A 56,643-nucleotide genomic window follows, 5' to 3' on the forward strand; every position below is an offset into this window, starting at 1 on the left:
TAGGCTGTTTCATCAGAAGTACCTCGACCGATTTCATTCCAAAAATGTTCATCATAGTTACTATCTTCATTTTGAACGTTACTATCCAATTTAGAGATGACTTTGACCGTGCCATTTCCTTCGAGCATCGTAACTGTTAAACGAATATAAGCAGCTTCGCTTTTGACGATACTTAAAAAACGTTCAAAGGTGATCTTTAGTTTGTTAGTTGCAGTCGTTACTGTGTAACTACGTGATAACACACCGTTTTTCATATTCAATTCCCAATAAAAGTCTTCTGGTTCGATTGTAGCAAGGTCTAATAATTGCTCATCGATATAGATATCCATGGCAATAAAATTGATTGCATTAATCACTTTGCCAAAATATTCGGGATAGCCATTTTTCCACCAGCCAACACGAGTCTTATCGGGGTACCAAACCCCAGCTAAATAAGTTCCTTGATGATGATCACCTGAATAGGCTTCTTCAAAATTCCCTCGCATGCCCATGTATCCGTTACCAATACTAGTTAAAGATTCCTGTAAACGGAGATTTTCCCGATCTAATGTGTTGGTGCTGATCTTCCAAGGATCAATTTGAAATAGGCGCTTGATTTGTTTCATTGTACTCCTCCTAGATAATTTCATTGATACGTTTATAATAAACGCAACCGATTGCGTAAGTCAATATAAATAAAGCAGAATTTTTCAGCGGGGATTTAAAATAAAGGAATGAAAAGATAATTTTCCTGAAAAACATTAACTGTTTTGATAATAAGTTACTACTAAATGCGAAAAGAAAATGATTCTTCTGATAGCGACTGTTTGGGGATAAAGTGAATAAAATCAAAAATAAAGCATTTACAAAAAAAGAAACAAAGGCTATAATAACTAACAACGAAACCGATTGCATAAAGGAGAGCAGGAGTTATGAAGAAATTATTTAATTTTGAGTTTTGGCAAAAATTTGGGAAAGCTTTAATGGTTGTTGTGGCAGTGATGCCAGCTGCGGGTTTGATGATCAGTATCGGGAAATCTATCCCGTTGATTGACCCTAACTTAGCTTTTTTAGTAACAACGGGTGGTGTCATTGAAAATATTGGTTGGGCGATCATCGGGAATTTACATCTGTTGTTTGCTTTAGCAATAGGTGGAAGTTGGGCAAAAGAGCGTGCAGGTGGTGCTTTTGCGGCAGGAATATCATTTGTTTTGATCAACCGGATCACGGGAGCGATTTTCGGAGTGACGAGTGAGATGCTAGCAAATGAAGATGCCTTTACCCATACATTATTTGGCACGAAGATCATGGTCAAAGGATTTTTTACTAGTGTATTAGAGGCACCTGCGTTGAATATGGGCGTGTTTGTAGGGATTATTGCTGGTTTTGTTGGTGCAATGGCCTATAATAAATATTACAATTATCGTAAATTGCCTGATGCGTTATCTTTCTTTAATGGAAAACGATTTGTTCCTTTTGTAGTGATTCTTTGGTCAACGATTGTAGCTTTAGTATTGGCTGTTGTCTGGCCAAATGTCCAAGCAGGTATCAATAATTTTGGTCTTTGGATTGCTCAGTCACAAGAAAGTGCACCGGTTTTAGCGCCATTTCTTTATGGTACCTTAGAAAGATTATTGTTACCTTTTGGTTTGCATCATATGTTGACGATTCCGATCAATTATACGCAATTAGGGGGCACGTATGAAATCTTATCTGGTGCACAAGCAGGAACGCAAGTCTTTGGACAAGATCCTTTATGGTTAGCTTGGGCTACTGATTTGGTCAATTTAAAAGGTGCGGGGGATTTGTCACAGTATGAATTTGTGTTGAACAACTGGACACCAGCTCGTTTTAAAGTGGGACAAATGATTGGTTCTTCTGGTATTTTAATGGGGTTAGCTTTAGCCATGTATCGAAATGTTGATCTTGATAAAAAAGCGCGCTATCGTTCCATGTATTTCTCAGCTGCGTTAGCTGTTTTTCTAACAGGGGTTACTGAACCATTAGAATTTATGTTTATGTTTGCTGCAGTTCCACTTTATATTGTTTATTCTGTGATCCAAGGGGCAGCATTTGCAATGGCAGATTTATTACCGTTACGTGTTCATTCCTTTGGAAACATCGAATTGTTAACTAGAACTCCTCTAGCGATGAAAGCGGGACTTGGTGGCGATTTGCTTAACTTCGTCATTTGCGTCATTTTGTTTGGAGTTGTTACGTACTTTGTGGCAAACTTCATGATCAAAAAATTCAATTTTGCTACACCAGGGCGTAATGGTAATTATGATAGTGACAGTAACGATAGCAGTGGGAATGGAGAACAAACGACAGTTCAAGCTGGCACGTCAGACCCACAAATCATCAAAATCATTCACTTATTAGGCGGGAAAGATAATATCAAAGATGTAGATGCATGTATGACACGTTTACGTGTGAGTGTAACTGATCGTGAGAAAGTAGGTTCAGAAGAAGAATGGAAACGTGCAGGCGCTATGGGGCTAATCGTCAAAGATAATGGTGTACAAGCTGTCTATGGTCCAAAAGCCGATGTATTAAAATCGGATATCGAAGATTTGCTTCAATCGGGGGCGCCTATCCCAGCTCCAGTAGAAGAAGTGGTCGTTGAAAAAGACACAGTTAATAACCAAACGTTAGGTATACGAAAAGAGTTGCAGACTGTAGCAGCTGGTGAAGTGATAGACTTGGCAACAGTCAATGATCCTGTTTTTTCAAAGAAAATGATGGGGGATGGCTTTGCTGTTATTCCAACGACTGGTGAAGTTGTGGCACCTATTACTGGGAAAGTAGTTAGTATTTTTCCAACCAAACATGCTATTGGAATGGAAACAGAAGAAGGTGCAGAAGTACTAATCCATATGGGAATCGACACAGTCCAAATGGATCAACCAGCTTTTGAAATCCTGGTAACAGAAGGTCAAACCGTTGAAGCAGGAGCAAAACTGGCACAAATGAATCTAACCGAAATCAAAAATGAAGGAAAAGATATAACGATTATGGTGGTATTTACGGATGGGAAAGTCAATGAAATGATTCTCAAACATTTAGGAACAACGGAATTAAGAACAGTAATTGGCGAAATAAAACTGTGATCATTATAAAGTGACTCAACAATAATGCATAAGATGACCAGTACCAAATTTATTTCCTTATTTGGTTCCCGATAGTCAGTTTTTCTGTTTCTCAAATAAGTCTGAAAACACGAAAATGCTATACTTCGTTTTTGAGTTCTCAGACTTATTTTTAAATGTTTGCGAGCAGGTAAACAATCACAGCTAATGATCCATCGCTATCCTATCATAAAAGAAATGAAGTAAGTTTTAATCAATAAGGAGAATTGAAGATGAAGATGATGACTTTGAATACACATAGCTGGTTAGAAGAATCACCAGAAGAAAAAATGCGCCAGATCGTAGATAAAGTCTGTCAAGCAGATTATGATGTGATTGCTTTACAAGAAGTCAATCAACTAATCACTTCCGAGAGTGTTATGAATGAAGAATTAAACAAATTTTGTCCAGTTATAGAACAATCGCCCGTCCATGTCGATAATTTTGCTTATTGCTTGGTGCGCTACTTAGCCAAACAAGGGAAAGACTATTATTGGAGTTGGGAAATGAGTCATGTCGGTTATGGAATTTATGAAGAGGGGAACGCGCTGCTTTCTAAGACACCGCTAACCAGTGAAGCAATCTATGTTTCTGAAACAAAGCAAAAAGAGGATTACCACACTCGGAAAATTTTGATCAGTCAGACGATGATCGATGACCAAACAATCACTCTAGCAAGCTGTCATTTTTCTTGGTGGATAGATGAAAAGAAGGGCTTTGCTTTTGAATGGCATCGCTTGATGGAACACTTAGCTAATCTCTCAAATCCACTGTTTTTAATGGGAGATTTTAACAATCCAGCAGGAGAGGCAGGCTATCGCTTGGTTGAAAAAAGCCCTCTTGCGATTGTCGATTCCTATACTGTTGCCCAAGAAGTTCATGGTCAGGCAACCATTGAACAGAAAATCGATGGATGGGAAACGAATACAGAGCAGTTAAGAATCGATTATATCTATGTACCACAGGAATTCTCAGTTCCTTCTTATCGTAGTATTTTTGATGGAAAACAAGAAATCATTGTAAGTGACCATTATGGAGTAGAGATAACGGTCAGCCCCATTCAATAAAATAATCAAAAAGTCCCATAGAAAGAAAAATGGATAAATCCTTTCTATGGGACTTTTTGTTTGCAGCAGCTTCAGCTACGTGCAGAAATTTGATTAGATAATGAAATGACTGTTAGCGCGATGGGAAGCACCAAGGAGGAAGGCAATAAAATTCTCTGTTTCTTTGGTCTCTGCATTGTTTTTTTAACTCGGCTGGACTTTTTTTCCGATTGGCAGAAATGAATTCTCGGACATTTTTCAAGGAGTCGGACTCTTTAGTTACCGGTGTATTTTTTTGTAAATTGGTATTATGTAGTACTTCCTCATGTAAAATATCAAAATGGTCTATAAATCGATCTTTATCGGAATCGTTTAGAATTGGCAAGTTATCTAAAAGATTCAAAAGTACAACGAGGGAATCTTTGATTTTAGGCTCATGAGGTTGCAGATCTTCACCGCTAGGCTCACGATGTGGCAGTTCATTAATTAACTGCTCTATGATGCTTGTCAGCTCTTTTACCTCTTCAGGAGAGTTTGCAGTTTTTTTTAAAATGTCTAAAATGGTATTTCTTTTAGAATAATCTTGGTCATTAATACAAGTTGATTCACTCGTTGACCGAACATTTGAAATGGGCGTAGGTGATCGATCACCAATTACAGTTACATATAGCGACTCAGTCTTACTATTTGGCAGCTCATACAGCTGTTCATCAGTTGATTCTTTAATTGATAGCGAATCCTCAGGTAGATCTTTAAGTATCATTTTAAGGTGAGACTCAGTATTAAGGGTAGTATTCGTAGATTGATGAACAAAAGCATGTCCGATTTTTTTTTTCAAAGTCAATTGTCGATTCGTTGTTTGAGGCATATGTATCACTCCTTCTTTTCTGTATTCTAGTATAGTTTATAAAAGAAGAGAGTAAATAAATATTTTTTCTTATGTTTAGAAAAAAAAGTAGCTACTAACACGATTCGTTTATTAGGACTACTATATTTGACGATTTGTTTGCTATTTTATAAAAAGGTATAAAAAAGAGACAGCTTCCGTGTTGAGATATTCTCTTTTTGATCCACAGAAGCAAGTCCCTTATTTTTTAGTTATCCTCCCAACCTGGTAACGATTTTTGACAAAGAGTCCAATCAAAACGAACCAACCAATCAGGAAGAATGCCATCACAAAGTAAAAGAAAGTTGGTAAATCATAATAGAGAGTGATCTCATTGATTCCATTGTGCTGTTTGACGATAGGAGTACCGATATCTGTTAATTGATAATCTGTCAATTTTTTGCCGTGTTGCAGTAACACTGTGCGGTCATAGACAATGACTGGTAAATGGACAGTTTCTTCCCCAGTGTTTTTCCATTTGATCGTTAAACGTCCTCCAGGATGAGATTTAATGAACGTGGTTTCTCCTTCCAAGATTTCTTCATTATAGCGATCATATTTATTTGCTTTAGTTTCATGATAGATTGGTAGATAATCGGGTGTTGTCTTTTGAAAAACGAATAAACTAGTCGACATATCATGGTCATAAAATGTTTTTCTTGCCTCTGCTGGTGTATCAAAGAGATACGTGTGACGGCTGACAAATGTTTCGTCTTGCCATTTATCCAGATGCTGATAGAGGTTTTGGATCGTTTGTGCAGAAGCGACAAAGAGAAATAGGACACTCAACGCACGATACCAATTTTTCTTTTCCCATTGATTTAGCGCAAGTGCTAAAAAGAGTAGAAAGAGCAAGGTAAATGGGACAAAGAAACGAAAAGGAAACTGGATCAAGCTTACGAAAGGTACCTCTTTTTCCACTAGTGTTGTCCAAGGGATCAAACTGGTTGAAAGTAGGAAGAATCCAAGACTTGTGCGTAAAAGTAACTTTGTAAAAATGTCGTAGTGACGGCGGAAAAGAAGATACAGTATTAGTCCGATCAATAAAAAAATTGGAAAAATCTTGGGATACGCTAGCCAATAGCTGCCATCCAGATTGATTGCTTTTTGGCTCATTTCTCGGTTGACAAAAGGTGGCAAAATCTTATTTCCACCATAGACGATAGCTAATCCTGCCCAAATATTTGCTGTTAGTACAAAATAAAAGAGGACAGATTTGATCAGTTGCCCGATTGCTTTGCCTTTTTCTGTCTGAGTAAAGAAATAATAAAGATAAAAAGGGATATACATCAGTACCAACATAACGGTGGACAGTAAGTGGATCTGAGTCATCAGTGCAATTGAAAAGGTAACTTTCAAGACAGGAAATTTTTTATGAACAACAAAGTCCACTAATGGAATCATGCATAAGGGATAAAAACAGGTGCCCCAACTGGTAAAGCCCTGATTGATTGCCCAATATTGAATGGAATAAGTCGTCATAAATAATACCGAGATTGGTATGCTGACCCATTTTTTCACCTGTACATAATTCAATAGTGTCAACATCGACCAACCAGAAATCACAAAGAGAATAAAGTTTGATAAGATTTGATAGTGGAACCAACTGCCTGAAACTAAAACGATCAAGCCTTGAAAATAAGCAAACAACGGACCATAGATCGCATTGACGATACGCCCGCTTTGCTGAAATCCATACATGGAAGGGAAATAATGGAAATCCCAATTAGCGAATTGTTCAGCGGCATCGTAAAAACGGTTATAATGAAATGGTGCATCTGCTCCAATGATAAGGTCATGTGTTAGGATATTTGGCATAACAAATAAGAATGCAAATAGTAAAATTGTCAAATACGGAACATATTTTTTCAATTGTCATACTCCTTTTTTGATAGTGTAACTTATTTAATCATAAAGCTTACCTAAAAGAGTGGCAAGAAATTCGAAAAAATATGAAAAAAATTATCATTATTACAGGAAATTTTCAAAATACATCCTTTGTTGCTCGCTTTATTTAGATCAATAGTTAATTAAAAAAACAGCCATAGTATGAGATGCTATGGTTGTTTTTCCCTATTCGTATAAGACTAATAGTCAAATCTACGAATGATTCTTATTTTATCCGTTTATAGTTTTTATCAAAATAACGACCTTCTCGGATATCACTAGGCATTCCTTCATAAGGAGCTTCACTAATGACATCTTCATTATTGAGACCAGCATCGCCCATATAAGTAATGTTAGCGAACTCTGGTACTAACAATTTTGGATAAGTTTCATATTTTTCACGTGCTGCTTCCATCTCAGCTATATGTTCATTTTGGAAAGTAACTGTGATCTCAGGATGTTCTTCAACCCATTTAGGAAAGAAAATCGTTCCATGTAATTTTTTTTCATTGGGCATGAAATCCAAGGCCACGTCAGTACCAGTTGGTTCAGTCCAAGTAATTTTGAAGACGCCATCTGTTAACTTAACGATATCTGCTTCTTGATCTTTGACCCAACGGCCTTTGACCATTCCGCCGTGAATTCGATAGTCGACAGTATGGTCATTTTTAGCATACCATTCATATTCCCAACCATTATCGTACGTATAAATAAAGTGTGTACCGATAAAATCTTCTAGTTCTTTAAATTCTTTCATGAAACAACAGCTCCTTTTAAATTAAAACATGTAATAAAGTACATGTTTTTGATTACGTGATTATGATAGAATGAATAAAAGGATTTGTCAAGGAGGAGAGAGCATGGCGAGAAAAAATACGCTACGCTATATTTTGTTAGGATTGTTAAGTAAAAAAAAGATGACAGGCTATGAATTAAACCAATCGTTCAAAAATGAAATCGGTGAGTTTTGGCAAGCGAAGCATAGTCAAATTTATCCTGAATTAGCAAGAATGGAAGAACGAGGGATCATCAAACATGAAGTTGAAATTACAGGGATGAAATTAGAGAAGAAAGTCTATCAATTAACGGATGAAGGAAAGGCATTGTTAAACGAATGGATTCGGACGCCAACGAATGAATTACCAGTCAATCGAGATGAGTTTGTGTTGAAATTATATTTTGTGAAAGATGTGAATGATCCGATGTTGAGAGAGATCATTGAGCAGCAACGGGATCTCCATGAAGAAAAGCGAGCACATCTATTGGCACGTCAAGAGAGGATATTTCCAACAAGAAAAGAACAAGAAGAAAATTATGGACACTATTTGATTTTATCCCATGCGATCAATCGAGAAACAGAATATGCGAATTGGTTGACGGGCGTATTAGAAGAGCAAAAAAGACAGAAATAATAAATGGAATAGAGAATATAAGATAAACTTAATTGAATAACTTCATTTAATGATAGTAGTGAATTGAAAAAGATAGAAAAGAAGCAAAAAATGTAGTCGATTATCGTCAATTTCTTAAACTGTTTTGGTAAAACACATGAGAAATTGGGAGAATTGACTACATTTTATTTTTCATTGCTTAAAGATTTTTCAATAATTGTTCGAAATCAATTTTTTCGCTTACGGGGACAATTTTATACGTGAGTTCATCTGTTGCTTCATCGTGGATGATATAAAGTTTTGAGTCTTCAGTTGTCTCTTTGAAATCACCGATCAATAAAACAGTATATCTTTCATCAATCAATTCGATTTCTTTGATTGCTTTGGAAAAAACTTTGCGGACATGCTTCATTTTTTTTAGACGTTCTTCGGCTTTTTCAGCTGATTTGTTCAACGTATAGCCTTCATCTAAATATTTTTTGATAATCTCAACCTTGATAACAGTAGGTAATTGATATTTTCGAGGACAATTCACACCAGTAGAAACGGAACGAATGAATTCTTTTTGTTCCCAATATCGTAACTGACGTGGAGACACACCGACAATTTCACTTAGTTCACTGATTCCTACCAGTAAATGATCATTTTCTAATAAACGTTTCAGGGATGCTCCTACCATTTTTGTCCCTCCTTTTGTTGTCTAACTTTCCTTAATTATACTTGGGATAACTTATGTGTCAAGTAGGTTGACAAATGAACGAAATAGGACTAAAGTATTCAAGTGGTTTCAGAAAGAATTCAGAAAGAAGGAGAAATATGAATAAAAATCAACCCGTAGATATTTACGGCAAACCATATAATCGGACACTATTAGTTGTCGTTTTATTGATTGGTACCTTTTGTACGGTATTAAATCAAACCTTATTAACTACAGCTTTTCCTACGCTGATGAAAGATTTTGATATCTCTGCATCAAGTGTTCAATGGCTAACAACAGGGTTCTTATTGGTTAACGGAATCATGATTCCGATTACTGCTTGGCTGATCAATAAATTTAGTTCAAGAAGTTTATATTTATCAGCAATGTCAGTCTTTTTAATCGGAACAATTACCTGTTTTGTTGCCCCTAACTTTAGTACTTTATTGATTGGACGTTTGATCCAAGCCTGTGGTGTGGGTGTTTCAATGCCTTTATTACAAAATATTATGTTATCGATTTTCCCACCAGAAAAAAGAGGATCTGCCATGGGGATGTCAGGAATCGTTATTGGATTGGCTCCAGCTTTAGGACCAACATTATCAGGTTATATTATTGATAACTATCATTGGCGTGATCTATTTGGTATGGTCTTACCAATTGTCGTCTTAGTTTTGGTCTTAGCCTTTTTCTTGATGCGAAGCGTTATTCCGTTATCAAATCCAAGTATCGATATTCTATCTGCGATCCTTTCAACAATTGGATTTGGTAGTTTGCTTTATGGCTTTTCAAGTGTCGGTGATGCTGGATGGGGCAGTGCGAAAGTGATCGGCTTCTTGATCGTAGGGGTAATATTTATTGCCTTATTTGCATGGCGCCAACTTCGTTTGGAAAATCCATTCTTGGAACTGCGTGTATTTAAATCATCAACCTTTACAATTGCAGCAGTTTTAGCTGGTGTAACGAATATGGCGATGGTCGGTGCTGAAATGGTTGTTCCTCTATATATCCAAAATATCCGTGGTGAATCAGCTTTTCATTCTGGCTTGATGTTACTACCCGGTGCCTTGATTATGGGGGCGATGATGCCGATCACAGGTGCGATCTTTGATAAACACGGTGCAAAACGTTTAGCGATTGTCGGGATGTTCGTGCTAACCGCTGCAACAGCACCATTTGCTTTCTTAACAAAAACAACGCCTATTTTATATATTGTTGTTCTCTATGCGATTCGGATGTTTGGGATCTCTATGGTTATGATGCCAGTAACAACATCTGGTATGAATGCTTTACCAAACAAACTGATCAGTCATGGGACTGCAGTAAACAATACCTTCCGACAAATTGCTAGTTCGATTGGGACAGCTATTTTGATCAGTGTATTGACCAATGTAACAAAAGATAATCTACCTGCAAAATCAGTCTTAGAAAGCACGCCTTTAACTTATAAAGACCAAGCGATCAATGCGACATTATCTGGTTACCACGCAGCATTCTTTGTGGCGATCGTCTTTGGTGTGATTGGTTTTGTGATTGCCTTCTTATTGAAGAGAAAAGAACCTGTTCTAGCGAAAGCGGGGGATAAAGCATGATTATTTTCGTATTGATCATTAGTTTAGTGGCTTTTGCCCTAATGAATATCTTTGCAAAAAAAGCTTGGCAAACAATTGTATCATTACTTTTTGGGTTAGTCTTTGTGGCATCCTTAGGGTTGATCGTGGCTAATTTATCCAACCATTTTGGCATGGAAAAAGTAACTGAAACGAAAACCACTAACATCGTATCAAGTGCTGATTCAGATAGTGCAAATATGCTTTTATATCAAGCATTAGGTGACGGGACTGAAAAAGTCTACCTTTACCGTACGAGTGAAGACCAAAAGAAACCAAAAGCTACCGGTACTGATAATGAAACCAATAAAGTAGAACGTACGACTGGTCAAGCGCAAAAAGTAGCAAAAACAACTTATTGGGTCTATAAAAATGATATGTATAAATTCTGGTTCAATCTAGCGGATAATAACCACGAATATGCCAGTCGTGTGAATACCTTTAAAATTCCAGCTGATTGGATCGAATTAAGTACGGATCAAGCAAAAACATTAGCGCAACGAGTAAAAGAACAACAAAGTACGATGGAAAGCGACGCAAAGGCTTTTGTACAAGAAGGTCTGATGAAAGCTATGACTGAAAATCCAGCCATGACGCCAGAAGAACAAGCAACATTGTCAAAAGAATTAGCAACGCAATTCCAACAACAAGCATTAACGAAATTAGTTGAAGAAGTCAAAGCAAATAAATAGTCAGCTAATCAAGTAAGTGCAAGAATCAGTTAATTTCAAAAAGGGCTCCTCCATACAGTTGAACGAACAGCTGTGGAGAGTCCTTTTTTTTGTTATACTGAACAAAAAAGGGGTGGGGAAATGCAAAAAAAATATTCTTTCCAGTCAAAAATTTATGCTTCTGAAATAGGTAAGGGTGGCGCATATATCATTTTTCCTTATGATCTCAGAGAAGAGTTTGGTGTAGGCCGAGTCAAAGTTCAAGCGACATTTGATGGAGTAGCATATGAGGGAAGTATTGTGAATATGGGGGTGAAAAACGAAGATGGAACAATTTGCTACATCTTAGGGATACGTAAAGATATTCGTAAAAAAATTGAGAAAGACATCGGTGATATGGTTTCTGTAGAAGTGATTCCAAAAAATTAAAGCAGAAGATAGTTGTCTTCTGCTCATTTTTTATAACTAACATGATGGATTTGCCACAATCCGATCTATTTTTCTAACTCAATTTCTCCGATTCCTTTCAATTCGAGATAAATCGAGGCTTGTTGATCATATCCAGAATAGTCAAAAGTCATATCCCAATAGTTATTTGACCCTTCAGTAACAGAAGTAAATTTAGAATATGGGTAATAGGTTGTCGTCTTTTCAGTTACTATTTTTAATTGAATATTGTTGTCGGCATTACTTTTTGGTTTTGGCAACTTTTTCAAAAAGTCTTGTTCATCTTTAAAACGAATGACAAAATTAGTAGGATATGCCATTGCTCGCTCAATCGGTAAAAGGTGATTATTTTTTGGAGTAAAATTTATTTCGTCAAAATAGTTGATCTTACTTGTATCAATAGGTAGTTCCCATTCGCCTTTAAAAATAGAATATGTTTTTGGGTCACTTGTTCTGTAGGCTGTGATGCCATTGATTTGTATGGTTGTCTCTTCAAGAGAGGGAACCGAGCCCGTTTTTGTAGGATGTAGATTGTAAATAAATTCCAATGTGTTTGTTTCTCGATCAATGGTCTGTTCCTCATTGATCGAACGGAATAGCGACAAGTCTTCTTTTTCTTCTGCTAGACCTGAACGAAAATCAATCAAATACTGATCTTGCCCATTTTTGATCCCAAAATTTAATCCATATTTCTCCCATTTTTTGTTTAAAAGCTCCGAGTTTTTTGGAAGATGAACAGTAAAATGTAACCCTAGTTCATTTTTATCTACATAGAGTTCTGTTAACTGTATATCTGCTTTTTTATCATAGGCTGTAAGTTGTTGGTTGGAAATAAACCCTTCTTGATTCAATGTTTCAGAAGTAAATTTCCCAAACCGTAAAAAATTAGCAGTTGCAGTGCCTAAGGGTGAGTAAGCATACAAACAGATACTTATGAGAAATACGGCAACAGCTATCAAATAAACCCGTTTTTTTATGTAGTTTTTAAGTGGAACCTGTTTCTCCTTTCGTATAGAGTCATAGGTGGCTTCTAATTTGGTTCGTACTTCTGAGGGTAAGCGTTCCTCTTTTTTGAGTTCTTCCATAAATTTCTTTTCAGAAATAGTCATTTTTTCTCCTCCTAGCTCTCCTCTATTTTTAGTAGTTTTTTCCCTCGAGCAAGGTGTGTCTTCACTGTATTGACTGGTTCAGATAATATCGTGCTGATTTCTGTGATGGAAAACCCATTATAGTAATAGAGCACCAACGGAATTCGATATTTCAAATCTAATTTTTGTAGCATGTGTTTTAATTCCATTGAACGTATCGTTGTATTTTTTTCTTCCTCGTATTCTACATAAAAAGTTTCTTTCTTTGATTTTTTGAGAATTTTTTTGCAATTATTAATGAGAATTTTGCATAACCAGGTGTTAAAATATTCTGGTTTTTGCACGCTTTGGATATTTTTGTAGGCCGTCAATGCTGTTTCTTGTAAACAATCTGCAATATCTTCTGAATTGTTCAAAAACTTACGCGCTGTATTATAGAGAACAGCTTCATAACTTTTAAACAATTGGACAAATGCCTCTTTATCTCCCTCCTTTGCTTTTTTTACTAAAAATAAATCACTGGGCACACGATTTTCCTCCCACTTCATAAAGATTTTTTCTCTTACATCTATTAGAGTCAAATAAATAGGAAAAAGTTTCAAATACATAAAAATAATTTTGGCTATTTAAGCGTTTTCTAAAAGATGCATATTCTATCATTTAACTGTAAAAAACATAGGTACAGAAATAGGGAATACCTACAGCTCTAAAGTTGCAATTGGAGAAGCAATATGTGCTGGGGGGGGCTACACGCAAGAGTGGTACATCTACTATTCTTACAATCCAGTCAACAGTGCATGCTATGTTGTTTCTAACACATAATATTACTGACTAAAAAATAAAGAAGAAACTGAGCTAAAACTTGTCTCAGTTTCTTCTAGTATCTCTAAAAAAGAATAAATAGTGTTCAAAGTCTGACCTTCGGCAATAAGCCGAAATTGTCCAAAAATTTGAGAAGAACCAAGTAGACGACAATCAACAGGGAAAACAAGTATTTGTGTTTCTTGTCAATTGCCGGAAATTCCTTCTTATTTCTTGCTGCTAAGGACTTCTCAATCTCTTTCAAACAATATCAATCGTTTATTCTGCACGCAGAGCAATCGCCGCATCTTTTTTAGCAGCCATTCTTGCTGGGATGTGCCCACCTAACATCGTTAAGATCGTAGAGACGATCACGAGGATCAGTGCATGGAGTGGGTTCAATTGAGCCACATTTTTTAGATCAGTCATTTGATAGAGTAAATGATTGATTGGGAACGTTGCTAACCAAGCAATCAAAACACCTAATAAGCCCGAAGAGATTCCTAAGATACAAGTTTCTGCATCAAAGACACGAGTGATATCTTTTTTACGAGCCCCTAATGCTTTTAACACCCCGATTTCTTTGGTACGTTCGATGACTGAAGTATACGTGATAATACTGATCATGATCATACTTGTCACTAGTGAGATACCAGCAAAAGCAACCAATACATAAGTGATGGCATCCATCAATCCACCAGTCAATTCAGTCATTGTTCCTGCTAAGTCAGAGTAAATGATTTTATCTTCTTCTGCTTTTCCTTTGTTGTAAGCATCTAAGTAATCAAGGATTTTTTCTTTGTCACCAAAGTTATTTGGATAGATCATGATGCTAGTTGGAATGCTATCACCGCCTAAATAGCTGATCAGTGATTGTTTAGCTGTCTCATCCACTTTTTCGTTGGACATCACATTCGTATCACTATCTTTTTGCGCTTTTACAATCTCAGAATCTTTATTTTCGTTAACGATTTGTGTCGTTAATTGATCACTATATGCGATTCCAGGGGAAAGAAGATTCATTGTTGAAGAAGATTTCACTCGTAAAATCCCTGCAATTTTTACTTCGTTCGTTGAATTAGCATACATCGTATCGTAATCAGTATTTGGAATAAAGTTGCCAGTAGGTAATTTCGTGTAGTAATCATTGTTGTTGATCACTTTGAAAGTTGTCCCAACAATGCGATCAAAGTCTAGTTTTTGACCGTCTTTTACGTCAAATCCTAGGTTTTTCAAAGCATTGATATTTGTATTGTTGTTACCATCTACGATCAAGACCACGTCATTCGCAGAAGCAGGATAACTGCCTGAAAGCAGTGAATAGTTCGCTTTTAAAAAGTTTTCTTTTTGATTGTCTAACTGTGTTGGAAAACTGGAAACACCGACACCCGTCATAGCAGACATCGTGCTTGATAATGATAATGATTCGTTTTCAGGGTTTTGGTTAGAGAAACTTACTGGTTGCACTTTACCATCAACTTGGCGAAGCATATTGATACCAGTAGCACGAGTAAAGCCAATATTATTACTTAAATTAGGATCGATATCTTTGACATAATCTACATAAGATTGGTCGATTTTATTGGTGTGCTGTGCTTTATCTTCATCACTGATTTTAGCAGTTACCTGTTTTGTATTTGGATAATCCGCTTTACTAGTACCCAATGAAGCAGAATCTGTTGAACGATTGGTTGTCACTTTGGAGATAGTGATCGGGAATTTTGCCATCGTTTCAGACTGTGTTTTATCAATTTGTTTTTGGAAGCCTGAAGATAATGCCAAGACGATCGCAATCCCGATGATCCCAATACTTGAAGCAAAGGACGTCAAAAATGTTCGCCCCTTTTTCGTGCGGATATTATTAAATGAAAGTTTCAGGGCTGTCCAGAAACTCATTTTTGTCCGACGTAAATTGAATTGATCATCTTTTGGTCGTTCGATATGAGGATGTGAATCTGCCAAGATTTTACCATCTGAAAATTCAATGATTCGATCTGCATATTGATGAGCAAGATCAGGATTATGTGTAACCATGATTACTAGCTTCTCATTAGATAGTTCTTGGATCAATTCCATGATTTGGATACTTGTTTCGGTATCTAGTGCTCCAGTTGGTTCATCGCATAAGAGGATATCTGGATCGTTGGCTAAAGCACGAGCAATTGCGACCCGTTGCATTTGTCCGCCAGATAATTGGTTTGGTTTTTTGTGCATATGATCCGTTAAACCGACACGGCGTAAGGCTTCCTCAGCTTTTTGGCGTTTTTCTTCTTTGGCCACACCGCTAAGTGTCATCCCTAATTCAACATTTTCGATAATTCCTAAATGTCCAATCAAGTTATAACTTTGAAAAATAAAACCAATCGAATTGTTTCGGTAAGCATCCCAATCGCTATCTTTAAAGTCTTTTGTGGACTTTCCGTTGATCACCATATCTCCGGAATCATAGTTGTCTAAGCCACCGATGACATTCAACATCGTTGTTTTTCCTGAACCACTTGGACCAAGAATGGCAACAAATTCTTTTTTTCTAAAGGCAACAGATACGCCGTCTAATGCTTTAGTCGTTGTTTCGCCAACTTTATAATATTTCTTTATATCTTTAAGTTGTAGCATATTCGTCCTTCTTTCTTATTAGAATATTCGGTATACTTAAAAGTATATCAGAACAATAAACGCAGTATAATCAATGAATGTTAACTCAATATGAACAATCAGAAAGAAACAAGAAATTTTTCAAAAAATCGAGGGAATAAAATGAACCGTATATTAGTAGTAGAAGATGATGAAAATTTACAATTGCTTTATCGTTCAGTATTAGAACATGCTGGGTTTTCGGTAGTCACAGCTAGTAGTGGAACAGAAGCACTAGCACGATTGGAAAATTTTCATGTAGAATTGATTATTACCGATATCATGATGCCTGAGATGGATGGTTATGAATTGTTGGAAAGTTTACGAGATGGAAAAATAGAGCTTCCTGTGCTGATGATCACGGCTAAAGCCGATTTTGAAGATAAAAAACGTGGTTTCCAGTTAGGAACGGATGATTACATGACGAAACCCGTAGATGTCAATGAAATGGTTTTACGTGTGGAAGCGTTATTAAGGCGAGCAAAAATCAATCATAGTAATCAATTGAATATTGGAAATACTACCTTAGATCAGGAAACGTATGAAGTAAGACAAAATGAAAAGGTCAGTGTGCTGCCTCAGAAAGAATTTCTTTTGCTTTACAAACTGTTAGCTTATCCGAATAAGATTTTTACGAGACAACAATTGATGGACGATATTTGGGGGCTGGATACAAATACAGAAGAACGAACGATCGATGTACATATCAAACGATTAAGGACACGTTTTGAAGCAAGTGAAGATTTTCAGCTCATCACCGTTAGAGGACTCGGGTATAAAGCGGAGGTCAAAAGATGAAAAAGAAATTATACTCTCAACTGTGGATCTACTTTGCTAGCATTGTGTTTGTTTCAATATTAGTGACTCTACTGTGCTTCTTAGGCTTTATTTTTTTGCTTTCTCATCAAAATGTTACGCCATCTGAACGACCAACACTCTATCCGTTATTCGTTTTTGCTTTTTTTAGCATGATCGTCGGCACGGTAATCTCTGGCTTTGTCGGTCATAGGATCTTGAAGCCAATCAGTGAATTACGTAAAAATATGAGTAAAGTAGCTACAGGTGATTTTTCTATTCGAATGGAGGAACCTCCCAAAGTCGCAGAAGTCCAACAGTTATATAAAGATTTCAACGTGATGGTCCAAGAACTCAATAGCATCGAAACGCTAAGAAATGATTTTGTTTCGAGTGTTTCTCATGAGTTTAAAACACCACTAGCGACGATCCAAGGCTATGTCCAATTGTTACAAGCACCAGATATTCCAGAAGAAGAGAAGCAAGTGTTTTTGCAACGATTGATTGAAAATATTACTCAGCTCTCACAGTTGACTGAAAATATCTTGAAACTAAATAAGTTAGAAAACCAAAGTGTCAAAATCGAAAAGCATAAATTTCGTTTAGATGAACAAATACGAGAAGTCATCGTGTTTTTGCAACCTAAATGGGAAGGGTTGAAGTTGCATATCGATTTGGATACGGTCTTTTATGAGGGAAACGAAGAATTTTTATACCAGGTGTGGTTGAATATCATGGATAATGCGATCAAGTATAATCAACCTGATGGCAAGATCGAAATTCGTTTGACTCAAAATGCTACAGATATTTTATTGGAAGTAACGGATTCAGGTGTAGGGATGAACGAAGAAACTCAAAATCGCATTTTTGAAAAATTTTATCAAGGAGACACAAGCCGTCAGATGGCTGGCAATGGCTTGGGATTGTCTTTGGTAAAAAAAATCCTTGAATTGCATGAGGGTACGATACGCTATAACAGCATTCCTGAGGTAGGAACCACAGCTGTGATCAGCTTGAAAAAATAAAAAGCTAAACTTTAATGATGAAGTAGTTGTTCTGTTCAATTGTTTTATTATGAACTAAAACCAGATCAATTACGTGATAAAAGAAACATACTAAGATGAGTGGGTAAGGTATTCCGTCGACTAATCTTAGTATGTTTTTGTCTTTCTCAAATGGCTCAACTCTAATAATCTGAAGCAGCAATTGATTTCGGAGCGTTATTTATAGATTTTAGATCTGACTATTATGCTGTTTTATTTAAAAATAATCAACATTTATATTTTAAAACAATATTATATGTAGTATAATATGTTGTGAAAGAAGATATTGTATAAAAGAAGGTGAAGGAATGCACATCCAAGTTCCAACGATATTACTTGATGGCACGGTATTAGCTGCATTGAGTAAAGAAGATATGTATGGCTATGCGTTGACTAAAATCGTACAGGAAAGCCTGTCGGTAAGTGAGTCAACGATGTATCCCGTCTTAAGAAGGTTAAAAAAAGAAGGATTTTTAGATACTTATGATGAACCCTTTGAAGGAAGAAATCGTCGATATTATCAATTAACACCAGCGGGGTATAATCGGTTAGAAGATATTATTGATGAGTGGATCGTCTTTCGAGATTCCTTAAATCGATTATTGGAGGATAATAAACATGAATGAATATTTAGATGAGGTAATAGAGGAAATCCAAGAGATTCCTGAAGATGACCGATTCGATTTGATTCAATATTATGAAGAATATTTTTTAGATTCTGGCAAAACAATTGATCAAATCATTGAAGAATATGGTACGCCTAAACAGTTTGCGCTTAAATTGAAAATCAATTATTTCTCTGAACAAGATGATTCAGCAACAGATGAAGTCAACCCAAGAAGTTCTAAACGACAAATTCGGTTGATTTGGATGATCGTGATTGGCTTATGTGCCTCCCCTCTGTTGATTCCTTTGGCGATTGGTTTTGTTGCAGTGATCGTGGGGTTATTATGTCTATTAGTCGCTTTGCTGGTAGGTGGTTATGTCGGTTGTATTACTGTTTTAGGGCTTGGATTATTTTCAGTTGTTTCGGGTATTGGTGTGTTGGGGCAGTCGATAGAAAGTGGATTATTTTACGTTGGATTAGGGCTATTCGCTACCGGAACCGTCGTCTTCTGTGCGCCGCTCCTTCTGAAAATGACAAAATGGATATTTAAAATGATGATGAATTTTGTGAAGTGGGTTGGACGTCGTTTTGTAACGAGACGTGCGATTCATTCGTCGAAGTTATAAGAAAAAGAGGTGTGAAGATGAAATTAAAATATTTTTTAATGGCTGGTCTAGGCTTGATGGTTAGTGGTGGCTTACTTGCTGGGACAACCTATGCGTTTGGGACGCACCGAAGCCTTGCTTGGGAAAATGGCCCTCAATTGGTCGAAATGAACCATGACTCACAAGTGATATCGACAAAAGAAAAAATCAACAAAATAGTGGTCAATGCACAATACCAACAAGTTGAGATCAAACGTGGCAAAAATTTTGAAGTTAACTCTACGTATGAAAAAGCAAGTAAACCTCAAGTCACTACTAAAGGAGATACTTTGACGATTAACGGAAATGGTCGTGAACAAAACGTCTTGTTTCATGTAATGAATAACACATCCAAAATCACCCTGACAGTTCCTAGCGAACTTCCTTTAGATCAACTTGTGTTAGAAGGAGAGCAAGGACAACTTTTATTAAATGACGTAGTGAGTGAGAATGTTTCCGTTACAAATAATGGTGGATACATTACATTTAATAAAGTTGATGGAAAAAAAGTTAAAGTAAATTCTGTGCAAAGTTATGTAAATATTGATAATTCAGATATTTCAAACATCGAATTGAATGCCAAGTATGGGAATCTATTCTTAAATGGATTCAAAAATACCCAAGGAACAGTTATGTTAGAAAATTGCTATGTAGACTTTCTTGATAATGGAGAGATTGGATTAGATATTGATCTATTAGGGATGTCAACTGTCACAAAAAATAATGAAGAATTACCAATCAAAACAGTGATCAAAGGAGAAAACAATATAAAAATCACTGGTTATGATAGCAGTGTGGTGATAGCTGACGAAAACCATCAATATGATGTTTAAAAAGGATAAAGTCTGTCATTAAGAGGAAGTAAAGAGAAATAAATCGAAGAGGTTCAAAGATAGGTGCAACTATTTTTGGAACTTTTCGATTTTTTGATTAAGCGATTTTTTTCAAAAGATTTTGAATGACAGTCGTTGATTATGGATGATGATCCACGTAAAAGTTTTTTCGAATAACGGTTTATTCACATTTAGATAACGATTTTACATCTTTTATCTCGGATAGGTGTTTGATAGATAGTTTCTCAGATAGGTTAGCTAATATAACAGACATGACTGTTAGGATGCTAAGACATCGGGCAGTATCATGGGGAAGAACGATTTTTTTCATCGCTTAACTTACAAATCTGTAGTAAAATAAGAGAAAATAGAGAAAACACAGCTGAGATAATAAGGTGGAAAAATAGATGAGAATAGATGAAGCGAAACGAGAAGAGCTACAGTTAGAAATAACAAAATTACATAATTATCTCACGGAACTTAATCATAAATATTATGATACAAAAAAAGAACGTGTGATGATCGATTACCCGAATAACTCAGAAGGTCGGCAATTAGAACAAGTTTACAATGAAGTATTCCATCATTTATTGAAAGTAAAGAGGGAATTAGACTATTACTCTTTGCCGATTTTAGATACAGGGATCTTAAAGTACGACGAAGAAAAAGAGCGTTTTGTGTTCAAATCAGTTCGAGAGAATTTGATTCTTTCTGCAGGAATTGATTTAGAGATTTTAGTGGAAGATTATTTTACCGAAGAAAAACATTGGGTACGCACAAGGTTAGAATATCTACCCCAAACTTCCGGAGGACCACAAGTGAGCGGTTGGTATATCACAGAAGATAAGGAATTAGAATTAGAGGGAGTGATGGCACGGATTAGAAAGAAACCAATCATGTAGGAATGGTCTAAGAAAGGAACTAAGTGATGAGTGAAAAGAAAGCGGTTTATGTAAATGGGTATATTGGATTGATCGGTTTGGTGTTATTAGTTGGTATCGGCGGCTTCTTATTCTATTTTGGCATGACAAGTGGAGCGATCTTCCAGACGGTCATGGGTTTCGTTTGCTGGTTGATTGCTATTGCACTACTAAGCTCCGCAACGGTTGTTAGTCCCAACCAAGCAAAAGTTATTTTGTTTTTTGGACAGTACATTGGGACGATACGAGAAAGTGGGTTTTTCTTAACGGTTCCGTTTGCACAAAAAATCAACTTATCTTTAAAAGTACGAAATTTTAACAGTTCGGTTTTAAAGGTGAACGATCTAGATGGCAATCCCATCGAAATATCTGCCGTCGTAGTTTTTAAAGTTGTTGACACGGCTAAGGCGTTGTTCGATGTGGCGTATTACCAAGATTTTGTTGAGATTCAAAGTGAGACAGCGATTCGTCATATTGCTAGCCAATACCCTTATGATACTTTCAATGAAGAAGATTTGACTTTGCGAGGCAATACGACTGCCATTTCTGATGAATTAGCCAACGAGCTACAAGAGCGGTTATCTGTTGCTGGGGTCGAGGTGATTGAAACGAGATTGAATCATCTAGCGTATGCGACTGAAATTGCTAGTGCAATGTTACAAAGACAACAAGCAAAAGCTATTTTATCTGCTCGGCAAACGATCGTTGAAGGAGCAGTTACGATGACACAAATGGCATTGGAACAAATTGAAACAGGACAAGAGATCAATTTCACAGATGATCGGAAAGTCCAATTGATCAATAACCTACTTGTTTCGATTATTACAGATAAAGGAACACAACCAGTCATTAATACAGGGACAGTGAAAGAAAAATAGCCATTATTGAGTAAATATCGTATGATTGTAACGAATTTTTCAACTGTATTTTTTCTATAATAGAACAGTAGAGTAGTCAGAGACTGAGCCAAAACTCAGTCTTTTTTAGTATTTCTAAAAACGAATAAACGGCGTTCAAGAAGCAACTCCTCAACAATAAGCGATGATTTTCTAAAATATGAGGAGCTATTTTAAAAAATCCTCTCTTATTCGCTCGGAGTTGAACGCTTCTTTCACAGCCTCTTGCTTTAAACGGTGTTCAAACATCAGCTCCTTGAAATAAGCCTGAATTTTTCAAAACATGAGAAGCTGTTTCAAAAAATTCTTTCTTATTGTCATCAGAGCTACCCGATGTTTTCACGACCTCTGATTCACGGCGTTCAAAGAGCTGACCTCTTGTTCACGGTAAGATCAAAGCAGCATCTTCAAAAAATTTGAGAAGCAGTTTTCGGAAATTCCTTCTTATTTCTTGATGCTAAACACTTTTATCTCAACTTCTTTTTATAAAATTTACCGAACCATCGTCTGAATAAAAAACGATTCGATTCAAGCTTGCGAATCACTCTTTTGCTTTGTGATAGATAAATGACAATATTGAAAGATATTTGACAGTTAAATCAAAGGTAAAATACGGTCTTTTTTTTTATAATTGCCCTATCATATGTGAAAGAAGGAGAGGAAATGAAGAAACTACTGGTCGGGATTGGCATTTCCATTGCAGCGTTGGTATTAGGTTCGGTAGTTTTTATCTTTGGGGGCCTAAAAATTGCGGATCGAATGATCATGGGTGGCGATAGCTACTATGTCAAAATTACGACAGATGGAGAAAAAGAGGAAATAAAAGATAATCGTGATGAAATAACCATCCAATATAAATATACTCTTCCCGGATATGATGAAAAGGGAAGTGAAAAAATATTAACATTTAATGGACAAAAACCGCGTCCTTTAAGAAAAGGAGCCTATTTAGAGATTACATGGAATGAAAACAAAGGTGTCACTTCTTATGAAGAAGTCAAACAAAACGATATACCTAAGTTAGCACAAGAAAAACTAAGTAAAGGATAGATGAAAATGGAAAAAATTGTTGAGGTTCAAAATGTAACAAAAATCTACGGTAAGAATAATGAGAAGAAGACACAAGCCTTAAGTGGGATTAGCTTTACAGTAGAAAAAGGAGAATTTATCGGAATCATGGGGGCATCTGGATCTGGTAAATCAACGTTACTAAATATTTTATCTACATTAGATAAACCCACAGACGGAAATATCCGAATCAATCAAAACGATGTAACGAAGTTAAAGGGAAACCAATTAGCAGACTTTCGTGCGAAAGAGATTGGCTTTATTTTCCAAGATTTTAATTTACTAGAAAACTTAACTGCACAAGAAAACATTGCAGTACCACTTTCCTTACAAGGTGTTAAACCTAAAGAAATCAAGCGACGGGTCAAAGCAGTAGCAGAACGTTTATCGATTTCTCATATCATGGGAAGTTATCCTTCTGAAATTTCAGGTGGTCAAAAACAACGGGTAGCAGCAGCTCGTGCCTTGGTTACACAACCAACGATCTTATTAGGTGATGAACCGACTGGAGCTTTAGATTCTAAGAGTGCGCGTGATTTGCTAGATACGATGAAAGAATTGAATCAAAAAGATGATGTTTCAATTCTATTAGTAACACATGATCCGTTTTCTGCCAGCTACTGTGAACGAATCTTATTTATCAAAGATGGCGGTATCCACGAAGAAGTCAAACGTGGCGAGCAAAGCCGTGATGAGTTTTATCGTCATATTCTAACGATCTTAGGAAATCTAGAACAGTAAGGGGAGGAAAAAACATGCTTTGGAAATTATCGCTTACTGGGATTAAAGGGCGTTTAAGAGATTATATTGTTTTATTTTCAGGTTTGGTTATGACTTCAGCTATTTTTTATATGTTCGAGTCAATCGCAAGCAATGAAGCGTTTTTAGAAAATAATTCTACCGTTGGATCAACTGTTTTAATTTTTCATTTTGGCTCGGTATTATTAGCAATCATTACTTTTGTATACATCCTTTATGCTAATTCATTTTTAATGGCGATGCGTCAGAAAGATTATGCAATGTTTATGATGTTAGGGGCTAAGGGCAGAAAAATTGCACAAATGATTTTTACCGAAACATTTGTTGTGGGTGCAACGGCGACCGTCGTCGGCTCTGCGATTGGTGTAGGGCTAACAAGTATTGTGGAACGAATACTCGTTGAACAATTAAACATTTCAATTACACATTTTACACCATTTAGTGTAAAGGGTATTCTGATCACTCTTTTCTTTTTTGCTGTTTTGTTTTTATTAGCAGCAATCACCAATGCTTTTTCAATTGTGAAAAAGCCAATTCTTACATTGATTCGTGCGGAAGCTACACCAACACGAATGAAACAAAATAAATTTTTATTTTTACTTGAAGTTGTATTAGGGGTTGTTTTATTAGGCGTTGGTTATTACGTTCTATCAGAAATTGCACGTATTGGATTGTCTGGTTTAGGGATTTCTCTCGTAACGATTTGTCTGGGAACCTATTTCATTTTCCATTCAGTGATTATTTTCTTCTTGTCTTTACTGAAAAAATCAGAAGGTATCTCATTGAAAAAGTTGAACAACTTTACCTTATCACAATTAAGCTTTAGGATTCGTGACTATACGCAAATGCTTTCAATGGTAGCGATCTTATTTGCTTTAGCTTTAGGAGCGTTAACGGTTGGTTTAGGATTCAGAAATCAAATCTCCGCATTGACCAATTCATCAAACGCTTATGATTTAGTTCTAAACAATGCACAAAAGATTGACCAAGGAAAAGTCAGAGAATTAAATCCAACGTCAAATAACATCTATGCTCAAAAAGAAGATGAACAATACGTTTATTACAATTATGATGAATGGGAAAAAGAGCCGCTTAGATATATTGCATATAGTGGGAACACTTTTGCGGATAACAAAGTAAAGACAGCAACTGCTGAAGAAATCGCAAATTCAAGTGAGTTGCAAGAGACATTAAGACAAAACGAATTACCTACGCAACAAGCGAAGGGAATAAAATTAGTTCGTGCGAGTGAATTCGATCAATTAGTGTTGCCAGAAACAACGTTACAATTAATTACAGTCAAAGATTTTGAAGCAAGTTTATCAGGTATCGAAACATTAGTGAAAGAAAATAATCAAGTCAATCCAGAGTTGAAAGATTACCAAGCCATGAGTGGACAAAAATATGAAATGTATCAACAAGTGAATGGTATTTTCTCAGGGATGGAATTTATGGGCTTCTTCCTAGGAATTGCGTTCTTAGCGATGTTAGCAAGTTGCTTGATGTTTAAGATTCTTTCAGGTAGTAAGAGCGATATTGGTCGATATACGATGTTAGAAAAAATCGGTGCGACTCGTGGTTTATTAAGACAATCGATTCGACGAGAAATTGGTGTTTTATTCTTAGCGCCTGGTATTTTAGGAGCGATCCATGTCTTATTTGGTTTAAGACTATTTGAATTTTTAATGAATGATCCATATCGTGATGTGTTGATACCATTCGGAATTTTCTTTGTCATGTACTTTATTTACTATGTATTGACTGTTTGGTTATATACAAGTATTGTTTTGAAAAGAGAGAAATAAAAATACTCTAAATAGGTGAAATTGGTTGGTTTCATCGATAGCACTTGTTAAAGAGACGAAAAAGAAGCATTGGTTCATCTGAGGTATTGACTAGGTAATATCAGCTTCTGGAATAAATTGTTCCATATGGATTACTGAAGTGGTTTGATGGACGATCCAATAGTTAAACAAAAGGCACACTCCTTTGATTTTTGTTCGTTACTTGAATCTTACAAGGTTGTGTGCTTTTTGTGTACGCTAAAACAAGAAACATCTGAGACATCACACGTTCACTCTAAACATGAATAAGCCGGAGAAGAGACTGAGACAAAACTTGTCTCAACCTCATCTCCGGCTTGTTTTCAGAGCTAGACACTTCTGTCATAGCTTTTTTTAAGTTAATCTACTCCATGATGGATGGATGATCGCTAAGTTTTTCAATAAAGGAATGGTGTCGGCTTTGACTTTAATGACAGTCGTTTTTGGAATTTCTCTGGCAGATAGTTGCAAGTACAATTCCCAGTAATTTGGTGTTTTCATTGTAGAAAGATATTCTGGTTTTTTCCTAATTGTTTTTAAAGACCAAGTGTCTACATCAACTAGCGACATCTCATTTTTATCCCAAGACACAGGTACTACCAAAGGTTTTGAAACATTTTTAACTTTGGTTTCTTTATTATCTTCTTTTTTCGGTTCATCGTATTTAGTTAAATCATACGATTCAATGATCGCATTCAATTTTTTGGCGTATTGTTTATCTGTAGCATAGCGGCCTTCCAGATACTTCGTTGCCTCTTTATAACTTTTGGCTTCAGATTTCCAAGTTGGTTTGTAGAAATCTTTGTTATTGGACAACCCGCCTTTGATCAATTTCGCATAGTCTTCTAAGCTTTCTTTATAAGAAGGGTATTTACGGAAGGTTGCATGGATTTGGTAATTTGCACCGTTGCTGTCTTGTTCCAAAGTATTGAACAAAACACTTTTTCCTTCATAAGTTCCTTTTATGCCAAACAGATTATAGTTTGGTTCACTTGCCAACAAACTATTGCCAGAACCACTTTCTAAAATCGCTTGAGCCATCATAACAGAAGCGTAAATGCCTTCTTTTTGACCAATTTCTTGCGCGCTTGTAGCAATTTTTTTCAAAAACTGATCTGTTGTTTGATTTTTTGTAAAGTTGAATGAATCATTTAAACCATCTAAAATCGACTGGTTTTTCAGTTGGTCAGTCACGCTTGGTAGACCTGCGATATTGACACGTACTGCAAAATCTGGTCTGAAATCAGCAATTGAAGTAATCCGAACTTTGTCACCTGGTTGAGGGGCATGAATAAATTGTCCATTACCAATATAAATCCCAACGTGGTGAGTGACACCTGAGGAAGGTCCCCAGAATACTAAGTCACCTGGTTGTGCTTGATCTACTGGAATCTGTGTTCCAGCGTATTGTTGTTCGCCTGTCCATCCACCGATATAATGACCAGTGGCTTTCATGTAAACATAATAAGCTAAACCCGAACAGTCAAATGTACTTGGTCCTTTTGCTCCCCAAACGTAGGGTCTGCCTAAATATTTATAGGCTTCTTTCACGATTTCTTTTTGAACTGCTGTCGTGTTTGTTGGTAAAGTTGTTTCAATCGGTGTTTTGCTGACAAAATCGGAGGACCCGTCTACAGGATTTTCAATTCCTGCCTGTTGACCTTTATTTTTGTCATTTGTTTGGTGATTGGAAGAATTATTGGTATTCGCTGAAACAACTGAATCGTTACTGGTTGACGTTGACGGTTTCGATTGTTCTTTTGAACTATCAGTTGGTTTATTTTTGTCTGTGCTAGGTTTCGTTGTATCATTAGGTTTTGTCGTTTGAGAAGAATCTTGAGTATTTCCAGCTGAATTAGTCGTATCCTGAGTAGAAGAGTCTTCAGATGGAACAGTTGGTGTGTTGAATGAAGCAGTCAATGATAGATCCATTACACCAACGACAAAGAATCTTTTTTGATAATTCACTTCTTGGGCACCATTTACTTGGAAAGAAAGTAATTTTTCACCTTTAGGAGGGGTGATTTCATAGAACACTTTCGTTCCTTCTTTCAACCCACTGACCGTGCCATTAGGTTGGATGGTCAACTCTTTTTCTTCTCGAGGGGCGTTACTGATAACAGACAGCTTAATTTTCCCCAGTAATTCGGGATTAACTGTCAGTGTATGTGTCGCAACTTCTTCCGCAGGTTTCTCCGTTGATTCGCCTGTTTCAGTCGTTGATGAATCAGAGGTTGATGATTCACCCGTTGAGCCAGTTGTGGCTGATGAATCTGTGGTGGACGATTCAGTTGTGTCTGTACTTGATGCTGTTGAAGTTACAGAATCACTTCCCGAAACAAGTGAGCTACTTGTAGTTGTTGGTTGGTTTTCTGTTGCAAAAACAGCTTGAGTCGATAAAATCGTTGGAGCAATCAGCCAAGATGCAGCAAGTAGGCGTATTGCTTTATTTTTGTTCATATGCGGTACTCCTTTTCTTTTTGCTTGTGACGAGTCTCTATGCTCATGCAACTGTTGTTAATACATAACAAAGATCTGATTTTTTTGATTAATAAGCTACGATTCTTTTTTCTAATAAGTCGCTTCGCTTTAACATTTTAATTATTCTGCATGCCATTAATTTGTTGGGGGAGAACAAATTTGGGGGAAATGGTCATACTACTTAAATTGTACCAAAGGAGATAGATTTCTACAAAATATTTGTAAAAATAACGACCGTAAAAAACAAAAAAAAAATAAAACACAAAAATACTTCATCATGTTTTATTTTTTTCTTCATAATTTATTCACAAATGCTACTTACACGCTTAGTTGAAGCTCTTTTTTTCAATTCTACTGGTAATAATTTTTCGCTCCATTCTTTTTCAGGCGACTGGATACGGGCTAATAATAATTGAGCAGCAGATTGACCTAATTCAAAAATTGGTTGAGCGATCGTCGTTAATTTTGGTTTGACATATTCACACATATCCACATTATCGTATCCAATCACACTATAATCTTCGGGGATTTTCTTTCCATGTTCTTCCAACCCACGATAAATACCAAAAGCGAGCTCGTCGTTTAAGGCAAAGATTGCGGTCGCAGAGGAATTAAGAATCGTTGGAACGACCTGGTACCCACCATTTTTAGAAAAATGAGTAGGTAGTAACAATAAATTGTCGTGCGAGAGCTGATAAAAATCTAGTGCATGTTTAAAACCCTCGATCCTACGATAGACGTTTTCAGGGGGATTTTGTGGATAAACGAGCGCAATGGATTGGTGACCTAAATAAAGTAAGTGTGTACCAGCCAAGTATCCTCCACGAAAATCATCTGTGCTGATCGCATCACTAAATCCTTCAGCCTTTTTTTGATCCAACACAATAAAAGGTCGATTTTGTTTCTTGAGATTTTCATTGATTGCTGTAGTCGAAACAGCGGAAGTAGCTATGATAAACCCATCGACGCCTCGTCGTGCTAATTCGGCTAAATACTCAATTTCTTTTTGATGGTCAGAATCAGCGTTACATAAAATCGTCACGAAGTTTTGTTTGTATAACACATCTTCAATTCCACGCATTAGCGTATTAAAAAAAGGGTTGGTGATATCCGGCACGAGGACACCAATCGTTTTTGTTTCTTTCGTAATCATTTGGCGAGCGACATAGTCAGGTTGATAGCCGAGAATGTCTTTTGAAGCAAGCACTTTTTCAACTGTTTTAGCGCTGAATTTTTCTTCATTACCATTTAAAATCAATGAAACAGTGGCAATGGAAACACCAGAATGTTTTGCCACGTCTTTAATCGTTATTTTCTTTTTCTTCATTCTGATACTCCTATCTAACGGTTACTTTTATTTTCCCATGGAAAACCAGCAATGTAAATGAAAAACAAGGCGTGTTTGGTTCCTTTATCTGGCTTCTTCGATTGCTTGAAGGATTTCTTTGGTTGTACGCACTCGTGCTGTTTTTGGAAACATTTTTTCAAAAAAGAGCGTATGAAGATCTAGATCTCGATCACTACAACCATCTTCGATAACAATAACATGGTAACCATGTTGAAAAGCATCTAAAGCGGTGGCATAGACACCGTTTGAAGTTGCTACACCTGAAAGAATGAGCGTATCGATCTTTCTTCGACGAAGTTGGGCATCTAAAGACGTTCCAAAAAAAGCACTTGGATTATGTTTAGTGATCGTGAGTGTGTTTTGTGTTCCTTTGGTGGTAGGTTCAAGTAATAAATCAGTAAATTCTTTAGGGGGGGTATAAAAAGCACCTGCTTGTGCTCGGTCATTTTTAGCACTCAAATACTGAAAGCTGGTAATATCGACATTGACTAGTATATTCCAAGCAGGTGTATGCTTTAACTGCTCAGCAATCAGTTGATTGTTTGAGAGGATGGTGGTTGCATCATAAGGGAATAATTGCCCAGAATTCACAATTCCTTTTTGGAGATCGATCGGTAAAAAAGCTGTTTTTGCTAATTCGAGTGGAATAGATGATTTTGTAGTAGTCATGGGTTTTCCTTCTTTCAATAAATAGATCGTTTTCCATGTAAGTAAAACATAATTTCTGTATTTGTCAATGAATCGTCTATCAAATCTTTAGTCTGATTCATTTCAATGGTAAAATAAAAAGTAGCGACTTTATTCGTAAAGAGATGGAGATGAGAGAAGAAGGATGAGCTATGTAGAAGTAATCAACGAATGTAAACGGTACAAAATGGGAGAAACAACGATTACCGCAAATGATAATATTTCATTTGCGATCAAAAAAGGAGAACTAGTCATTATACTTGGTCCAAGTGGTGCAGGGAAGTCAACTGTTCTTAATATATTAGGCGGGATGGATAAGCCAGATGAAGGGCAAATCATCATTGATCAGACAGACATCGCTCAGTTCAACGATAAACAATTGACCGCCTATCGTCGAACAGATGTCGGATTTGTATTTCAATTTTATAATTTGGTACCGAATTTAACAGCAAAAGAAAATGTCGAGTTGGCAACAGAAGTTTCACCAGATGCGTTAGATCCAGTGGAGGTATTGACACAAGTAGGTCTGGCACATCGGCTGGACAATTTTCCTTCACAGCTTTCAGGAGGAGAACAGCAGCGTGTTTCCATTGCTCGAGCATTAGCAAAAAATCCGAAATTACTTCTATGTGATGAACCAACAGGTGCGTTGGATTTTGAAACAGGGAAACAGGTGTTGAAGTTATTACAAAATGCGAGTAGAGAACATGGGAATACGGTGTTGATCATTACTCATAATTCTGCCTTAGCACCAATTGCTGATCGTGTCATCCATATCAACGATGCGAAAGTCCGTTCGATTGAAACAAACGATCATCCTTCAACCATTGATGAGATTGTGTGGTAAGGAGGGGCTATGAAAACAAAAACATATCTTAAAGCAAGTGCTAGAGAAATCAAACAATCGAAAGGCAGATTTATTGCCATTGTATTGATCATTTTGCTAGGGACCTTGTTATTCGTAGGCGTTAAAACGGCGGGGCCGGTTATGCAAAAAACGATGGATCACTATGTTGAAAAAGGCAATCTATCGGATTTACAAATCATTTCAACTGGTGGTTTAACGGAACAAGACGTAACTAGAGCCGAAAAAATCCCTGATGCACAACTGGAAACGGGAAAACAATTTTATTATTCCAGCTCAAGTAAAAACGAAGTTGTGCAAGTTTTTTCTTATAAAAAATCAAATAAACAAAACCTTTTAGAAGTAGTAGAGGGGCATTTACCAAAGAATAAAGACGAACTCGTACTAGATGAAAAAGCAAAAAGTCTAGGCTATAAAATAGGCGAAACGTATACGATCGATTCTGACAACGTGAAAAAGAAAGACTATCAAATTGTTGGATTTGTACGATCGCCACTTTTCATCAATAATTTAGAACGTGGTTTTGCCAATGTCGGGAACGGCACAATCGATTATTTTGTTTATTTACCTGAAACAGAATTTAACACAGACATTCAATCGGTTATTTATTTAACGTTTAAAAATGTTTCATTCTTTGATACTTATAGTAAAGAATATCGGGACAAAATGGCACAAAACCAAAAAAGCGTGGAGAAACTTTTCCAAGATCGACCAGCTGCACGTTTAACTGAACTAAGGGAACAAGCTAAGGAGTCTTTACAACCAGAAAAAGAAAAGGTGAGTGCTGGTCAAGAACAAATTAGTCTGGCACAAAGTCAATTGGCAGCTGCCAGATCCCAACTAGAGCAACAACGTTCAATGATCGAACAATTGCCTGAAGTACAACGAACAGTAGCAACTAATGAACTAGCTACGCAAGAAGCACAGCTAGCTGAGCAAGAAAAGCAAGTCGCTGAACAACAAGAAAAACTGAATGATGCACAGGCCCAAATTACCGAAAATGAAGAAAAGATCAATCGTTTGGAAAAACCAACCTATCGTTTCCAAGAGCGTTCAGATAATGTGGGCTTTCAAGAATTTGGTGATTTAGCTGAACGGATCGCAGCCATTGCTAATGTTTTTCCTGTTTTCTTCTTCTTTATTGCAGCATTGATCACTTTTACGACGATGACACGGATGGTCGAAGAAAACCGACGAGAAATCGGTACGTTGAAAGCATTAGGCTATACTAAATTTGAAATTGCAAAAAAATATGCTATTTATGCAAGTTTAGCTTCTGGTCTAGGAATTATTTTAGGAACCGTCTTAGGAACCAATCTATTACCAAGAATTATTTTTGAACTATCGAATGAACGCTATGATATCGGATCAGCAGTCATTTTTTATGATTGGTCTCCGATTTTACAAGCGGCAGTGGCGTTTTTTATCGCTGCATTTGGTGCAGCGATGATTGTCTTATTCAAAGATTTAAGAGAAAGACCGGCAGCTTTATTACAACCCAAAGCGCCAAAACCAGGCAAAAGAATATTATTGGAATATATCACACCACTGTGGTCAAGATTAAGCTTTAATCAGAAAATCAGTTATCGAAATCTGTTCCGTTATAAATCCAGAATGTTTATGGCAATCGTTGGGATTGCTGGTTGTGCTGGTTTAATGGTAGCAGGCGTAGGATTGAAAGACTCTTTAAGCTCTGTTTCTGATAAACAATTTGGCCCAATTACGAATTACCAAGCAATTGTCACTTTAGATGGAGAAACAGAAAACAGTGAAACAAAAGCAAAGGAACAGTTAGAATCCGATCCGAAAATTACTGATTTGCTAGCAGTAAACATGCAAACGATCGAGCTTCGGCAACAAGGACAAGCGACTCAAAGCGTTACGATGATCATACCGGAAACGTCAAAAGGTCTATCACCGTTTATTCACTTGATCTCATTAAAAGGACGTAACATGGAGTTGAATGATTCAGGAATCGTCCTCACACAAAAAGCTGCCGAACTGTTTGATGTATCTGAAGGAGACCGCCTTTCATTGTACACGGATGACCAAAAAGAGTTATCGGTTACGGTGAAAGCCATTGCTCAAAACTATTTAGGAAACTTTGTTTATATGAGCCCTGCCTATTATCAAAAAGTATCAGGAAACGAAGCTTCTACAAATGCTTATTTAGTTCAAGCTGACCCAATGTCTAAAAAACAAGAGAATGCTTTGTCAGAAAAGCTATTGGGAACCAATGCAGTAACAAATACGTCTTTTGTTTCGAAACAAATGGAAACCCAAGAAGAATCACTTGCGAACCTCGATTCAATCGTTGTGATTTTTGTCGTTTTATCAGGGCTGTTAGCGTTTATCGTGTTGTATAATTTAACCAATATCAATATTTCTGAACGAGTGCGGGAATTATCAACGATCAAAGTACTAGGCTTTTTTGATAAAGAAGTAACGATGTATATTGTGAGGGAGAATATTATTTTTACTTTAGTTGGTATTGTAGGTGGATTTGGCATCGGCTACGTCCTAACTGACTTTATTTTACAACAGGCTTCAATGGAGACGGTGATCTTCCCATTAGTGATCACTTGGAAAGCATATGCTCTTTCTGCTGTTTTGACTATTGTCTTTACAGTTATCGTCATGGTGGTGACCCACTTCAAACTAAAACACATCAATATGATTGATGCTTTGAAATCAAACGAATAAAAAAAGCTTCTTGCTAAAAGTTGAGTAGACTTTTGCAAGAAGTTTTTTTATTAGGTAACTGGTTGATGAAAAGAAAATTTGGTATAGGGAAAATAATACGCAGGTTTTGTTATGCCAATTTGTTTGATGTGCGACAGTTTATAATGGGTGAGGTCTTCCTATTAGAGGACTTAGCTCTGTCCTTGATAAACGCTTCCTTTTCCTTTATAATAGGATTTGTAAACTTGTATATATAAGTTGGAATAATAGCTGATTGGAGGCGAATGAGGATGTCGTTTAATGAGAAAGTAGTTTATCAAATTTATCCTAAATCTTATCGTGATAGTAATGGTGACGGGATTGGCGATTTAAAAGGGATCAAAGAAAAATTACCTTATCTGCATGAACTAGGGGTCGATATGATTTGGTTGAACCCCATTTATCCGAGTCCACAAAAAGATAATGGCTATGATATTTCTGATTATGTAGCGATTGATCCACTATTTGGAACGATGGAAGAATTTGAAGAACTAGTCACACAAGCAAAGAGCTATAATATAGAGATTATGCTCGATATGGTTTTAAACCATGTCTCAATAGAACACGAATGGTTTCAAAAAGCTTTAGCTGGCGATCGTTTTTACCAAGATTTTTTTATTCTAAGAGATGAGCCAACCGATTGGGTATCTAAATTTGGTGGTAATGCATGGGCGCCTTTTGGAGATACGGGTAAGTATTATTTACATCTCTATGATCAAACACAAGCAGATTTAAATTGGCGAAATGAAGCAGTGCAAGCAGAGTTGTTCAAAGTTGTTCGTTTTTGGATGTCTAAAGGGGTCAAAGGCTTTCGCTTTGATGTGATCAACGTGATCGGGAAAGATGAAGAACTCAAAAATAATGCAGAGAACCAAGGAAAAGCAGAATATACTGACAAGCCGATTACTCATACGTATCTTCAACGATTAAATCGGGAAACATTTGGTCAAGATCCAGAAATCATCACAGTTGGAGAAATGAGTTCAACGACGATTGAAAATTGTATTTTGTATACGGAACCAAGTCGGAATGAACTTTCGATGGTGTTCAATTTTCATCATTTGAAGGTTGATTACGAAAATGGAAACAAATGGAGTACGCCACCTTTTGATTTTGAAGCTTTAAAAAGTCTGTTCCATACATGGGGCGAAGCGATGAGTAAAGGAAATGGCTGGAATGCGTTGTTCTTAAATAACCACGACCAGCCAAGAGCCCTCAACCGCTTTGTAGCAATTGATAAATACCGCACAGAAGGGGCTAAAATGTTAGCGACGATGATCCATTTGAATCGTGGGACGCCTTATATTTATATGGGGGAAGAAATTGGGATGATCGATCCAGACTTTCAGCATATCGATGATTACGTCGATGTAGAAAGTTTAAATGCTTACCAAGAAATGCTGAACCAATCCTTCTCGGAAGAAGAAGCTTTTCGGCGAATCAAGGCGAAATCCAGAGATAACGCTCGGACACCGATGCAATGGACAAGCGATGAAACAGCTGGCTTTACCACAGGAACACCTTGGTTAGGTTTAGCAGCAAATCATGAGGTCATCAATGTAGAACAAGAACGTACATCTGAGCAATCGATTTTCGCATACTATAAAAAATTGATTCAATTGCGAAAACAATATCCTGTAATTGCATCAGGGGACTATCAAGCTTATGAACCCGATCATCCCCAAGTATACGGTTATTTAAGACAATTAGACGGACAAAAATTATTGGTTTTAACTAATTTTTACGAAAATGAAACGACCATAACGATCCCAGAAGAATTTGCTAGTGCCCAACCGCTTATCAGCAATTATGCCAATACTCTTATTCAAGAGGAATTGACCCTAAGACCTTATCAAGCGATCGCCCTGTTGATCCAGTAAATAAAAGATCAAGAGCAAAAAATTGGTAAACGATGAGCCGATAGTAACTGAGCATGATCTTTGTCTCTAAAGTAATAAAAAATTTTCATGAGTTTAACAAATTACTAATGTCCTTATGAGCAACTGTTTTGAAAAAAACGATGAATCGGTTGCAGATAAAATTTTACACGAGATATTTCGAAAGAAGATTGTATTTTTAATGAACCATCAGCTAGTGGGAAAACATTCGACGCTTAATCCATGAGTTATTGGATTAAGGTCGTTTTTATTTTGTCTAAAAACAAATGTGAGATAAGAAGAAAGAATCATGAAAAAATCGATTGAGTAATGATAAAATTGATTATCGCAAATCAAAGAATATGATGGAAGCAATAACCATTTAATGTATGCTCTCATCTAAGAAAAAAGAGGATACAATATCATTAATATACCTAGTGTAAGATGGACTATAAATCTTTTATTTGTATTTTGCATAAAACTTGCCTGAAGTTTTTCTGAAACCCAAACAAATTGTAATTCGTTTTTGGGATGGTCTATTAAATACTGTTTAAATATTTCGCGTTCCTTTTTTTTGGATTTAATTAAGTAAAAACCTGTAACAGCACTGATGGTAAGGGCTATTCCCAAATAGGGAATTATATAATTCAAATTTTTAGGAACGTCTTCAATAGGGAAAAAGTAGTGAATAACACGTTCCAAAATAAAAAAGACAATAACATAAATGATAAATGAAAATTTTCTTTTTAGAGCAAAAGAAGGATCCTTTTTTTCATAATATTGTGAGATTGCTTTTTTTCGTTTCTTTTGTTCTTGTTCAGTTAGGTTTGGAAAAGTACGCTCTCTTTCTTGTTTATATAGAGCCATGATATCTGAATACTCCTGTTGGATCTGCCTGACTTTGTAGACTGTATAAATAAAACTACCATAATATATTAAAGTAAACATAAATTTAATTAAAAGCATTATTTAGTTCTCCTTAAAGGCCTTTTTTTAATTATAGCAAACAACATTTGAAAGTAGCTTTAAAAATGTAATAAAAAAGAGAGTAGAGCAATAATCAGATTTTTTTCTGACTATTGTTCTACTCTCTTTTTTCTTTCACCTATTAACCTTTACATAAAGCGTAACATGTAGGTGAAATATTTCTTCAGATGATAAGTAGTAGAAGAAGCTTGATTGATTTCCTCGATCAATGAAAGAAATATATACAAAAAAACGTTATGGTAAACGATCAAAATTCAAGAATATTAATTGGAAATATTGAGCGTTAATGCTTAATTAGAACAAGTAAAATAAATGTTGCAGGGGAGATGATCAATACGATTTTGTCAGCTTCGGTAACAAAATGGACATTGGAAAGAGACATCAATTGAAAACAGGGGAAACACCTAAAGCTGATGAAGTGGTATTGACGAGAAAATAATGATCAAAAATAAGAGAAAAAAAGGAGTAAATATGAGTAAGAAAAAATTAACAGCAAAACGTAAAAAACAGCTATTAACGATGTTTGCGGTGGCTGGTGTGATGGGGAATACTGGGATCGCACCAACGATGGCATTAGCGGATACTTTGTCACCAACAGCTGAAACTGCTACTGAACAAACACAGGCGAATGAAGCAAAAGAAGTCATCGATCAAACGATACAAAACGTCACAGATCCGTTAGTAAACCCAACGGATTCAACCACTACAGCTAGTGATTCATTAGCACCAACGGATGAAGCAACGGATGAAACAACGGATGACGCCCAAGAACAAGCAACAGCACCGACTGCCGAAAGTGAAGGGGATGCAACTAATCCAACAGCTGAAGCGCCAAAAGTAGCGCAAAAATCGAACGTGGCAGCAGTTTCTAAGATAACAGGCACATGGGGTACCAGCTCGTATACTTTTGATGAAAATACAGGAGTATTGACAATCGGAGCAGGTGAGTTAAGTCGATATACAGAATCCCCATGGAATAGCAAAAAAGTATCAGCGGAAGCAATCAGGAAAATTGTCTTATCTGGAAAAGTAGTTGCTCCGGAAAATTCTTGGGCCTTATTTGGTGGTAGTCAATTGCAGAATGTAACTGAAATCGAAGGGTTAAGTCAACTGGATACCAGTAAAGTAACAACTATGGGAAATATGTTTAGAGCTTTGAGTAGCATAACAAGTTTAGATGTAAGTGGCTTTGATACCAGTAACGTAACAAATATGAATGATATGTTTTGGGGTATGAGCAGCGTAACAAGTTTAGATGTAAGTGGCTTTGATACCAGTAACGTAACAACTATGATTTATATGTTTAACGGTCTGAGTAGCGTAACAAGTCTAGATTTAAGCAACTTTGACACTAGCAAAGTAACAGATAGGTGGAATATGTTTGGTGATACTCCACTTAAGAAATTAATTCTAGGAGATACCTTTAAATTTGTAAAATCAGCCAACGGACCAGCAGGCCTTACTTCTGCGTGGATGAGAGAAGATGGCAAAGGGACGTTTTATACAGCAGCAGATTTCATGAACAACTATGGCACTGGTGACTTGACTGCTGGCACGTATGTTTCTGCTACAGGATGGTGGGGTACCAGTCCGTATAATTTTGATGAAAACACAGGGACATTGACGATCGGAGCAGGTGAGTTAAGTGGCTATGAAGAATCACCTTGGAACAGCGGAACAGTGGATCTTGAAGCAATCAAGAAAATTGTTTTGTCTGGAAAAGTAGTGGCTCCAGAAAATTCTAAATTCTTATTTAGTACAAGTACCGCTGGTAAGGATCTTACGAATGTAACTGAAATCGAAGGGCTAAGTCAACTGGATACCAGTAACGTAACAGATATGAGTTATATGTTTCATGGTATGAGCAGTGTAACAAGTTTAGATGTAAGTAGCTTTGATACTAGTAAAGCTACAGATATGGGTTATATGTTTCGCAATATGAGCAGTGTAACAAGTTTAGATGTAAGTGGCTTTGATACCAGTAAAGTAAAAGATATGGGGTATATGTTTAGAGGTATGAATAGCGTAACAAGTCTAGATGTAAGCAATTTTGACACTAGCAAAGTAACATCTATGTCTTATATGTTTGCTGATACTCCACTTAAGAAATTAATTCTAGGAGATACATTTAAATTTGTAAATGGAACTGGAGCTCTTACTTCTGCTTGGAAGCGAGAAGATGGCAAAGGAAAGGCTTATACAGCAGATGATTTCATAAAAAACTATGGCACCGGTGATTTGACTGCTGGCACGTATGTTTCCGTTGAAACAGGCACATGGGGAACTAGTCCGTACACGTTTGATGAAAATACAGGGGTATTGACGATCGAAGCAGGTGAGTTAAGTGGTTTTGTAGAATCGCCATGGTACAAAAACAAAAAAGTAGATGCTAAAGCAATCAAGAAAATTGTCTTGGCTGGAAAAGTAGTTGCTCCAGAAAATTCTTTTTTATTATTTAGTGGAAATACCTCGGCTGACAAACCTACGAATGTAACTGAAATCGAAGGGTTAAGTCAACTGGATACCAGTAACGTAACAGATATGAGTAAAATGTTTAAAGGTATGAGTAGCATAACAAGTCTAGATGTAAGTGGCTTTGATACCAGTAAAGTAACAAATATGCAACATATGTTTTCCGGTATGAGCAGCGTAACAAGTCTAGATGTAAGTGGCTTTGATACCAGTAACGTAACAGATATGGCTAATATGTTTCGTGGTATGAGCAGTGTAACAAGTTTAGATTTAAGTGGGTTTGATACCAGCAAAGTAACAGATATGAGTGATATGTTTCTTAAAGCTCCGCTTAAGAAATTAATTCTAGGTAATCACTTTAAGGCGGTTGGAGACACTGGTTTATCAGCACCGAAAGCATTGAACGATGGAGATCAGCTGACAGGGAATTGGATTCGTGAAGATGGTCAGTCCAAAGGCTATTCACCTGCTGACTTTATGACAAATTACGGAACTGGTGATTTAACGGCAGGAACTTATGTGGCAGAACTAGTGAAAAGTGAGTTGAAACCACAAGAATATCATGTAGGAGATGTCAATATTACTGGAACCTACACAGGGGATATGTCTCTCGGACGATTAACCGTTAATGGCAAAGTGGTCAGCTGGGGCGGTAGCTTCAAAGATGGTCAATTCAGCTATTATGTCGGTGTTGGCAAATTAAAAGTCGGTGACAAAGTCGTATTAGATGGCTACAACAAAGAGAAGGAATTGATAGATTCAAAAGAGATTGAAGTGATTTCCGAATCTTCAGGATCAATTGATCAGGTGGACACTTATAAGCTAGGTGATTCAACCATTACTGGAACTTATACGGGGGATATCCATAAAGGAAAACTAGTAGTGAATGGGGAAGTAATCAGCTGGGGCGGAACCTATAAAGATGGTAAGTTTAGCTATTATGTGAACTCTCAAATCATCAAAGCAGGGGATCAAGCAACGATTCAAGGCTATGATAAATTCGATACACCACTAGGGGACCCGCAACCAGTGACTATAGGAGAACAACTGGGTCAATTAACAGAAGCCCATCGTGTGGGAATCAGTACAGTAATCGAAGGAAGCTACACAGGCGATGTTTACCAAGGAATCTTGTTGGTCAATGGCGAAAAAGTTAGTCAAGGCGGTAGCTTCAAAGATGGCAAGTTCAGTTATTATGTAGGAAACCTCAAAGTATCAGAAGATGATCAGGTAGTCTTGATGGGTGCCAACAATCGAGGGCAACAAATTCCAGGATCAGAGATTGATGTCACTATTCAAACACCAACAGCTGAAATCAACGAATTGACTTATAAAATCGGCACACAAACGATCAAAGGAGCCTATGGCTCTGATACCCAAGTCCACCAAGGACACTTGTTTGTCAATGGTAAACTGATCAGTAAAGGTGGGAGCTTTAAGGATGGGGCAATCAGTTATTATGTGAAGCCAGATCTAATCAAAGCTGATGATCAAGTAACGATGAATTTCTATGATGGAAGTGGCAACTTATTGGCTGAAAACCAAACAGTGTCTGTAAATTAAGGAAAAAACAAATTAATGTAAGTCTAAAAACTGGGGCATTGATTAGAAAAAATCTGATCAATGTCTCAGTTTTCTTGATTTAAGATACGCTCAAAATTAAAACAGGTTGAGCTAAATGAGGAATACCGGAATGTGTACAGAGGTTTATATTTTGTGTCAAATAAAATTAAAAATTTATGCCATTTAAAAAGAAAAGTGACACACAAAAAATACATTATATCAGGGGTTTCTTCTTTTTTAAACTTGTGAACTTAGCTGTTTTTTCCCTTTCTATTCTTACTTTTTAGTTTAAAAATATCTATTGTCATTGTGTCGATCAAATCTCCATTTTCTGGACACTAATATCTAAAAATAAATATGATGTAAAATTATGCGTTACTTAGTGTTATGTAGTAATCACACTGATCAACCTGCCAAGATTCCAATCACAACCACCTTTGAACAACATGAAACAACGATGACTAATAACAGTGGATTTAACGCTTCGCAAAATCCATTGGATGGACAATGATATTAGCAATGATGATTTCCCATTCTGATTGTAAAAGATCAATAAAGTTGATATAATGAATACGAAAAGAGGAGTTGCGCTAACAACTCCCTTAACAGCACCGTTTAAGACGGTGACCAGTTTAATATTATTTTTGAAAAATAATCGTCGACCGGCTAAAGCTGACGGTTATTTTTTTTGATTGTTGTTTACAACTGCCAAGATTCCAAAAATGATTGTTGCGATTAAAGAACCGAAACCAATCATTAATCCTAACGCCGTTTCAACAGGCAAAAGGCTTCTCCTTTCTGTAAGATTTTGGAAGTACGCACATACGCACCACCTCACTTTCAATCGGATAGCCACCGTCACAAACTTTACTGTCTTGATTATTATTAGCATATCTAAAATCGATTAAAAATTCTCGATTTTAGTTGTTTTTTCTATAATTTTAGCGAGGTGATCGTGATGGAATAATCTATTGTTTTACTCGGTAAAATTCAGGAAATCAAGACACAGCCATTGCTTGTGCGATTTACATTACCAATGAGCCCTGAACCAATCAATCAGTGGTCAATATAGAAATAACGGATAAATTGCTTATTTTGGAAGAAGGCAATTATACTATTTCAGTAACAGGTCACTTCAATAAACGGAATCACTTAGTCATTGAATCGATGTAAATTAAAAACCCCAATCATTTTATGCGATTGATGAGCATAAAAAAGAAGAGCTGCACTCCTAAATGTGGATTGCAGCTCTTGTTGTTTTACATAGATACAGGAAAAAAGGTCTGTTTAGTAGAGACTGGGACAATAGTCTTCTTCAGTAAGAAAATAAGCTTGGTCGTCCTAGTCCCTCGTTTTTTTGAGAGATGTTCCAGACTTTCTTTACTCTTTTTCAAAGTAGTCTTTTTCCGAAAATTCTGCTTTTTGGTAGACACCCTGATCGCCATAATACTTGTTGTAGCGTTGTTTGAACTTTTTAAAAGTAAAGACAACCAATAATTTGATCAATGTGTAAATTGGGATACCAAAAATTACACCCATGAGTCCTAGTAAATCACCCATCACTAATAAAACAATCAAAATAGTGATTGGATGGACTTGAAGGCGATTGCCCATAACTCGAGGGATAACTAAGTCCCCATGAAGTAATTGGACGATGAACCAGACCAAAACAAACTTAATTGCCATGAATGTCGAATCTTGGAAAGCAATAAACAATCCAGGAAAGAAGGCAATAAATGGTCCAATGTAAGGAATGATACATAAAATCCCAGCTGCGATTGCTAGTATGCTTGCAAATTCTAAGCCGATCAATAAAAATGTGACCCAATAAACAGCTCCTAAGATGAAAGAAGCAATGATTTGCCCTTTTAAGAAATCACCTAATTGTTGATTGGCGATTTTAGTCAATGTCCGAAAATCTGTACGGAACTTGGGTGGTACGATCCCTAACACAGCTTGATAAAATTTCTGAGGATCTCTTAATAAGAAGAACGCAATGATTGGACCAGTAAACAATGTAATAAAGGTAGATGTTACTGCTGAAAAGATATTCCCGATACTTTGTGCACCACTTTCCCAATAATCGCCAATAAACGAGGCAAAATTAGACGTCCAATCATCAATCGATGAAAAGAATTGATCGAATGTGTCCGCAAAAGGTGTTTGCGCTAGGAAGTTTTTCAAAGTTTGTATAAAATCGTTAAATAAATCAGGAAAACTAGTCATTAGTGTTTTGGCTTGTTGCTCCAAGAAAGGAACTAACCAAACACTCCCTAAGCCGATCAAAAATAAAATAATGACATAAACGATAGTAACAGATAAATTTCTAGATAGTTTTCGGCTCAAACGTTTGATCAACGGGTCTAGTAAATAATATAAAACTAACGCAAATAGTACTGGGGCGAGTGTCGTTGCAAAAATCACAAAAAATGGTTTAAAAATAAAACCGATCTGCTGAAAAAAATAGATCACTAAAGCTAACATAATCAACAACCCTAATACATAATAGGAAGTCGTTCCTCCTAGAAAACGTATCAGACGAGACTGATCTTTAGAATTATTCTTCAATTTATTACTCCTTTCAATGTACTAAATCGCTCTAAGTTCAAGATAAAAGTAAAAGGAAATTGTTTTTTACCTATCGGGAACGTCAAGCTGATTTATCTTATTATAGTCGGAACTAGTGACAAAAAGAAAATGATACTGTTCAGAAATGGCTAGAAAATAAAAAGAAATAGTTTTAAGAAAACGCTTGACTATTTATTTAGCGATATGATAAATTAAATCCTGTTGCTAAAACGTAAAGATTACGATTTGGTAACTTTAATCGTAAAATGAAAGAAGATGAAGGAGTGTCGTCAAATGAAGCGTTTGGTTTATTTATTAGGGATAGTAGTTACTGTTTGTATACTTGCCAGTTGTGGCAATCAACAAGAAGCCGCGAACAAAAAAGAAAAATTGCAGGTGATGACGACTTTTTATCCAATGTATGATTTCACGAAAGAAGTAGTGGGAGATGAAGGAGAAGTTGAGTTATTGATTCCTGCTGGGACAGATTCACACGACTATGAGCCATCAGCAAAAGATATGGCAAAAATTCAAAATGCGGATGTCTTTGTCTATAACAACGAAAATATGGAAACCTGGGTACCAGCAATCCAAAACACATTGAAAGAGGGGAATGTGTTAGCAGTCAAAGCGACTGAAGGGATGTTGTTGTTACCGGGTAGTGAAGAAGGACATGACCATAGTCATGGCGAAGCAGGGCATTCTCATGAATTAGACCCGCATGTTTGGTTAGCTCCAAGTTTAGCAATGAAACAAGTAAAAAGTATAAGGGATCAACTGATCACAAAATACCCCGATAAAAAAGAAGCCTTTACTAAAAATGCGGAGAATTATTTAGAAAAATTACAAGAACTTCATCAGAGTTATCAGGATACCTTAAGTAAAGCAAAACAAAAATCTTTTGTTACCCAACATGCCGCATTCAACTATTTGGCATTAGAGTATGGACTGAATCAAGTGTCAATAGCTGGCTTATCCTCAAGTGAGGAGCCTTCAGCCGCAAGAATTGCTGAATTAAAACAGTTTGTAAAAGATCATGGGATCAAATATATTTATTTCGAAGAAAATGCTAAAGACAGTATCGCTAGAACTCTAGCAAATGAAGCCGGCGTTTCTTTGGCTGTCTTGAATCCTCTAGAAGGTTTAACGAAAGAACAACTTGCAAATGGTGAAAACTACGTAACCATAATGAAAGAAAACCTCAAGTCGTTACAAAAAACGACAGATACAGTGAATCCACTGGAAGCCACACTGACACCAGAAAAAGAAAAAAATGTATATAATGGTTACTTTGAAGATTCAGCTGTGAAAGACCGCAAATTGTCCGATTGGAAAGGGCAATGGCAAACGGTCGATAACTATTTAGCTGATGGAACCTTAGATCCCGTATTTGAGTATAAGGCAAAAATCGATCCAAAAAAATCAGCAAAAGAGTACAAGGATTATTATACCGTCGGATACCAGACGGATGTCGAAAAGATCAAGATTGACGGAGATAGAATGGCATTTACTTTTAAAAATGGTGAGACGAAGCAATCATCTTACCGATATGCAGGTAAAAGAGTTTTGAATTACGCTGCAGGAAATCGAGGCGTACGCTACTTATTTGAAGCAGTAGAGCCAGAAAGTGGCGCTTATCGATATGTACAATTCAGTGATCATTCGATTGCACCAACAGATTCGGAACATTTTCATATCTATTTAGGGAATGAAAGTCAAGAAAGTTTACTGGCAGAAATGGATCATTGGCCAACTTTTTATCCAGTGGAGATGAGTGGGCAAGAAATTGCGCAAGAAATGCTGTTACATTAAACTACAAAATAGGAACAAGAAAAGATAAATAAGAAAAAATGAGCAAAACAAACAGACGAGTTTTGCTCATTTTTTTGTTTGTTTTTGGGGAGAAGTCTGAGATTTACGAGATCAATTTTTTTAAACCACGTACAGAAGCCGGAATCACTTCGCCATTTGCTAACGTGATTTCACGAGTTTTTTTGTTGATCGTACGGACATTTTGAGTATTGATCACGTATGATTTATGGCAGCGGATAAAATGACGGTTCATTTTCTCTATTTCTTTGATTTTATCATAGAACTGCATTTGCGCATGAGTCAAATGAACCTCTAATTTATGTGGCGTTCCTGGGGAAGTAGAGAAATACTGGATATCTTTGATCGGAAGAAATTTTATTTCATCATTAAATTCGATTTTAAAAATATCTTTTTGTAAAGGAGTCGCTTTGACATCTTCAAAGATCTTACTTAAAATACGTTCCACATTTTCTTTTAAATCAAAAATATCTTCTTTGATAATATAATCAGTCGGTTCAATATTACTCTTTAAGATAGACATTGAAAGATCCGTATGAGAAGTAACATAAATAATTTTTCCTAAAGGATCTAGATCTCTTACGCGTTTTCCGATCATAATACCATCTAGATCGCTATCTTTTAATTCAATGTCTAAAAAATAAATACCAAAAGATGAGGTTCGTACTCTAGCTGCTTGAAGAAGTTCAATTGGATCAGAAGTGGCGATATGGACATAACTATCCAAATTCTCAATCATAATTCGATTTTTGATCACTGCTGAAATTACTTCCAACTGTTTCGTGTCATCTTCGCAAATATAAATTGGAATCATACGAATACTCCTTTATTTTGTTTGTATATAGATTGTCTGAGAAAAACGTTGATTCTCAATAGATGTCTCTAAAAAGATATAAGGATTGGCCTTTGACAGCTCATCCAAAATGAATAAACCGAGTCCTTCGTTTTTAGGATCTTTTTTTGTTGAAAAACCTTTTTGTTTTAATTGATTTAACGGAAGTGTATTCATCGTTGTATTGATGACACGAATAATCACTGAGTTTTTCTTTTTTAAAACAAAGAGTTCAATTTTCTTCTTTTTAGTAATTAAAGCTCCTTCAATCGCATTATCTAAAATAATACCTAACATTCGGACGATGTTTACTGTGTGTTTTTTCTTTAAAGTGATCTCTTCTGGAATAACAAGATGCACGGATAATCCTTTTTCTTGTGCCATCATTAATTTCAAAGACAATAAGCTTCTTATTTCAGGAATTTTTATGTTATCTAACAGACTAAGGTTTGCTGGGAAAAGATCCATCATTTGACGAGTGGGTAAGATATTTTGATTGTAGTACTTACGTAATCCCTCCAGGTCACCTTCAGCAAGATAACTATTCATTGAAAAAAGCAAGTTTTGATAATCATGCTTGAATTCTCTAAGGTCTTGATAGTTTTTTTCTAGATCACGGATGTAATCTTGTTGCATTTGCATACGCTGTTCTAACAATTGGTCTGCCATTTTTCTCTTTGAAATTTTCCAATAATAAATGAGGATAAACAGCCCGCCACAGAGATAAAGAATGAAAAAGCCAGTGTTGATAGTTAAAATTTGGGGAGTCTCGCCAGAAAAACGTGTATAAAAGATAACGATATAATAGGTAAATAACATCAACGCGCCAACGGTTCCAATCATTCGGCGATCCAACCCATGGAAATTTTCTAAGGCTTTTTTAAAAGCTAAAGCAAGTAAGATCGATAACGTCGCAGAAATGACGATATGAATATACTGCAAGGAATCTCCTGGTTCAATGACAGCAGATTTCAAAATAAAAAAATCGCTGATGCTCGTCAAATGGTCTCCTAAAAGCGAAGTAAGCAATCCCCAAGGAAGAGCATAAACCAGTTTTTGCGGGGAAGTAGAAAAGAAGAAGAATGTTAGCATCAGCATACCTATAGCAAATAAAGCAGTAAATATCCCAAATAAAGGATACATAAAACCTAACAAGACACAAGAGATTAAAATAGTGGTAACGAATAAGTATTTCTTTTTAATTTGGTGTTCAATGAGTAATACACAAATTGTGTAAATTAAATATTGCAAGGCTATGGACCACAAAAACATAAAGTACAGCTCCCATTGATTTTTACCAAATTATAGCATATTTATTGAATTATTTTTTTAATTTTTCAGGGATTTTAAACTCTGAACTCATACCAAAGCAGCATCCAGACACAAAGAAGTCAGACAAATTAGTAAGTTGTTTAATGATTGTTTTTTTCATAGAAAATTCCTCCAAGATTCATTATATAATTCGTAATTGGAAGCAGCGTAGCTATTTCTAAAATAATCCCGAGAAGCAAGTAAGTAGAAAAGTAAGAATTAGCGAAAAATAAAATAGTTATTGCAAATAGAAGAAACATGAAAATTGCTTTTTTTAACAGTGGTGGGCGTTTTTCAGGTTCAATGGGATTGATTGCTGTACCTTTTGATCCATAGCGAAGCAACAATAAGAAACAGATGATCAATGAAATGACCTTCAGTGGGGAAGAGATGGTCACATCAAAGTGTTTCATTAAGAGGGGAACGCCCCACAAATAAAGCAAAGTCCATAGTAAACAAACAAATTCAGAATCAGAATGAAGTCCGTAAGCATAGCGACGGATACAAATATAAGAAAGAAAGGTCAATCCTGTTTCGACCCAAGAACCGGTTATTAAAGAAAATACTAAAACAACGGCCAATTTGCCAAGGTTATTCATTAATACATCAAGGGCAAATTTTACTTGGAGATAAACCATTTCATCTTCTATTTTTTCACCACTGAATAATGTGTCTAATATTCTATTTACAACTTTATTTTTCATCCAACGTACCTCCAATAACGATTTTATTCTAAATTTGTTAAAAATAGTGTTTCGATTCATAAAAGGTTGTTTTGACATCAAAACCGTAAAAAAAAGATCAAAAAATTCAGTTAGATCTTTCTTTTTTGAGTATTTTATAAATGGCAGATAAAAAAAGTGAACGGTTTTGACATGAAAAGGGCTTTTTATGATTTTTATGTGTTCTCTGCCTAGAAGTGTGTTAAAAATTGATTGACTTAAAAAATATTGGAGGAACTATCATGGGGAATGAACAAGTAATGGAGAAAATGGATGAGCAATTATTTGAAGTTGGTGAAACAGGTGCTTTTGTTTCAGATTTATTTGAAGCACCTATCAAAGGAGAAATTGAAAAAGTTTATGAAAACAGCGTGATGATCCGGGTCATCAAATGTGCAGTAGAAGATAATGAAACTGCCGACAGTTTGCATTGGCAACTTGTTGTTCGAAAATCAAGTGCGATAATGGAATGAATAAAAATAAACATAAACACAACAAATAGGCTGAGGTACTGTCCGAGTATCCTGTAAATCAGTCTATTTGTTGTGTTTTAGTATAGTGATTTTTTTAGTTGGTCATTAAAGTGAACACGCTTGTCCTTATTTTTTGGATAAGACTATATGACGTTGGTAAAATTTCCATACTTGAATGCTTTGAACAATTGCTATGATTAAAAATAAAACAGCCACTAATAAAATAGCAAAATGCCCAAATAAATGATGGCAAAAAACGAGAACGCCTGCGCCACTGATGAAAGCCAGAACAACTGTCAGAAAATGGAAAAAACGATCGAACGCTGCTTTTTCTTTTGTGACAAGAGAATCGTATAAGTTAGTAGCAACTCCTTTTAGATTCCCCGTAGTAAAAAGATTAGTATAAGCTCGTCCATCGATTTTATCAAAAGCGACCCATTGAATAGCTGCTGTAAATGCAATCATGATGGTTACGATGGCTGGGTGGATACTGATTGGAGTCAGACTGACTAAGAAAAAGATAATTGCTTCGTAGTAAAGAACATACAAACGCCAATAGTGTTTTTCTTTCTTTTTGAAATAATCAATCAAAAATTTTGTCAGTAAAATCCCTAAAAAAAAGAAGACAGTAGAAAGAATTTTTTTTCCAACGCTAATCCATTCACCATCGAAAGCTTGGATGATTGCTAAGACAATATTACCCGTTTGTGCTGAAGCAAATGCGTTATATTGAATATATGTATAACTGTCCATTGCGCCACCGATAAAGGATAATAAAAGTCCGATTGTCCGTCCTTCATGAAATGAAGTACTCATTTATATTCACCTTCAAATTAATATATTTGTCTTTTTTATTCTATCATATTGGTTATATGTTTTTGATATTTTATAGATAATTTTCAGAAAAGGTCAGTGTTTGCTAAAGTCATTTTAATTTTTAGAAAGGTCTGTTAGTATAAAAGAAAAATATTGACCATTTATATATAGAAAGATGTGAAAACAATCAATCAAGGGAATGAAAAAGAAATACTTCGCTTACAAAGAGAAATCAGTCATTGGGAAAAAAGATATGAGAAGCTCCAACAAATTTTCCGGATGCAAGAAGAGATCATTGCAAGCTATGAAGCAGCTTATGGTGAAGCACCTGGGCTGATTGAGGAAGAAAAAGAAACGAATAATAGTCATTCATTTTTCGATATGATGGAAAAGCGCTCCTACAATCGTTTTAATTACGAGCAAAAAGCAGCGATTACTTACAATATGGAAAAAAATCTAAGGATCATTGCAGGAGCGGGAAGTGGGAAGACCCAAACAATTTGTGCAAAAGCTGTCTATTTAATGACTGAAAATCAGGTAGATGAGCAACGGATATTGATGATCACTTTTACGAGAAATGCTGCGAATGAATTGAAAAAGCGAGTAGATAATTTTAGCCAACGAAAGACCAATGTTCATATAGGAACTTTTCATAGTATCTTTTTTCGTTTGTACAATGATATTTGTCGCCAATTCCCAGAAGTAGTCACTGAAGGGATACAGGGAGAATTTTCAAAAGAGACCTCATACAAAGTCAGTGGACTAATACAACAACTTATTCGTAAGTATAATTTATATGCTTTTGATCAATATGGAGAAAAAAATTTGGCGGCACGTCTTGATTATTGGCAGAATATGAACTTATCAATAGAAGAAACGCGAGTATTGATAAAAGAAAACTTTGACTTTATTGAACCGAATGCAACTATGCCGATTTCCGAAAGAATGACCCACTTCATGCGAGAACTGCAAGCACAAAAGAAAGAGCAACATCTTTTTGAATTCAATGATGTTCTAAGTAATTTAAAACAAGCCTTGCAGAACGAAGAAATCAGAAACTTCGTGGGACAAAAATATGATTATTTATTTATTGATGAATTTCAAGACACGAATCCTTTACAGTGGGAAATTGTTCGCCTGATCACGAAGGAAACACCAATGAAACTTATTGTGGTCGGTGACGATGATCAAAGTATCTATGGGTTTCGAGGTTCGGAACCTTCTTATATTAAAAATTTTGACCAAGAGTACGCAACGAAGACGCTTTTTTTATTAACCAACTATCGTTCACGTGCCACCATTGTTCAAGGAGCGAATCGCTTAATTACATTTAATAAAAATGATCGTATCCAAAAAGCAATGATTCCAGCTAAGAAAGAGGCGGGGATCATGCAGGCGCTAGCTTTTGATGATATACAAGCTGAAAGTCGCTGGATCATTGAACAAATCAAAACATTGATTAAACATAAAGGAAAATACAAAGAATCAATCGTTTTATATCGGTCGTTAACGCAAACCCAGCAATTAGTCCAAGACTTGTTACAGACGGATATCCCCTTTGTGCTAGAAGCAGATGGCCCATACGAAGGGATATTTGGAATAAAACTATTTCAACAGTTCTATCAAAGGATCCTTTACTGGCAAAATGCAACTACTTATCAAAAAAAGACACAGGGTTATCAACAAGTACTCTATCAGTTAATGATTAATTGCTATTTCAAGAAAGCTGAATGTGAGGACTATTTTTCTAAACGAAATAAAGTAACAGATATTGTGGAATATATCCTTTCTGTAAAGCCGCATTTAAAAACAAAAGAAAAAGAGATTCATCGGTTTGTAAAGGACCTTCATACTTTTGATAAAAATGGCGGAAAAGGTTTTGATCGTTTAATTCAAAGCTACCTTAAATTAAGTCGACCAACTAAAGAAATAGACGGTAGTGAGCGTGAATGGTTGTTAGGAACGCTCAAACAATTTCCAACATTAGAAAAAATCAACCATTTAGAAAAAGACATCCAAGCAGTTGCGAAACAACTAAAAACTCGTTTAATCGCTTACCGGCAAGGAAAACTTGATGCTTTATGCATTCAAAGTATTCATAGAAGTAAAGGCTTAAGCTATCGCAATGTTTTTTTAGTTGGTTGTAATGAAGGAGCTATTCCTTACAATGGTGCCTCTGATAAAGCAGCCATTAGTTTGGATAAGGTCAAGGCAGAGCATGTGACAACAGTCGAAGAAGAACGCCGTCTTTTTTATGTAGCAATGACCCGAGCAAGAAATCGTCTCTATTTGTGTATACCTTTGATGAAGGGGACGAGAAAATTGAAAACTTCTAGATTTATTAGAGAAACAGGTTGTAAAATTAAAAAAATACATGTTTAATCACATAAAAAACGATATTATTAGGTATAAAATACTAATAATGTCGTTTTTTTTATGTGTTTTTCTTCTTTTTTTTATACAAAATAAATTATTTTTTTTCATATAAACACAGGATTAAAAGGGTTTAATAGCAAAGAAGAATAAATTTTCTGAATTTTAATAGCTAATAATTGGTGTTTTTTATAACTTTCAGTTAGAATGGGATTATAATTAAAAAGGAGTGAGAGAATGATAAAAGTATATACTTCCCCTAGCTGTACTTCTTGTAGAAAGGCAAGAGCATGGTTGCAAGAAAATCGTTTAGATTTTGAAGAAAAAAATATTTTTGCAGAGCCGATATCAGAAAATGAAATACGTGAAATTTTAGCAGCCACTAACGGAGGCGTTGAAGACATTATCTCTACTCGCTCAAAAATATACGAAAAATTAGCTATTGACTTCAACGAGCTCACATTAAAGCAAATGATCGTCCTGTTTAAACAATATCCTTCTTTACTAAGACGTCCGATCTTAATTGATGAAAAAAGAATATTGATCGGTTTTAATGAAGATGAAATTCGTTCGTTTGTTCCAAGAGAAATTCGTTCAGTTGCAAGAAGAATGATTTATATGCAAAACAGTATCTTCAGTTAAATTTAAAAAAGGAGGAATCTTGTGAAGGTATACGGGTCGGCGCATTGTGTGACGTGTCTAAAAGCAAAGCAGTGGTTAGAAGAACATCATCTCTCTTATCAGTTTATTGATTTAGATCAGAGAGAGCTAACCGTTAAGGAAGCAAAAGAATTGTGTGGGTTTGAGAATGTTCACGCGGAACGACTGTTCGCCACTTGGTCACAAGGTTTCAAAAATCTGGAAATTGATTTATCTACTATTAATGAACAACAATTGATTGTTTTGTGTAGAACACATGGAGAACTAATCAGACGTCCGCTGATTATTTTTGATAATGTTTTATTTGTTGGGTTTAATGAGGAATTAATGGAGAAATTAATTGCAAGCCAATAAATACAGGATGACTTCAGTGGCAAAAAAACGAAATAGTCGGTTAGAGGAGATGGATGGCTATTCATTTCCTTTTTTTGTGAGTGATCTTTTCTAAAAGAAACTTGTCTCAGTCTCTTCTATTATCTCTAAAAACGAATAAACGGTGTTCAAAGAGCTGACCTTCGGCGATAAGTCAAAAAATCTCAAAACATGAGGAGCTGTTTCGAGATTTTTTGACTTAACGCTTAGGTCAAGACACTCTTTTCACAACCTCTTGCTAAAAGGCGTTCAAGAAGCAACTCCTCAACAATAAGCGATGGTTTTCTAAAATATGAGGAGCTATTTTAAAAAATCATCGCTTATTCGCTCGGAGTTGAACGCTTATTTCACAGCCTCTTGTTTCAACCTCATTGATCAACGGGAAAACGATGAACGTTCATCAATGGGGCAACCGTGTGGAGTAACCAAAGATGTCATAAATGGACAACAGCTGAAAGAAGTCTTACAGTTCGATTATCTGGATAGCCAGAATCAGTAGAATGACTATGGCTTATTTAATATAGAAAAGCTGAAACTTGAAGTATAACCTATACCAAAGGTTTAAATACTTATTGACATGTGTAAAATTACATGATATATTCTTTTTTGTTGTTTTTAGTTACTCGTTTTAAAAAAATGAAGTAATAAAAAAGATTCAAAAAGTTCTTGACGTGTGAGTTATCACATGATAAGATAACTGAGTCGTTAAAAAACAACAGCTTATGAAGCTTGATTTCATCGAAAAAAACTTCAAAAAAGTTGTTGACAAATAACAAACGATGAGTTATGATAAATGAGTTGCTGAAGCACTTCTGAAAAACGAAGTGAAAAAACTTTTAAAAAAAGAGTTGACAAACAAATGTCGGTCTGTTATGATATAAAAGTTGCTACGGCAATATCGAATGATTAATCGCTAGCTCGTTAAGAAGTTTCAACTTTAAATCAAGTAGCGTTAATCAAGTAGACCTTTGAAAACTGAACAAAGCAAAGACAAACCAAATGTGTAGGGCGTCTTGATTGATTCAAGACAACAAACATTTTTAACAAGCAAGCAATATGCTAGCAAACAATTGAGCTTAACAATCGCAAGATTGTTCGAACTTTTTATGAGAGTTTGATCCTGGCTCAGGACGAACGCTGGCGGCGTGCCTAATACATGCAAGTCGAACGCTTCTTTTTCCACCGGAGCTTGCTCCACCGGAAAAAGAGGAGTGGCGAACGGGTGAGTAACACGTGGGTAACCTGCCCATCAGAAGGGGATAACACTTGGAAACAGGTGCTAATACCGTATAACAATCGAAACCGCATGGTTTTGATTTGAAAGGCGCTTTCGGGTGTCGCTGATGGATGGACCCGCGGTGCATTAGCTAGTTGGTGAGGTAACGGCTCACCAAGGCGACGATGCATAGCCGACCTGAGAGGGTGATCGGCCACATTGGGACTGAGACACGGCCCAAACTCCTACGGGAGGCAGCAGTAGGGAATCTTCGGCAATGGACGAAAGTCTGACCGAGCAACGCCGCGTGAGTGAAGAAGGTTTTCGGATCGTAAAACTCTGTTGTTAGAGAAGAACAAGGATGAGAGTAACTGTTCATCCCTTGACGGTATCTAACCAGAAAGCCACGGCTAACTACGTGCCAGCAGCCGCGGTAATACGTAGGTGGCAAGCGTTGTCCGGATTTATTGGGCGTAAAGCGAGCGCAGGCGGTTTCTTAAGTCTGATGTGAAAGCCCCCGGCTCAACCGGGGAGGGTCATTGGAAACTGGGAGACTTGAGTGCAGAAGAGGAGAGTGGAATTCCATGTGTAGCGGTGAAATGCGTAGATATATGGAGGAACACCAGTGGCGAAGGCGGCTCTCTGGTCTGTAACTGACGCTGAGGCTCGAAAGCGTGGGGAGCAAACAGGATTAGATACCCTGGTAGTCCACGCCGTAAACGATGAGTGCTAAGTGTTGGAGGGTTTCCGCCCTTCAGTGCTGCAGCTAACGCATTAAGCACTCCGCCTGGGGAGTACGACCGCAAGGTTGAAACTCAAAGGAATTGACGGGGGCCCGCACAAGCGGTGGAGCATGTGGTTTAATTCGAAGCAACGCGAAGAACCTTACCAGGTCTTGACATCCTTTGACCACTCTAGAGATAGAGCTTCCCCTTCGGGGGCAAAGTGACAGGTGGTGCATGGTTGTCGTCAGCTCGTGTCGTGAGATGTTGGGTTAAGTCCCGCAACGAGCGCAACCCTTATTGTTAGTTGCCATCATTTAGTTGGGCACTCTAGCAAGACTGCCGGTGACAAACCGGAGGAAGGTGGGGATGACGTCAAATCATCATGCCCCTTATGACCTGGGCTACACACGTGCTACAATGGGAAGTACAACGAGTCGCAAAGTCGCGAGGCTAAGCTAATCTCTTAAAGCTTCTCTCAGTTCGGATTGTAGGCTGCAACTCGCCTACATGAAGCCGGAATCGCTAGTAATCGCGGATCAGCACGCCGCGGTGAATACGTTCCCGGGCCTTGTACACACCGCCCGTCACACCACGAGAGTTTGTAACACCCGAAGTCGGTGAGGTAACCTTTTGGAGCCAGCCGCCTAAGGTGGGATAGATGATTGGGGTGAAGTCGTAACAAGGTAGCCGTATCGGAAGGTGCGGCTGGATCACCTCCTTTCTAAGGAATATTACGGAGACTACACTGTTTGTTTTTCACTTTGTTCAGTTTTGAGAGGTTTACTCTCAAAGAGATATTTTTGTTCATTGAAAACTGGATATTTGAAGTAAATTAGTAATACAAACCGAGAACACCGCGTTGAATGAGTTTTTTAATAAGTTCAATTGCTTATTTTCTTGATCGGACTTCTATCGCTAGAAGAAAGATCAAAACCCAACCGCAAGGTTGATAAGGTTAAGTGAATAAGGGCGCACGGTGGATGCCTTGGCACTAGGAGCCGATGAAGGACGGGACTAACACCGATATGCTTTGGGGAGCTGTACGTAAGCTATGATCCAGAGATTTCCGAATGGGGGAACCCAGCATCTTTTATAGGATGTTACGTTTGCGTGAATACATAGCGCATTCGAGGTAGACGCAGAGAACTGAAACATCTAAGTACCTGCAGGAAGAGAAAGAAAATTCGATTCCCTGAGTAGCGGCGAGCGAAACGGGAAAAGCCCAAACCAATGAGCTTGCTCATTGGGGTTGTAGGACTCCAATATGGTAGTTCTTTCAGATAGTCGAATGACTTGGAAAAGTCAGTCAAAGAGGGTAAAAACCCCGTAGATGAAATTTGGAAGGCACCTAGGAGGATCCTGAGTACGGCGGAACACGAGGAATTCCGTCGGAATCCGGGAGGACCATCTCCCAAGGCTAAATACTCCCTAGTGACCGATAGTGAACCAGTACCGTGAGGGAAAGGTGAAAAGCACCCCGGAAGGGGAGTGAAATAGAACCTGAAACCGTGTGCCTACAACAAGTCAAAGCCCGTTAATGGGTGATGGCGTGCCTTTTGTAGAATGAACCGGCGAGTTACGATTGCATGCGAGGTTAAGTTGAAGAGACGGAGCCGCAGCGAAAGCGAGTCTGAATAGGGCGTTTGAGTATGTAGTCGTAGACCCGAAACCATGTGATCTACCCATGTCCAGGTTGAAGGTGCGGTAAAACGCACTGGAGGACCGAACCCACGTACGTTGAAAAGTGCGGGGATGAGGTGTGGGTAGCGGAGAAATTCCAAACGAACTTGGAGATAGCTGGTTCTCTCCGAAATAGCTTTAGGGCTAGCCTCGGAATTGAGAATGATGGAGGTAGAGCACTGTTTGGACTAGGGGCCCATCTCGGGTTACCGAATTCAGATAAACTCCGAATGCCATTCATTCATATCCGGGAGTCAGACTGTGAGTGATAAGATCCATAGTCGAAAGGGAAACAGCCCAGACCACCAGCTAAGGTCCCAAAATATATGTTAAGTGGAAAAGGATGTGGGGTTGCACAGACAACTAGGATGTTGGCTTAGAAGCAGCCACCATTTAAAGAGTGCGTAATAG

45 protein-coding genes and 2 rRNA genes (2 of these 47 cut by a window edge) are annotated in these 56,643 nt (G+C 36.7%); 29 read left to right on the top strand and 18 right to left on the bottom strand.

Annotation, left to right across the window (positions count from 1 at the left end; translation table 11 throughout):
- Positions 1–605: the 5' portion of a glycoside hydrolase family 65 protein gene (locus IGJ11_RS01350; RefSeq protein ID WP_081128223.1), read on the bottom strand. Its footprint begins 1,690 nt before the window's first position; the window shows 605 of its 2,295 coding nt (coding positions 1–605); its start codon is at positions 603–605; its stop codon lies off the left edge, out of view.
- Between the two features lie 306 nt (positions 606–911).
- On the opposite strand from IGJ11_RS01350, the gene IGJ11_RS01355 reads away from it, so the two are divergent.
- Together IGJ11_RS01355 and IGJ11_RS01360 are read left to right on the top strand one after the other, a co-directional pair.
- Positions 912–3,089 (top strand): PTS transporter subunit IIBC, encoded by a 2,178-nt coding sequence (locus IGJ11_RS01355; protein WP_207431851.1) that lies wholly within the window; start codon positions 912–914, stop codon positions 3,087–3,089.
- 251 nt (positions 3,090–3,340) lie between these two features.
- The gene (locus IGJ11_RS01360; protein WP_207431853.1) at positions 3,341–4,174 is read left to right on the top strand and encodes an endonuclease/exonuclease/phosphatase family protein; all 834 of its coding nucleotides are present in this window, start codon (positions 3,341–3,343) and stop codon (positions 4,172–4,174) included.
- A 112-nt stretch (positions 4,175–4,286) separates the two neighbouring features.
- On the opposite strand, the gene IGJ11_RS01365 is transcribed toward IGJ11_RS01360, so the two are convergent.
- From IGJ11_RS01365 to IGJ11_RS01375, 3 genes are all read right to left on the bottom strand, one after another.
- Positions 4,287–5,021: a hypothetical protein gene (locus IGJ11_RS01365; protein ID WP_242697142.1), complete on the bottom strand. Its 735-nt coding sequence runs from the start codon at positions 5,019–5,021 to the stop codon at positions 4,287–4,289.
- A gap of 219 nt (positions 5,022–5,240) precedes the next feature.
- Positions 5,241–6,857, bottom strand: a complete 1,617-nt coding sequence (locus IGJ11_RS01370; RefSeq protein ID WP_423220910.1) for a hypothetical protein — start codon at positions 6,855–6,857, stop codon at positions 5,241–5,243.
- 295 nt (positions 6,858–7,152) lie between these two features.
- A complete protein-coding gene (locus IGJ11_RS01375) occupies positions 7,153–7,683 on the bottom strand; it encodes a phenolic acid decarboxylase (protein WP_034699269.1) in 531 nt (176 codons plus the stop codon).
- 103 nt (positions 7,684–7,786) lie between these two features.
- Here IGJ11_RS01375 and IGJ11_RS01380 point away from each other — a divergent pair, with 103 nt between their 5' ends.
- On the top strand, positions 7,787–8,338 hold the full coding sequence (locus IGJ11_RS01380; RefSeq protein WP_088775258.1) for a PadR family transcriptional regulator: 552 nt from the start codon (positions 7,787–7,789) through the stop codon (positions 8,336–8,338).
- Between the two features lie 178 nt (positions 8,339–8,516).
- On the opposite strand, the gene IGJ11_RS01385 is transcribed toward IGJ11_RS01380, so the two are convergent.
- Entirely contained in the window at positions 8,517–8,996 is a 480-nt protein-coding gene (locus IGJ11_RS01385; RefSeq protein WP_010720251.1) for a MerR family transcriptional regulator, read from the bottom strand.
- 137 nt (positions 8,997–9,133) lie between these two features.
- On the opposite strand from IGJ11_RS01385, the gene IGJ11_RS01390 reads away from it, so the two are divergent.
- The 3 genes from IGJ11_RS01390 to IGJ11_RS01400 all read left to right on the top strand — a co-directional run bounded on the left by IGJ11_RS01390 (position 9,134) and on the right by IGJ11_RS01400 (position 11,724).
- Positions 9,134–10,606, top strand: coding sequence for an MDR family MFS transporter (locus tag IGJ11_RS01390; RefSeq protein ID WP_034699264.1), 1,473 nt, complete (start codon positions 9,134–9,136; stop codon positions 10,604–10,606).
- Complete coding sequence (locus IGJ11_RS01395; RefSeq protein WP_010736929.1) at positions 10,603–11,316, top strand: DUF4811 domain-containing protein; 714 nt, start codon at positions 10,603–10,605, stop codon at positions 11,314–11,316. Before IGJ11_RS01390 ends, IGJ11_RS01395 begins: the two co-directional genes overlap by 4 nt.
- Positions 11,317–11,436: 120 nt before the next feature.
- The gene (locus IGJ11_RS01400) at positions 11,437–11,724 is read left to right on the top strand and encodes a DUF1905 domain-containing protein (RefSeq protein WP_207431854.1); all 288 of its coding nucleotides are present in this window, start codon (positions 11,437–11,439) and stop codon (positions 11,722–11,724) included.
- A gap of 65 nt (positions 11,725–11,789) precedes the next feature.
- On the opposite strand, the gene IGJ11_RS01405 is transcribed toward IGJ11_RS01400, so the two are convergent.
- The 3 genes from IGJ11_RS01405 to IGJ11_RS01415 all read right to left on the bottom strand — a co-directional run bounded on the left by IGJ11_RS01405 (position 11,790) and on the right by IGJ11_RS01415 (position 16,247).
- On the bottom strand, positions 11,790–12,851 hold the full coding sequence (locus IGJ11_RS01405; RefSeq protein WP_207431855.1) for a DUF4179 domain-containing protein: 1,062 nt from the start codon (positions 12,849–12,851) through the stop codon (positions 11,790–11,792).
- Positions 12,852–12,862: 11 nt separating this feature from the next.
- A complete protein-coding gene (locus IGJ11_RS01410) occupies positions 12,863–13,438 on the bottom strand; it encodes an RNA polymerase sigma factor (protein ID WP_251850032.1) in 576 nt (191 codons plus the stop codon).
- 472 nt (positions 13,439–13,910) lie between these two features.
- Entirely contained in the window at positions 13,911–16,247 is a 2,337-nt protein-coding gene (locus tag IGJ11_RS01415) for an ABC transporter ATP-binding protein/permease (RefSeq protein WP_010720245.1), read from the bottom strand.
- A 141-nt stretch (positions 16,248–16,388) separates the two neighbouring features.
- On the opposite strand from IGJ11_RS01415, the gene IGJ11_RS01420 reads away from it, so the two are divergent.
- The 10 genes from IGJ11_RS01420 to IGJ11_RS01465 all read left to right on the top strand — a co-directional run bounded on the left by IGJ11_RS01420 (position 16,389) and on the right by IGJ11_RS01465 (position 25,635).
- Complete coding sequence (locus IGJ11_RS01420; RefSeq protein ID WP_010720244.1) at positions 16,389–17,063, top strand: response regulator transcription factor; 675 nt, start codon at positions 16,389–16,391, stop codon at positions 17,061–17,063.
- Positions 17,060–18,085 (top strand): HAMP domain-containing sensor histidine kinase, encoded by a 1,026-nt coding sequence (locus IGJ11_RS01425; RefSeq protein WP_010736934.1) that lies wholly within the window; start codon positions 17,060–17,062, stop codon positions 18,083–18,085. The genes IGJ11_RS01420 and IGJ11_RS01425 overlap by 4 nt, the downstream gene beginning before the upstream one ends.
- A 326-nt stretch (positions 18,086–18,411) precedes the next feature.
- Complete coding sequence (locus IGJ11_RS01430) at positions 18,412–18,729, top strand: PadR family transcriptional regulator (RefSeq protein ID WP_010736935.1); 318 nt, start codon at positions 18,412–18,414, stop codon at positions 18,727–18,729.
- Positions 18,722–19,336 (top strand): DUF1700 domain-containing protein, encoded by a 615-nt coding sequence (locus IGJ11_RS01435; RefSeq protein ID WP_010720241.1) that lies wholly within the window; start codon positions 18,722–18,724, stop codon positions 19,334–19,336. Before IGJ11_RS01430 ends, IGJ11_RS01435 begins: the two co-directional genes overlap by 8 nt.
- Positions 19,337–19,353: 17 nt before the next feature.
- Positions 19,354–20,187 (top strand): DUF4097 family beta strand repeat-containing protein, encoded by an 834-nt coding sequence (locus IGJ11_RS01440; RefSeq protein ID WP_010736937.1) that lies wholly within the window; start codon positions 19,354–19,356, stop codon positions 20,185–20,187.
- Between the two features lie 407 nt (positions 20,188–20,594).
- On the top strand, positions 20,595–21,089 hold the full coding sequence (locus IGJ11_RS01445; protein WP_010720238.1) for a DUF5348 domain-containing protein: 495 nt from the start codon (positions 20,595–20,597) through the stop codon (positions 21,087–21,089).
- 26 nt (positions 21,090–21,115) lie between these two features.
- On the top strand, positions 21,116–21,985 hold the full coding sequence (locus IGJ11_RS01450; RefSeq protein ID WP_034699254.1) for an SPFH domain-containing protein: 870 nt from the start codon (positions 21,116–21,118) through the stop codon (positions 21,983–21,985).
- 681 nt (positions 21,986–22,666) lie between these two features.
- Positions 22,667–23,053, top strand: coding sequence for a YxeA family protein (locus IGJ11_RS01455; protein ID WP_178286896.1), 387 nt, complete (start codon positions 22,667–22,669; stop codon positions 23,051–23,053).
- A gap of 6 nt (positions 23,054–23,059) precedes the next feature.
- Positions 23,060–23,812, top strand: coding sequence for an ABC transporter ATP-binding protein (locus IGJ11_RS01460; RefSeq protein WP_010720235.1), 753 nt, complete (start codon positions 23,060–23,062; stop codon positions 23,810–23,812).
- A gap of 14 nt (positions 23,813–23,826) precedes the next feature.
- Positions 23,827–25,635 carry an FtsX-like permease family protein gene (locus tag IGJ11_RS01465; protein WP_207431857.1) on the top strand — a complete coding sequence of 603 codons (1,809 nt, stop codon included), beginning with the start codon at positions 23,827–23,829 and terminating at the stop codon, positions 25,633–25,635.
- Positions 25,636–26,007: 372 nt separating this feature from the next.
- Here the strand turns inward: IGJ11_RS01465 and IGJ11_RS01470 are convergent, their stop codons facing one another.
- The 3 genes from IGJ11_RS01470 to IGJ11_RS01480 form a co-directional block, all read right to left on the bottom strand.
- A complete protein-coding gene (locus IGJ11_RS01470) occupies positions 26,008–28,113 on the bottom strand; it encodes a glucosaminidase domain-containing protein (RefSeq protein WP_207431858.1) in 2,106 nt (701 codons plus the stop codon).
- 322 nt (positions 28,114–28,435) lie between these two features.
- Positions 28,436–29,461 carry a ribose utilization transcriptional repressor RbsR gene (rbsR, locus tag IGJ11_RS01475; RefSeq protein WP_178286893.1) on the bottom strand — a complete coding sequence of 342 codons (1,026 nt, stop codon included), beginning with the start codon at positions 29,459–29,461 and terminating at the stop codon, positions 28,436–28,438.
- Positions 29,462–29,545: 84 nt separating this feature from the next.
- The gene (locus tag IGJ11_RS01480) at positions 29,546–30,151 is read right to left on the bottom strand and encodes a cysteine hydrolase (RefSeq protein WP_207431859.1); all 606 of its coding nucleotides are present in this window, start codon (positions 30,149–30,151) and stop codon (positions 29,546–29,548) included.
- A 163-nt stretch (positions 30,152–30,314) separates the two neighbouring features.
- Between IGJ11_RS01480 and IGJ11_RS01485 the strand changes: the two genes are divergently transcribed.
- The 3 genes from IGJ11_RS01485 (at position 30,315) to treC (ending at position 35,635) form a co-directional block, all read left to right on the top strand.
- On the top strand, positions 30,315–31,016 hold the full coding sequence (locus tag IGJ11_RS01485; protein ID WP_010720230.1) for an ABC transporter ATP-binding protein: 702 nt from the start codon (positions 30,315–30,317) through the stop codon (positions 31,014–31,016).
- 9 nt (positions 31,017–31,025) lie between these two features.
- Positions 31,026–33,737, top strand: coding sequence for an ABC transporter permease (locus IGJ11_RS01490; RefSeq protein WP_207431860.1), 2,712 nt, complete (start codon positions 31,026–31,028; stop codon positions 33,735–33,737).
- Positions 33,738–34,006: 269 nt separating this feature from the next.
- Complete coding sequence (gene treC, locus IGJ11_RS01495; RefSeq protein ID WP_010736944.1) at positions 34,007–35,635, top strand: alpha,alpha-phosphotrehalase; 1,629 nt, start codon at positions 34,007–34,009, stop codon at positions 35,633–35,635.
- Between the two features lie 396 nt (positions 35,636–36,031).
- Here the strand turns inward: treC and IGJ11_RS01500 are convergent, their stop codons facing one another.
- Positions 36,032–36,598: a hypothetical protein gene (locus IGJ11_RS01500; protein WP_207431862.1), complete on the bottom strand. Its 567-nt coding sequence runs from the start codon at positions 36,596–36,598 to the stop codon at positions 36,032–36,034.
- A 492-nt stretch (positions 36,599–37,090) separates the two neighbouring features.
- Between IGJ11_RS01500 and IGJ11_RS01505 the strand changes: the two genes are divergently transcribed.
- A complete protein-coding gene (locus IGJ11_RS01505; protein WP_207431863.1) occupies positions 37,091–40,654 on the top strand; it encodes an immunoglobulin-like domain-containing protein in 3,564 nt (1,187 codons plus the stop codon).
- 370 nt (positions 40,655–41,024) lie between these two features.
- Positions 41,025–41,165, top strand: coding sequence for a hypothetical protein (locus tag IGJ11_RS01510; protein ID WP_161298828.1), 141 nt, complete (start codon positions 41,025–41,027; stop codon positions 41,163–41,165).
- A 168-nt stretch (positions 41,166–41,333) separates the two neighbouring features.
- Here the strand turns inward: IGJ11_RS01510 and IGJ11_RS01515 are convergent, their stop codons facing one another.
- Positions 41,334–41,438, bottom strand: coding sequence for a putative holin-like toxin (locus tag IGJ11_RS01515; protein ID WP_223603620.1), 105 nt, complete (start codon positions 41,436–41,438; stop codon positions 41,334–41,336).
- 596 nt (positions 41,439–42,034) lie between these two features.
- Positions 42,035–43,222, bottom strand: coding sequence for an AI-2E family transporter (locus IGJ11_RS01520; RefSeq protein ID WP_010720222.1), 1,188 nt, complete (start codon positions 43,220–43,222; stop codon positions 42,035–42,037).
- A gap of 294 nt (positions 43,223–43,516) precedes the next feature.
- On the opposite strand from IGJ11_RS01520, the gene IGJ11_RS01525 reads away from it, so the two are divergent.
- Positions 43,517–45,034, top strand: a complete 1,518-nt coding sequence (locus IGJ11_RS01525) for a zinc ABC transporter substrate-binding protein AdcA (protein ID WP_207431864.1) — start codon at positions 43,517–43,519, stop codon at positions 45,032–45,034.
- Between the two features lie 103 nt (positions 45,035–45,137).
- Here the strand turns inward: IGJ11_RS01525 and IGJ11_RS01530 are convergent, their stop codons facing one another.
- The 3 genes from IGJ11_RS01530 to IGJ11_RS01540 form a co-directional block, all read right to left on the bottom strand.
- Complete coding sequence (locus tag IGJ11_RS01530) at positions 45,138–45,866, bottom strand: LytR/AlgR family response regulator transcription factor (protein WP_010720220.1); 729 nt, start codon at positions 45,864–45,866, stop codon at positions 45,138–45,140.
- Positions 45,867–45,878: 12 nt separating this feature from the next.
- Complete coding sequence (locus IGJ11_RS01535; protein WP_010736951.1) at positions 45,879–47,156, bottom strand: sensor histidine kinase; 1,278 nt, start codon at positions 47,154–47,156, stop codon at positions 45,879–45,881.
- A gap of 140 nt (positions 47,157–47,296) precedes the next feature.
- Complete coding sequence (locus IGJ11_RS01540) at positions 47,297–47,899, bottom strand: accessory gene regulator B family protein (protein WP_010736952.1); 603 nt, start codon at positions 47,897–47,899, stop codon at positions 47,297–47,299.
- A gap of 260 nt (positions 47,900–48,159) precedes the next feature.
- Here IGJ11_RS01540 and IGJ11_RS01545 point away from each other — a divergent pair, with 260 nt between their 5' ends.
- Positions 48,160–48,390, top strand: coding sequence for a hypothetical protein (locus IGJ11_RS01545; protein WP_010720217.1), 231 nt, complete (start codon positions 48,160–48,162; stop codon positions 48,388–48,390).
- Between the two features lie 126 nt (positions 48,391–48,516).
- Here the strand turns inward: IGJ11_RS01545 and IGJ11_RS01550 are convergent, their stop codons facing one another.
- Positions 48,517–49,206 carry a YoaK family protein gene (locus IGJ11_RS01550; protein WP_010736953.1) on the bottom strand — a complete coding sequence of 230 codons (690 nt, stop codon included), beginning with the start codon at positions 49,204–49,206 and terminating at the stop codon, positions 48,517–48,519.
- 177 nt (positions 49,207–49,383) lie between these two features.
- On the opposite strand from IGJ11_RS01550, the gene IGJ11_RS01555 reads away from it, so the two are divergent.
- The 6 genes from IGJ11_RS01555 to IGJ11_RS01580 all read left to right on the top strand — a co-directional run.
- On the top strand, positions 49,384–51,588 hold the full coding sequence (locus IGJ11_RS01555; protein WP_010720215.1) for an ATP-dependent helicase: 2,205 nt from the start codon (positions 49,384–49,386) through the stop codon (positions 51,586–51,588).
- Between the two features lie 228 nt (positions 51,589–51,816).
- The gene (locus IGJ11_RS01560) at positions 51,817–52,221 is read left to right on the top strand and encodes a Spx/MgsR family RNA polymerase-binding regulatory protein (protein ID WP_010720214.1); all 405 of its coding nucleotides are present in this window, start codon (positions 51,817–51,819) and stop codon (positions 52,219–52,221) included.
- Positions 52,222–52,242: 21 nt separating this feature from the next.
- Positions 52,243–52,593 carry a Spx/MgsR family RNA polymerase-binding regulatory protein gene (locus IGJ11_RS01565; protein ID WP_010720213.1) on the top strand — a complete coding sequence of 117 codons (351 nt, stop codon included), beginning with the start codon at positions 52,243–52,245 and terminating at the stop codon, positions 52,591–52,593.
- Positions 52,594–52,945: 352 nt separating this feature from the next.
- The gene (locus IGJ11_RS01570) at positions 52,946–53,110 is read left to right on the top strand and encodes a hypothetical protein (protein WP_438772255.1); all 165 of its coding nucleotides are present in this window, start codon (positions 52,946–52,948) and stop codon (positions 53,108–53,110) included.
- 603 nt (positions 53,111–53,713) lie between these two features.
- Positions 53,714–55,273, top strand: a 16S ribosomal RNA gene (locus tag IGJ11_RS01575).
- Positions 55,274–55,505: 232 nt separating this feature from the next.
- A 23S ribosomal RNA gene (locus IGJ11_RS01580) occupies positions 55,506–56,643 on the top strand (it continues 1,776 nt past the right edge of the window).
- Together the 16S and 23S rRNA genes form the textbook arrangement of a ribosomal RNA operon.

This window comes from Enterococcus sp. DIV0691, from assembly GCF_051711145.1.
Classification (GTDB): domain Bacteria; phylum Bacillota; class Bacilli; order Lactobacillales; family Enterococcaceae; genus Enterococcus_B; species Enterococcus_B hirae.

Excerpts from the sequence above, each read along its gene's own strand:
- treC (WP_010736944.1), top strand. The coding sequence starts at position 34,007 with ATGTCGTTTAATGAGAAAGTAGTTTATCAAATTTATCCTAAATCTTAT.
- IGJ11_RS01510 (WP_161298828.1), top strand. The coding sequence starts at position 41,025 with ATGCGTTACTTAGTGTTATGTAGTAATCACACTGATCAACCTGCCAAG.
- IGJ11_RS01560 (WP_010720214.1), top strand. The coding sequence starts at position 51,817 with ATGATAAAAGTATATACTTCCCCTAGCTGTACTTCTTGTAGAAAGGCA.
- IGJ11_RS01550 (WP_010736953.1), bottom strand. The coding sequence starts at position 49,206 with ATGAGTACTTCATTTCATGAAGGACGGACAATCGGACTTTTATTATCC.
- IGJ11_RS01410 (WP_251850032.1), bottom strand. The coding sequence starts at position 13,438 with ATGTATTTGAAACTTTTTCCTATTTATTTGACTCTAATAGATGTAAGA.
- IGJ11_RS01445 (WP_010720238.1), top strand. The coding sequence starts at position 20,595 with ATGAGAATAGATGAAGCGAAACGAGAAGAGCTACAGTTAGAAATAACA.
- IGJ11_RS01405 (WP_207431855.1), bottom strand. The coding sequence starts at position 12,851 with ATGACTATTTCTGAAAAGAAATTTATGGAAGAACTCAAAAAAGAGGAA.
- IGJ11_RS01385 (WP_010720251.1), bottom strand. The coding sequence starts at position 8,996 with ATGGTAGGAGCATCCCTGAAACGTTTATTAGAAAATGATCATTTACTG.
- IGJ11_RS01490 (WP_207431860.1), top strand. The coding sequence starts at position 31,026 with ATGAAAACAAAAACATATCTTAAAGCAAGTGCTAGAGAAATCAAACAA.
- IGJ11_RS01455 (WP_178286896.1), top strand. The coding sequence starts at position 22,667 with ATGAAGAAACTACTGGTCGGGATTGGCATTTCCATTGCAGCGTTGGTA.
- IGJ11_RS01425 (WP_010736934.1), top strand. The coding sequence starts at position 17,060 with ATGAAAAAGAAATTATACTCTCAACTGTGGATCTACTTTGCTAGCATT.
- IGJ11_RS01540 (WP_010736952.1), bottom strand. The coding sequence starts at position 47,899 with ATGAAAAATAAAGTTGTAAATAGAATATTAGACACATTATTCAGTGGT.
- IGJ11_RS01480 (WP_207431859.1), bottom strand. The coding sequence starts at position 30,151 with ATGACTACTACAAAATCATCTATTCCACTCGAATTAGCAAAAACAGCT.
- IGJ11_RS01485 (WP_010720230.1), top strand. The coding sequence starts at position 30,315 with ATGAGCTATGTAGAAGTAATCAACGAATGTAAACGGTACAAAATGGGA.
- IGJ11_RS01470 (WP_207431858.1), bottom strand. The coding sequence starts at position 28,113 with ATGAACAAAAATAAAGCAATACGCCTACTTGCTGCATCTTGGCTGATT.
- IGJ11_RS01460 (WP_010720235.1), top strand. The coding sequence starts at position 23,060 with ATGGAAAAAATTGTTGAGGTTCAAAATGTAACAAAAATCTACGGTAAG.
- IGJ11_RS01545 (WP_010720217.1), top strand. The coding sequence starts at position 48,160 with ATGGGGAATGAACAAGTAATGGAGAAAATGGATGAGCAATTATTTGAA.
- IGJ11_RS01505 (WP_207431863.1), top strand. The coding sequence starts at position 37,091 with ATGAGTAAGAAAAAATTAACAGCAAAACGTAAAAAACAGCTATTAACG.
- IGJ11_RS01435 (WP_010720241.1), top strand. The coding sequence starts at position 18,722 with ATGAATGAATATTTAGATGAGGTAATAGAGGAAATCCAAGAGATTCCT.
- IGJ11_RS01390 (WP_034699264.1), top strand. The coding sequence starts at position 9,134 with ATGAATAAAAATCAACCCGTAGATATTTACGGCAAACCATATAATCGG.
- IGJ11_RS01440 (WP_010736937.1), top strand. The coding sequence starts at position 19,354 with ATGAAATTAAAATATTTTTTAATGGCTGGTCTAGGCTTGATGGTTAGT.
- IGJ11_RS01395 (WP_010736929.1), top strand. The coding sequence starts at position 10,603 with ATGATTATTTTCGTATTGATCATTAGTTTAGTGGCTTTTGCCCTAATG.
- IGJ11_RS01525 (WP_207431864.1), top strand. The coding sequence starts at position 43,517 with ATGAAGCGTTTGGTTTATTTATTAGGGATAGTAGTTACTGTTTGTATA.
- IGJ11_RS01450 (WP_034699254.1), top strand. The coding sequence starts at position 21,116 with ATGAGTGAAAAGAAAGCGGTTTATGTAAATGGGTATATTGGATTGATC.
- IGJ11_RS01400 (WP_207431854.1), top strand. The coding sequence starts at position 11,437 with ATGCAAAAAAAATATTCTTTCCAGTCAAAAATTTATGCTTCTGAAATA.
- IGJ11_RS01365 (WP_242697142.1), bottom strand. The coding sequence starts at position 5,021 with ATGCCTCAAACAACGAATCGACAATTGACTTTGAAAAAAAAAATCGGA.
- IGJ11_RS01420 (WP_010720244.1), top strand. The coding sequence starts at position 16,389 with ATGAACCGTATATTAGTAGTAGAAGATGATGAAAATTTACAATTGCTT.
- IGJ11_RS01370 (WP_423220910.1), bottom strand. The coding sequence starts at position 6,857 with ATGCCAAATATCCTAACACATGACCTTATCATTGGAGCAGATGCACCA.
- IGJ11_RS01415 (WP_010720245.1), bottom strand. The coding sequence starts at position 16,247 with ATGCTACAACTTAAAGATATAAAGAAATATTATAAAGTTGGCGAAACA.
- IGJ11_RS01500 (WP_207431862.1), bottom strand. The coding sequence starts at position 36,598 with ATGCTTTTAATTAAATTTATGTTTACTTTAATATATTATGGTAGTTTT.
- IGJ11_RS01355 (WP_207431851.1), top strand. The coding sequence starts at position 912 with ATGAAGAAATTATTTAATTTTGAGTTTTGGCAAAAATTTGGGAAAGCT.
- IGJ11_RS01380 (WP_088775258.1), top strand. The coding sequence starts at position 7,787 with ATGGCGAGAAAAAATACGCTACGCTATATTTTGTTAGGATTGTTAAGT.
- IGJ11_RS01535 (WP_010736951.1), bottom strand. The coding sequence starts at position 47,156 with ATGTTTTTGTGGTCCATAGCCTTGCAATATTTAATTTACACAATTTGT.
- IGJ11_RS01360 (WP_207431853.1), top strand. The coding sequence starts at position 3,341 with ATGAAGATGATGACTTTGAATACACATAGCTGGTTAGAAGAATCACCA.
- IGJ11_RS01375 (WP_034699269.1), bottom strand. The coding sequence starts at position 7,683 with ATGAAAGAATTTAAAGAACTAGAAGATTTTATCGGTACACACTTTATT.
- IGJ11_RS01530 (WP_010720220.1), bottom strand. The coding sequence starts at position 45,866 with ATGATTCCAATTTATATTTGCGAAGATGACACGAAACAGTTGGAAGTA.
- IGJ11_RS01430 (WP_010736935.1), top strand. The coding sequence starts at position 18,412 with ATGCACATCCAAGTTCCAACGATATTACTTGATGGCACGGTATTAGCT.
- IGJ11_RS01465 (WP_207431857.1), top strand. The coding sequence starts at position 23,827 with ATGCTTTGGAAATTATCGCTTACTGGGATTAAAGGGCGTTTAAGAGAT.
- rbsR (WP_178286893.1), bottom strand. The coding sequence starts at position 29,461 with ATGAAGAAAAAGAAAATAACGATTAAAGACGTGGCAAAACATTCTGGT.